At 38.2% G+C, this 57,468-nt stretch carries 62 protein-coding genes, 1 rRNA gene, 2 pseudogenes and 1 riboswitch (1 of these 66 only partly in view); of the genes and pseudogenes, 60 read left to right on the forward strand and 5 right to left on the reverse strand.

The window, feature by feature from the left end; genetic code table 11:
• Positions 1-243: 243 nt before the first annotated feature.
• Positions 244-359 (forward strand): 5S ribosomal RNA (rrf, locus tag AC1RNS_RS09385).
• Between the two features lie 251 nt (positions 360-610).
• On the opposite strand, the gene AC1RNS_RS09390 is transcribed toward rrf, so the two are convergent.
• Positions 611-1,312, reverse strand: a complete 702-nt coding sequence (locus AC1RNS_RS09390) for a hypothetical protein (RefSeq protein ID WP_492992143.1) — start codon at positions 1,310-1,312, stop codon at positions 611-613.
• 183 nt (positions 1,313-1,495) lie between these two features.
• Between AC1RNS_RS09390 and AC1RNS_RS09395 the strand changes: the two genes are divergently transcribed.
• The 13 genes from AC1RNS_RS09395 (at position 1,496) to purD (ending at position 15,327) form a co-directional block, all read left to right on the forward strand.
• Complete coding sequence (locus AC1RNS_RS09395) at positions 1,496-1,690, forward strand: NETI motif-containing protein (RefSeq protein WP_492992145.1); 195 nt, start codon at positions 1,496-1,498, stop codon at positions 1,688-1,690.
• A gap of 94 nt (positions 1,691-1,784) precedes the next feature.
• Positions 1,785-1,883: riboswitch (purine riboswitch) on the forward strand.
• A 465-nt stretch (positions 1,884-2,348) separates the two neighbouring features.
• Positions 2,349-2,837, forward strand: a complete 489-nt coding sequence (gene purE / locus AC1RNS_RS09400; protein WP_492992147.1) for a 5-(carboxyamino)imidazole ribonucleotide mutase — start codon at positions 2,349-2,351, stop codon at positions 2,835-2,837.
• Complete coding sequence (gene purK / locus AC1RNS_RS09405; RefSeq protein WP_492992149.1) at positions 2,834-3,958, forward strand: 5-(carboxyamino)imidazole ribonucleotide synthase; 1,125 nt, start codon at positions 2,834-2,836, stop codon at positions 3,956-3,958. The genes purE and purK overlap by 4 nt, the downstream gene beginning before the upstream one ends.
• A 13-nt stretch (positions 3,959-3,971) precedes the next feature.
• A complete protein-coding gene (gene purB / locus AC1RNS_RS09410; protein ID WP_492992151.1) occupies positions 3,972-5,267 on the forward strand; it encodes an adenylosuccinate lyase in 1,296 nt (431 codons plus the stop codon).
• 122 nt (positions 5,268-5,389) lie between these two features.
• Complete coding sequence (gene purC / locus AC1RNS_RS09415) at positions 5,390-6,100, forward strand: phosphoribosylaminoimidazolesuccinocarboxamide synthase (protein ID WP_492992153.1); 711 nt, start codon at positions 5,390-5,392, stop codon at positions 6,098-6,100.
• 2 nt (positions 6,101-6,102) lie between these two features.
• Positions 6,103-6,351 carry a phosphoribosylformylglycinamidine synthase subunit PurS gene (purS, locus tag AC1RNS_RS09420; protein ID WP_053482994.1) on the forward strand — a complete coding sequence of 83 codons (249 nt, stop codon included), beginning with the start codon at positions 6,103-6,105 and terminating at the stop codon, positions 6,349-6,351.
• A gap of 2 nt (positions 6,352-6,353) precedes the next feature.
• Complete coding sequence (gene purQ / locus AC1RNS_RS09425; RefSeq protein WP_492992154.1) at positions 6,354-7,037, forward strand: phosphoribosylformylglycinamidine synthase subunit PurQ; 684 nt, start codon at positions 6,354-6,356, stop codon at positions 7,035-7,037.
• On the forward strand, positions 7,024-9,258 hold the full coding sequence (gene purL / locus AC1RNS_RS09430) for a phosphoribosylformylglycinamidine synthase subunit PurL (RefSeq protein WP_492992155.1): 2,235 nt from the start codon (positions 7,024-7,026) through the stop codon (positions 9,256-9,258). The genes purQ and purL overlap by 14 nt, the downstream gene beginning before the upstream one ends.
• Entirely contained in the window at positions 9,234-10,658 is a 1,425-nt protein-coding gene (gene purF / locus AC1RNS_RS09435) for an amidophosphoribosyltransferase (protein ID WP_286925695.1), read from the forward strand. Before purL ends, purF begins: the two co-directional genes overlap by 25 nt.
• Positions 10,659-10,735: 77 nt before the next feature.
• Complete coding sequence (gene purM, locus AC1RNS_RS09440; RefSeq protein ID WP_492992158.1) at positions 10,736-11,791, forward strand: phosphoribosylformylglycinamidine cyclo-ligase; 1,056 nt, start codon at positions 10,736-10,738, stop codon at positions 11,789-11,791.
• Positions 11,791-12,360 (forward strand): phosphoribosylglycinamide formyltransferase, encoded by a 570-nt coding sequence (gene purN, locus AC1RNS_RS09445; protein WP_492992160.1) that lies wholly within the window; start codon positions 11,791-11,793, stop codon positions 12,358-12,360. The genes purM and purN overlap by 1 nt, the downstream gene beginning before the upstream one ends.
• Before the next feature lie 107 nt (positions 12,361-12,467).
• Positions 12,468-13,994: a bifunctional phosphoribosylaminoimidazolecarboxamide formyltransferase/IMP cyclohydrolase gene (purH, locus tag AC1RNS_RS09450; protein WP_492992162.1), complete on the forward strand. Its 1,527-nt coding sequence runs from the start codon at positions 12,468-12,470 to the stop codon at positions 13,992-13,994.
• Between the two features lie 76 nt (positions 13,995-14,070).
• Complete coding sequence (gene purD / locus AC1RNS_RS09455; RefSeq protein WP_492992164.1) at positions 14,071-15,327, forward strand: phosphoribosylamine--glycine ligase; 1,257 nt, start codon at positions 14,071-14,073, stop codon at positions 15,325-15,327.
• 92 nt (positions 15,328-15,419) lie between these two features.
• Here purD and AC1RNS_RS09460 read toward each other — a convergent pair whose 3' ends face one another.
• A complete protein-coding gene (locus AC1RNS_RS09460) occupies positions 15,420-15,878 on the reverse strand; it encodes a hypothetical protein (protein WP_492992165.1) in 459 nt (152 codons plus the stop codon).
• Positions 15,879-16,079: 201 nt separating this feature from the next.
• Here AC1RNS_RS09460 and AC1RNS_RS09465 point away from each other — a divergent pair, with 201 nt between their 5' ends.
• From AC1RNS_RS09465 to rlmD, 17 genes and pseudogenes are all read left to right on the forward strand, one after another.
• Entirely contained in the window at positions 16,080-17,801 is a 1,722-nt protein-coding gene (locus AC1RNS_RS09465; RefSeq protein ID WP_492992166.1) for an adenine deaminase C-terminal domain-containing protein, read from the forward strand.
• A gap of 75 nt (positions 17,802-17,876) precedes the next feature.
• On the forward strand, positions 17,877-18,932 hold the full coding sequence (locus tag AC1RNS_RS09470) for a DUF3048 domain-containing protein (protein WP_492992407.1): 1,056 nt from the start codon (positions 17,877-17,879) through the stop codon (positions 18,930-18,932).
• Positions 18,933-18,947: 15 nt separating this feature from the next.
• The gene (locus tag AC1RNS_RS09475; RefSeq protein WP_004225717.1) at positions 18,948-19,268 is read left to right on the forward strand and encodes a YerC/YecD family TrpR-related protein; all 321 of its coding nucleotides are present in this window, start codon (positions 18,948-18,950) and stop codon (positions 19,266-19,268) included.
• A gap of 110 nt (positions 19,269-19,378) precedes the next feature.
• The gene (pcrB, locus tag AC1RNS_RS09480) at positions 19,379-20,068 is read left to right on the forward strand and encodes a heptaprenylglyceryl phosphate synthase (RefSeq protein ID WP_492992170.1); all 690 of its coding nucleotides are present in this window, start codon (positions 19,379-19,381) and stop codon (positions 20,066-20,068) included.
• 32 nt (positions 20,069-20,100) lie between these two features.
• Positions 20,101-20,793: pseudogene (locus AC1RNS_RS09485) on the forward strand (UvrD-helicase domain-containing protein); the annotation flags it as partial.
• 798 nt (positions 20,794-21,591) lie between these two features.
• A pseudogene (locus AC1RNS_RS09490) lies at positions 21,592-23,154 on the forward strand (3'-5' exonuclease); the annotation flags it as partial.
• A gap of 14 nt (positions 23,155-23,168) precedes the next feature.
• Positions 23,169-25,172, forward strand: coding sequence for an NAD-dependent DNA ligase LigA (gene ligA / locus AC1RNS_RS09495; RefSeq protein WP_492992172.1), 2,004 nt, complete (start codon positions 23,169-23,171; stop codon positions 25,170-25,172).
• Positions 25,173-25,323: 151 nt separating this feature from the next.
• On the forward strand, positions 25,324-26,457 hold the full coding sequence (locus AC1RNS_RS09500) for a CamS family sex pheromone protein (RefSeq protein ID WP_492992174.1): 1,134 nt from the start codon (positions 25,324-25,326) through the stop codon (positions 26,455-26,457).
• Between the two features lie 262 nt (positions 26,458-26,719).
• The gene (gene gatC / locus AC1RNS_RS09505; RefSeq protein WP_054772107.1) at positions 26,720-27,007 is read left to right on the forward strand and encodes an Asp-tRNA(Asn)/Glu-tRNA(Gln) amidotransferase subunit GatC; all 288 of its coding nucleotides are present in this window, start codon (positions 26,720-26,722) and stop codon (positions 27,005-27,007) included.
• Between the two features lie 24 nt (positions 27,008-27,031).
• Positions 27,032-28,495 carry an Asp-tRNA(Asn)/Glu-tRNA(Gln) amidotransferase subunit GatA gene (gene gatA / locus AC1RNS_RS09510; protein ID WP_492992176.1) on the forward strand — a complete coding sequence of 488 codons (1,464 nt, stop codon included), beginning with the start codon at positions 27,032-27,034 and terminating at the stop codon, positions 28,493-28,495.
• 1 nt (position 28,496) lies between these two features.
• Entirely contained in the window at positions 28,497-29,924 is a 1,428-nt protein-coding gene (gene gatB / locus AC1RNS_RS09515) for an Asp-tRNA(Asn)/Glu-tRNA(Gln) amidotransferase subunit GatB (protein ID WP_492992178.1), read from the forward strand.
• Between the two features lie 473 nt (positions 29,925-30,397).
• On the forward strand, positions 30,398-30,958 hold the full coding sequence (locus AC1RNS_RS09520) for a thioredoxin family protein (RefSeq protein WP_492992180.1): 561 nt from the start codon (positions 30,398-30,400) through the stop codon (positions 30,956-30,958).
• Between the two features lie 96 nt (positions 30,959-31,054).
• Positions 31,055-31,969 carry a diacylglycerol kinase gene (locus AC1RNS_RS09525; protein WP_492992181.1) on the forward strand — a complete coding sequence of 305 codons (915 nt, stop codon included), beginning with the start codon at positions 31,055-31,057 and terminating at the stop codon, positions 31,967-31,969.
• A gap of 695 nt (positions 31,970-32,664) precedes the next feature.
• Positions 32,665-34,011 (forward strand): cytochrome ubiquinol oxidase subunit I, encoded by a 1,347-nt coding sequence (locus tag AC1RNS_RS09530; RefSeq protein WP_492992182.1) that lies wholly within the window; start codon positions 32,665-32,667, stop codon positions 34,009-34,011.
• Entirely contained in the window at positions 34,008-35,033 is a 1,026-nt protein-coding gene (locus tag AC1RNS_RS09535) for a cytochrome d ubiquinol oxidase subunit II (RefSeq protein WP_492992184.1), read from the forward strand. The genes AC1RNS_RS09530 and AC1RNS_RS09535 overlap by 4 nt, the downstream gene beginning before the upstream one ends.
• Before the next feature lie 12 nt (positions 35,034-35,045).
• Positions 35,046-35,168 carry a cytochrome bd oxidase small subunit CydS family protein gene (gene cydS, locus AC1RNS_RS09540; RefSeq protein WP_427548908.1) on the forward strand — a complete coding sequence of 41 codons (123 nt, stop codon included), beginning with the start codon at positions 35,046-35,048 and terminating at the stop codon, positions 35,166-35,168.
• A gap of 647 nt (positions 35,169-35,815) precedes the next feature.
• Positions 35,816-37,183, forward strand: coding sequence for a 23S rRNA (uracil(1939)-C(5))-methyltransferase RlmD (gene rlmD / locus AC1RNS_RS09545; protein ID WP_492992186.1), 1,368 nt, complete (start codon positions 35,816-35,818; stop codon positions 37,181-37,183).
• 21 nt (positions 37,184-37,204) lie between these two features.
• On the opposite strand, the gene AC1RNS_RS09550 is transcribed toward rlmD, so the two are convergent.
• Complete coding sequence (locus AC1RNS_RS09550; protein WP_492992187.1) at positions 37,205-38,626, reverse strand: recombinase family protein; 1,422 nt, start codon at positions 38,624-38,626, stop codon at positions 37,205-37,207.
• 87 nt (positions 38,627-38,713) lie between these two features.
• On the reverse strand, positions 38,714-39,346 hold the full coding sequence (locus AC1RNS_RS09555; protein WP_492992188.1) for a LexA family protein: 633 nt from the start codon (positions 39,344-39,346) through the stop codon (positions 38,714-38,716).
• Positions 39,347-39,532: 186 nt separating this feature from the next.
• Here AC1RNS_RS09555 and AC1RNS_RS09560 point away from each other — a divergent pair, with 186 nt between their 5' ends.
• The 20 genes from AC1RNS_RS09560 to AC1RNS_RS09655 all read left to right on the forward strand — a co-directional run bounded on the left by AC1RNS_RS09560 (position 39,533) and on the right by AC1RNS_RS09655 (position 48,903).
• Positions 39,533-39,748: an XRE family transcriptional regulator gene (locus tag AC1RNS_RS09560; protein WP_492992190.1), complete on the forward strand. Its 216-nt coding sequence runs from the start codon at positions 39,533-39,535 to the stop codon at positions 39,746-39,748.
• 111 nt (positions 39,749-39,859) lie between these two features.
• Positions 39,860-40,012, forward strand: a complete 153-nt coding sequence (locus AC1RNS_RS09565; RefSeq protein ID WP_492992192.1) for a hypothetical protein — start codon at positions 39,860-39,862, stop codon at positions 40,010-40,012.
• Between the two features lie 98 nt (positions 40,013-40,110).
• A complete protein-coding gene (locus AC1RNS_RS09570) occupies positions 40,111-40,320 on the forward strand; it encodes a hypothetical protein (RefSeq protein WP_492992193.1) in 210 nt (69 codons plus the stop codon).
• A gap of 286 nt (positions 40,321-40,606) precedes the next feature.
• Positions 40,607-40,867 carry a hypothetical protein gene (locus tag AC1RNS_RS09575; protein ID WP_492992195.1) on the forward strand — a complete coding sequence of 87 codons (261 nt, stop codon included), beginning with the start codon at positions 40,607-40,609 and terminating at the stop codon, positions 40,865-40,867.
• A gap of 11 nt (positions 40,868-40,878) precedes the next feature.
• Positions 40,879-41,229 carry a hypothetical protein gene (locus tag AC1RNS_RS09580; protein WP_492992196.1) on the forward strand — a complete coding sequence of 117 codons (351 nt, stop codon included), beginning with the start codon at positions 40,879-40,881 and terminating at the stop codon, positions 41,227-41,229.
• Positions 41,229-41,483 carry an AbrB/MazE/SpoVT family DNA-binding domain-containing protein gene (locus tag AC1RNS_RS09585; RefSeq protein ID WP_492992198.1) on the forward strand — a complete coding sequence of 85 codons (255 nt, stop codon included), beginning with the start codon at positions 41,229-41,231 and terminating at the stop codon, positions 41,481-41,483. Before AC1RNS_RS09580 ends, AC1RNS_RS09585 begins: the two co-directional genes overlap by 1 nt.
• 12 nt (positions 41,484-41,495) lie before the next feature.
• On the forward strand, positions 41,496-41,747 hold the full coding sequence (locus tag AC1RNS_RS09590; protein WP_492992199.1) for a DNA-entry nuclease: 252 nt from the start codon (positions 41,496-41,498) through the stop codon (positions 41,745-41,747).
• Positions 41,748-41,759: 12 nt separating this feature from the next.
• Positions 41,760-41,903 (forward strand): hypothetical protein, encoded by a 144-nt coding sequence (locus AC1RNS_RS09595; RefSeq protein WP_492992200.1) that lies wholly within the window; start codon positions 41,760-41,762, stop codon positions 41,901-41,903.
• A gap of 296 nt (positions 41,904-42,199) precedes the next feature.
• Entirely contained in the window at positions 42,200-43,132 is a 933-nt protein-coding gene (locus AC1RNS_RS09600) for a rolling circle replication-associated protein (RefSeq protein ID WP_492992201.1), read from the forward strand.
• Positions 43,107-43,598: a hypothetical protein gene (locus AC1RNS_RS09605; protein WP_492992202.1), complete on the forward strand. Its 492-nt coding sequence runs from the start codon at positions 43,107-43,109 to the stop codon at positions 43,596-43,598. Before AC1RNS_RS09600 ends, AC1RNS_RS09605 begins: the two co-directional genes overlap by 26 nt.
• A gap of 13 nt (positions 43,599-43,611) precedes the next feature.
• Positions 43,612-45,162 carry a PcfJ domain-containing protein gene (locus AC1RNS_RS09610; RefSeq protein ID WP_492992204.1) on the forward strand — a complete coding sequence of 517 codons (1,551 nt, stop codon included), beginning with the start codon at positions 43,612-43,614 and terminating at the stop codon, positions 45,160-45,162.
• Positions 45,159-46,022: a DUF3102 domain-containing protein gene (locus AC1RNS_RS09615; RefSeq protein WP_492992205.1), complete on the forward strand. Its 864-nt coding sequence runs from the start codon at positions 45,159-45,161 to the stop codon at positions 46,020-46,022. Before AC1RNS_RS09610 ends, AC1RNS_RS09615 begins: the two co-directional genes overlap by 4 nt.
• A complete protein-coding gene (locus tag AC1RNS_RS09620; protein ID WP_492992206.1) occupies positions 46,015-46,260 on the forward strand; it encodes a hypothetical protein in 246 nt (81 codons plus the stop codon). The genes AC1RNS_RS09615 and AC1RNS_RS09620 overlap by 8 nt, the downstream gene beginning before the upstream one ends.
• Position 46,261: 1 nt before the next feature.
• Positions 46,262-46,501 (forward strand): hypothetical protein, encoded by a 240-nt coding sequence (locus AC1RNS_RS09625; protein ID WP_492992208.1) that lies wholly within the window; start codon positions 46,262-46,264, stop codon positions 46,499-46,501.
• A 16-nt stretch (positions 46,502-46,517) separates the two neighbouring features.
• Entirely contained in the window at positions 46,518-46,796 is a 279-nt protein-coding gene (locus AC1RNS_RS09630; protein WP_492992209.1) for a hypothetical protein, read from the forward strand.
• A gap of 16 nt (positions 46,797-46,812) precedes the next feature.
• Positions 46,813-47,037 carry a hypothetical protein gene (locus tag AC1RNS_RS09635; protein WP_492992210.1) on the forward strand — a complete coding sequence of 75 codons (225 nt, stop codon included), beginning with the start codon at positions 46,813-46,815 and terminating at the stop codon, positions 47,035-47,037.
• A complete protein-coding gene (locus tag AC1RNS_RS09640) occupies positions 47,034-47,219 on the forward strand; it encodes a hypothetical protein (RefSeq protein ID WP_492992211.1) in 186 nt (61 codons plus the stop codon). The genes AC1RNS_RS09635 and AC1RNS_RS09640 overlap by 4 nt, the downstream gene beginning before the upstream one ends.
• Positions 47,220-47,265: 46 nt before the next feature.
• The gene (locus AC1RNS_RS09645; RefSeq protein ID WP_492992212.1) at positions 47,266-48,198 is read left to right on the forward strand and encodes a phage tail tape measure protein; all 933 of its coding nucleotides are present in this window, start codon (positions 47,266-47,268) and stop codon (positions 48,196-48,198) included.
• 42 nt (positions 48,199-48,240) lie between these two features.
• Positions 48,241-48,426, forward strand: a complete 186-nt coding sequence (locus AC1RNS_RS09650; protein ID WP_492992213.1) for a hypothetical protein — start codon at positions 48,241-48,243, stop codon at positions 48,424-48,426.
• Positions 48,427-48,462: 36 nt separating this feature from the next.
• The gene (locus tag AC1RNS_RS09655) at positions 48,463-48,903 is read left to right on the forward strand and encodes a YopX family protein (RefSeq protein WP_492992215.1); all 441 of its coding nucleotides are present in this window, start codon (positions 48,463-48,465) and stop codon (positions 48,901-48,903) included.
• Between the two features lie 239 nt (positions 48,904-49,142).
• Here the strand turns inward: AC1RNS_RS09655 and AC1RNS_RS09660 are convergent, their stop codons facing one another.
• Entirely contained in the window at positions 49,143-49,292 is a 150-nt protein-coding gene (locus AC1RNS_RS09660; RefSeq protein WP_492992217.1) for a YjcZ family sporulation protein, read from the reverse strand.
• Between the two features lie 353 nt (positions 49,293-49,645).
• Here AC1RNS_RS09660 and AC1RNS_RS09665 point away from each other — a divergent pair, with 353 nt between their 5' ends.
• The 9 genes from AC1RNS_RS09665 to AC1RNS_RS09705 form a co-directional block, all read left to right on the forward strand.
• Positions 49,646-50,089: an ArpU family phage packaging/lysis transcriptional regulator gene (locus tag AC1RNS_RS09665; RefSeq protein ID WP_492992219.1), complete on the forward strand. Its 444-nt coding sequence runs from the start codon at positions 49,646-49,648 to the stop codon at positions 50,087-50,089.
• The gene (locus AC1RNS_RS09670; protein ID WP_492992221.1) at positions 50,086-50,673 is read left to right on the forward strand and encodes a tyrosine-type recombinase/integrase; all 588 of its coding nucleotides are present in this window, start codon (positions 50,086-50,088) and stop codon (positions 50,671-50,673) included. Before AC1RNS_RS09665 ends, AC1RNS_RS09670 begins: the two co-directional genes overlap by 4 nt.
• Before the next feature lie 633 nt (positions 50,674-51,306).
• On the forward strand, positions 51,307-51,885 hold the full coding sequence (locus AC1RNS_RS09675) for a hypothetical protein (RefSeq protein WP_492992222.1): 579 nt from the start codon (positions 51,307-51,309) through the stop codon (positions 51,883-51,885).
• Positions 51,851-53,680, forward strand: a complete 1,830-nt coding sequence (locus tag AC1RNS_RS09680) for a phage terminase large subunit family protein (RefSeq protein ID WP_492992224.1) — start codon at positions 51,851-51,853, stop codon at positions 53,678-53,680. Before AC1RNS_RS09675 ends, AC1RNS_RS09680 begins: the two co-directional genes overlap by 35 nt.
• Positions 53,656-53,889: a DUF6148 family protein gene (locus tag AC1RNS_RS09685; protein WP_492992226.1), complete on the forward strand. Its 234-nt coding sequence runs from the start codon at positions 53,656-53,658 to the stop codon at positions 53,887-53,889. The genes AC1RNS_RS09680 and AC1RNS_RS09685 overlap by 25 nt, the downstream gene beginning before the upstream one ends.
• 15 nt (positions 53,890-53,904) lie before the next feature.
• Complete coding sequence (locus AC1RNS_RS09690) at positions 53,905-55,479, forward strand: phage portal protein (protein WP_492992228.1); 1,575 nt, start codon at positions 53,905-53,907, stop codon at positions 55,477-55,479.
• Positions 55,466-56,533 carry a head maturation protease, ClpP-related gene (locus AC1RNS_RS09695; RefSeq protein ID WP_492992229.1) on the forward strand — a complete coding sequence of 356 codons (1,068 nt, stop codon included), beginning with the start codon at positions 55,466-55,468 and terminating at the stop codon, positions 56,531-56,533. The genes AC1RNS_RS09690 and AC1RNS_RS09695 overlap by 14 nt, the downstream gene beginning before the upstream one ends.
• On the forward strand, positions 56,534-56,899 hold the full coding sequence (locus AC1RNS_RS09700; RefSeq protein ID WP_492992230.1) for a head decoration protein: 366 nt from the start codon (positions 56,534-56,536) through the stop codon (positions 56,897-56,899).
• Positions 56,900-56,902: 3 nt separating this feature from the next.
• Positions 56,903-57,468: the 5' portion of a major capsid protein gene (locus tag AC1RNS_RS09705; protein WP_492992231.1), read on the forward strand. 460 nt of this gene lie beyond the right edge of the window; only the first 566 of its 1,026 coding nucleotides appear in the window; the start codon lies at positions 56,903-56,905; its stop codon lies off the right edge, out of view.

Here is a 57,468-nt window from a genome sequence, read left to right on the forward strand (position 1 = left end):
GGAAGTGTGGTGACACATGGAGCTGACGAATACTAATCGATCGAGGACTTAACCAACATGTTTGAAGCATTCAATGCGCCGTTTATCCAGTTTTGAAAGAACAACAACTTTCATATAAGGGTTTCAAGATACGAGTAGTTCGAGGAAGCAATGGAGAGAGAGAAGGAGCGTACTCAAGTACGTGACTGACTGAACGACTGAAGCTGACGAAGAAATGCGATGTATATTGAAAGCCGAAAATAGTCTAGTGATGATGGCAAAGAGGTCACACCCGTTCCCATACCGAACACGGAAGTTAAGCTCTTTAGCGCCGATGGTAGTTGGGGGCTTCCCCCTGTGAGAGTAGGACATTGCTAGGCAAAGACAGTCAACTGTGCGTTGGCTGTTTTTTTGTTGTTAAACTAAGTCATAGTTGTCGTCTTAGGATACAGCACTGATCCTCAAGTCCTCTCGAGCAAAAGTAGTTAAGTATATCCTTTGAATCAGCCACTCAACCATGCATAGATATGCCGATGCCGCAAACATAACGTCATGTGGTATTTACGGCAAGCATATATTGGATGTAAACAAACTCTTTAAAACATATATTCTTTATAGAATAAAAGGTCTATCAAAATATTACTTCAAATTCCTCTTCTGTTTCCTCTTGTTTTTTATCACTTATATCCACAATTAATTTATCATCAAGTGATTTATTTTTATTTTCCTCTAGCTTTTCAGTAATTCGCTCCTGAATATTTTGAATCCGTACTTCTAAATCCGATAGTTTATCGTATTTACGATCTATAAAAATACCTCTATTAGCATCTAGATTAACTTCACTTTCAAGTCGATTATCCTCACGTGTTAATGCATTTTTGGCCAGATGTAATCTTTCTGCCTGTTCAAGAGACACAGTTTTCGATAATATATCTTCATTTACATCTGCTGAGTTATTTTTGGCTGCTACGCTGTCTACATTAGGCTTTTTCTGGGAATCTATTTGTTGCTCTGCTATTTGTGCATCGATATCGGCAAGGTGCTTATCGAATTCCTTTAACTGTTCTTTAATCGCAGCAATGTCGCCACCGTTATTTAATGTACGCTCAGTCAAATTGTTTTTCATTTCTTGGATGCTTTCACGTTGTTTCATTAAGCTTTCAATAAGGCTTGTTTTGTACTGCTGACCATTAAATAAATTCTGCGCTTGTTGGCCGATTGTTAATGTGTCTTTCTGATTGAAGCTTTGTTTCTCTAATGAGTTCTTTTTAGTTGCTGATATAGAAGCTGTCTTATAAAGACTTAATGAATCTGGACCAATTGAAATTTTCATTTTTTCACCTCTTTCATAAAATATATCGGATTTCATTGTAATGTTTATACCTGTATTAGAAAATATAACTAAAATTGGATGATGCTATGGGTAATGTGAGAGCTTTGGAACCTAAAGTGGTTTCTTTTTTGTATTGTGATATCATAATTATGTGAATGAAACGAAATTGGAAGGAAGAACAACTTGGGAAAAAGACAAATTTGGTATGAGGTAGAAGAAAACGAGTCAATTGAAGATTGTCTGGCAAGAATGCGACAAGATGGTTTTATAGCAATTGGCAGAAAAGAAGAACCGATTTTTCACTTAGTTAATGGAGAACCTACGTTTTTACGTCAAAAAATACAATTTAAAGCGATGCTCTATCAAGAATCTGAATAGTTTTGACTAAAATCCGAACGTTTGCAAATTGCTAAAATAAAATGTTCGCATTTTTACATTGACGATAGTGAAATCACTTGTTAAAATGTGAGAAGGAAAAACAAATAAGGTCCCACATATATGCTAGAGGATTGGCTCTAGTGTCTCTACCCGGCACCGTAAATGCTGGACTATGCGGGAAAGCGCTTTTGGCATATTACGGAAGGATATGTACAGAAATGTACTTTTGCATATTCTTTTCTTAATAAGTCCTCAAGTAAACTGCTTTCACGTATAGGGTAGAGTAGTTTATTTGGGGATTTTCTTTGTTTAACTTATTTTAGCAGGTGTCCAAACATCCGTTGAAATAAGTTAAAGCCTCCAGCGAATGTCACGGAAATCGAAAAGGAGTTCTATTTAGGAAGTTCGCCTAAAATCATCGCATCCATGCGATAACGGCTAACTGACCTGCATCGGTAAAAAACGCCACGTCCTGTGGCTTTACCGAAATGACCGACATCATGTCGGCCCTCATGCAGGCCTAAGCACAAAGTCGATTCTGGACGCAACTATACTGAGGCATAATTCATAAAGAAAAGAATTGCAGTAGCTATTTGAAGAATAGAGGCTTGCACAATATTTTGATCATTTTTCTATCGTTTAAAAGGAGCGACAATTCATGAATCCGAAAATCGGTGTCATTATGGGGAGTTCAAGTGACTGGGAAACAATGAAACATGCATGTGATATTTTAGATGAATTACAAGTACCATACGAGAAAAAGGTTGTGTCTGCACATCGTACTCCAGATTTAATGTTTGAGTATGCAGAGTTAGCACGTGAGCGAGGTATTCAAGTGATTATTGCAGGTGCAGGAGGGGCTGCACATTTACCAGGGATGGTGGCAGCAAAAACGACGTTACCTGTAATTGGCGTACCCGTACAATCTCGTGCTCTGAATGGTCTTGATTCTCTATTATCAATTGTCCAAATGCCTGGAGGTGTACCTGTAGCAACAGTTGCAATAGGCAGAGCAGGAGCGACAAATGCGGGTTTGCTTGCAGCGCAAATTTTGTCGATAACAGATACAGAGCTTGCTACTAAACTAGATGCTAGAAGAGAAACAACAAAGCAACAAGTATTGGAAAGCACAGGTGACTTGGTGTGACAAAGATTATTTATCCAGGGCAAACGATCGGTATTATTGGAGGTGGGCAGCTTGGCCGTATGATGGCACTTGCTGCAAAAGAAGTTGGCTTTAAAATTGCCGTTCTTGAACCAACAATGGACTCACCATGTGGACAGATTGCGGATATCCGTATTGTGGCACCATACGACGATGAGGCTGCTTTAGAGGAGCTTGCAGAAGTAAGTGATGTGATCACTTTTGAGTTTGAAAATATCGATTATGATGGACTAAAACGTTTAACACAAATGGCTTATGTACCACAGGGTGCAGAATTAGTACGTATTACACAAAATCGAGTGACTGAGAAGGAAGCAATAGTGAAAGCTGGTTGTCCAGTAGCACCTTATATTGTTGCAAATACTTATGAGGAATTAGTAGCCAATATTGATACGATTGGTTATCCTTGTATAGTCAAAACAGCAAGAGGTGGTTATGATGGCAAAGGACAGCAGCTTTTAAAATCAGTACAAGACCTGCCATTAGTGAGAGAGCTTTTCTCTCATTCCCAATGTATTGCTGAGGGATTTGTACCTTTCGTTAGAGAAATATCTGTCATAGTCCAAAGAAACGGTAATGGTGAATCATACTGTCAGCCAGTTGGAGAAAATATTCATGTACATCATATCTTACATGAAACCATTGTGCCAGCCCGTATAAAAGAAGAAACAGCTCAGGCTGCAGAAAGAGAAGCTTTGAAAATTGCTGATTACTTACATTTAATCGGAACGCTTGCGGTAGAGATGTTTGTATTAGAAGATGGTGGCATTATTATTAATGAATTAGCACCTAGACCTCATAACTCAGGTCACTATTCAATAGAAGCGTGTAATGTCTCACAGTTCCATCAGCATATTCGTGCTGTATGTGGTTGGCCGCTACGAAAACCACAACTTTGGGCACCATCTATTATGGTCAATGTTTTAGGGCAGCATGTCATGCCACTTAGTAACTCAATTGCTAAATATCCTGAATGGTCAATACATCTTTATGGGAAAGCTGAAGCTAAAGTGAACCGTAAGATGGGCCACGTAACGATTATGACAAAAGACTTAGAGAAAACACTACAACAAATCGAGAGTTCTGGCATTTGGTCAGAATAGAAGGAGATACGCGATGATTGAACGTTACACAAGACCCGAAATGGGTGCAATTTGGACAGAGCAGAATAAATATCAAGCTTGGCTAGAAGTTGAAATTTTAGCATGTGAGGCTTGGGCAGAATTAGGAGACATTCCAAAAGAAGATGTAGCTAAAATACGTGAAAATGCTTCATTTGATGTTAATCGTATATTAGAGATTGAGCAAGAAACACGTCATGATGTTGTAGCATTCACACGTGCTGTCTCTGAAACACTTGGTGAAGAGCGAAAATGGGTGCACTATGGTTTAACTTCTACTGATGTAGTTGATACAGCTCTTTCTTATTTGATTAAACAGGCAAATGATATTTTACACAAAGACATCGTGAATTTCATTGATATTATTGCAGCAAAAGCAAAAGAGCATAAGTATACGGTCATGATGGGGCGTACACATGGTGTTCATGCTGAGCCAACAACTTTCGGTTTAAAACTAGGTTTATGGTATGAAGAAATGAAGCGTAACCTTGAACGCTTTGAAGCAGCAGGGAAAGTAATTGAAACAGGGAAAATGTCTGGAGCCGTTGGAACATACGCCAATATTGACCCTCGTGTTGAACAGTATGTTTGCGATAAATTAGGGCTAACAGCATCACCTATTTCAACACAAACATTACAACGTGACCGACATGCACAATATCTAAGTGCTTTAGCGTTAATCGCAACTTCCATAGAAAAGTTTGCTACAGAAATTCGCGGCTTACAGAAATCTGAAACACGCGAAGTGGAAGAAGCCTTTGCAAAAGGGCAAAAAGGGTCATCAGCAATGCCACATAAACGTAATCCAATCGGTTCTGAAAACATGGTTGGTATGTCTCGTTTAATGCGTGGCTATATGGTAACTGCATATGAAAATGTAGCTTTATGGCATGAACGTGATATTTCACATTCATCTGCAGAGCGTGTTATTTTACCGGATGCAACGATTACTCTTAACTATATGTTAAATCGCTTCGGTAATATTGTGAAAAACTTAACTGTATTCCCTGAAAACATGAAACGTAATATGGGTCGTACTTTTGGTTTAATTTATTCTCAACGTATCTTATTAGCACTTATCGATAAAGGATTAGTGCGTGAGGAAGCGTATGATACAGTACAACCTTTAGCGATGCAGGCGTGGGATGAGCAGGTTCAGTTCCGTACGTTAGTCGATGCAAGTGAAAAAATTACATCGTATTTAACGAAGGAAGAGCTTGATGAGTGCTTTGACTACAACTACCATTTACAGCATGTTGATATGATTTTTGAACGACTAGGACTTAACTAATATTTATTTAGCCTGCTTAAAATGAATATTAGAGCCACTAGCGGATATATCAGAATTGAATCATAACGGTTCAATTCTGAATAATTCGCACGTATTTCATAATATCCAGGGGGAATAACGATATGACTAAAGGTCAACTTTTGTATGAAGGTAAAGCAAAAAAATTGTATACAACTGAGGAGCCAAATGTGCTGCTTGTTGAGTACAAGGATAGTGCCACAGCATTTAATGGTGAGAAAAAGGAAGAGATTGAAGGAAAAGGTGTTTTAAATAATCGTATTACTTCATTAATATTCGAAAAATTACAAGCAAACGGAATTGCGTCACATTTCGTAAAACAATTGTCTGATACACAGCAGCTTGTAAAAAAAGTAGAGATTATTCCGATAGAGGTTGTAGTTCGTAATATAGCGGCAGGTAGCTTAGCGAAACGCCTTGGCTTAGAAGAAGGAACACCATTAAAACGTCCAATCGTTGAGTACTATTATAAGGATGATGAGCTGGGTGATCCGTTCATTACAACGGAGCATATTGATGTACTGGATCTTGCAACGCCTAAAGAAGTGACAGCTATTTACGATGGTGCTCTAGCTGTTAATAAAGTTTTGCAGCCAATCTTTGCGGATGTTAATGTTACGCTAATCGACTTTAAATTGGAGTTTGGACGTGACTATGATGGAAATGTGCTATTAGCAGATGAAATTTCACCAGATACATGCAGACTTTGGGATACAACAACGAATCAAAAGTTAGACAAAGATGTCTTTCGTCGAGACCTTGGTAATTTAACTGAAGTTTATACTATTATACTTTCTAGACTCGGAGGCAAATAACAATGAAAAAAGTTAAAATTTACGTAACATTACGCGAGAGCATTCTTGATCCACAAGGCTCAGCTGTACAAGGTTCTTTAGTAAAGATGGGGTACGCTGAAGTAGAAGATTTACGTATTGGTAAATATCTTGAACTAACAATTAAAGATACAGAACGTGACATTGATACTCTAGTAAAAGAAATGTGTGAAAAGGTTTTAACAAACGTTGTAATCGAAGACTACCGTTACGAAGTCGAGGAGGCTAACTAATCATGAAATTCGCAGTACTCGTATTCCCTGGGTCCAACTGTGATATCGATATGTATCATGCGATTAAAGACGAGCTAGGTGAAGAAGTAGAATATGTATGGCATACAGCAACAGATCTAAGTGGCTTTGATGGTGTATTAGTACCAGGAGGATTTTCATACGGTGATTATCTTCGTTGTGGTGCAATGGCTAATCAATCTAACATTATGACAGAGGTTAAGAAGGCAGCGGATGCTGGTAAACCTGTACTAGGTGTATGTAATGGATTCCAAATCCTAACGGAAGCAGGTTTATTGCCAGGCGCATTACTGCGCAATAAAAACTTGAAATTTATGTGCCGTACAGTACAGCTAAAGGTTGAAAACAACAATACATTATTCACGAATCAATATGAGCCAGGTCAAATTATCAATATCCCTATCGCACATGGTGAGGGTAATTACTACTGTGATGAGGAAACTTTACAAAAATTAAAGGATAACAATCAAATCGTGTTCACTTACTCAGGTGAAAATCCAAACGGTTCTTTAGAAGATATCGCAGGGATTATAAACGAGCGCGGCAATGTATTAGGGATGATGCCACACCCAGAGCGAGTTGTTGATGCACTTGTGGGCGGCGCAGATGGTCTAGCTGTATTTAAATCAATTGTGAAGCAGTGGAGGGAAAATCATGTCAACAACTAAGTTTGAGCCAACAGCACAGCAAATTAAAGATGAAAAGCTATACGCTGGTATGGGGATGTCAGACGAAGAATTTGCAATGGTAGAAGGTATTTTAGGACGACTACCTAATTGGACAGAGACAGGTCTTTTCTCAGTAATGTGGTCTGAGCACTGCTCTTATAAAAATTCAAAGCCAGTGTTACGTAAATTCCCTACAAAAGGTCCTCAAGTTTTACAGGGACCAGGTGAGGGTGCAGGGATTGTCGATATTGGTGACGAACAAGCAGTTGTATTTAAAATGGAATCACATAACCACCCATCAGCGATTGAGCCTTATCAAGGTGCTGCGACAGGTGTGGGCGGTATTATCCGTGACGTTTTCTCTATGGGTGCACGTCCAATCGCAATGCTAAACTCACTACGCTTTGGGGAATTAAAATCAGCGCGTGGTAAATATTTATTCGAAGAAGTAGTTGCTGGTATCGCAGGTTATGGTAACTGTATTGGAATTCCTACTGTAGGTGGAGAGATTCAATTTGATCCTTGCTATGAAGGTAATCCACTAGTGAATGCGATGTGTGTTGGTTTAATTGATCATAAAGATATTCAACGAGGAATTGCTGCTGGTGTAGGTAATACAGTGATGTATGTTGGTGCAAAAACAGGTCGCGATGGTATCCATGGTGCAACATTTGCTTCTGAAGAATTAACAGAGGAATCAGAGAACCAACGTCCAGCGGTACAAGTAGGGGACCCATTCATGGAGAAGCTTTTACTCGAAGCCTGTTTAGAGGTTGTTAAATCTGACGCTCTAGTTGGTATTCAAGATATGGGGGCGGCTGGTCTTACGTCTTCTTCAGCAGAAATGGCTTCAAAGGCTGGTTCTGGTGTAGAAATGAACTTAGACTTAGTGCCACAACGTGAAACAGGTATGACAGCGTACGAAATGATGTTATCTGAGTCTCAAGAACGTATGTTATTGGTTGTGACAAAAGGTCGCGAAGATGAAATTAAAGCGATTTTTGATAAATATGATCTAGATGCTGTAGCAATTGGTCGAGTAACAGATGATAAAATGCTTCGTCTATTACACAACGGCGAAGTTGTTGCTGAAGTGCCTGCTGATGCACTTGCAGAAGATGCACCAGTTTATCATAAGCCATCTGCAGAGCCTGCTTATTATGCAGAGTTCCAAGCGTTGGAGAACACAGAGCCAGCGGTAACTGATTACAAAGAAACTTTAAATGCACTTTTACAAGCACCTACAATTGCTTCAAAAGAGTGGGTTTACGATCAATACGATTACCAAGTGCGTACATCAACAGTTGTTACACCAGGTTCTGATGCTGCTGTTATTCGTGTACGTGGTACAAATAAAGGGTTAGCGATGACGACAGATTGTAACTCTCGCTATATTTATCTAGATCCAGAAGTGGGCGGTGCTATCGCAGTAGCTGAAGCAGCTCGTAATATCGTTGCCACTGGTGGTACGCCACTTGCTATTACTGATTGCTTAAACTTTGGTAATCCTGAGAAACCAGAAATCTTCTGGCAAATTGAAAAATCAGCTGATGGCATTTCTGCTGCTTGTACAGCCTTAAATGCACCAGTAATTGGCGGTAACGTATCCCTTTATAATGAACGATCAGGCGAAGCGGTTTACCCAACGCCAACAATCGGTATGGTTGGACTTATTGAAGACTTAGCTCATGTAACAACTCAAGAAGTAAAAGCTGCTGGAGATGTAGTATTTGTGATTGGTGAGACAAATACTGAGTTTGGTGGATCGGAGCTTCAAAAATTATTAAACAATGGGGTTATCTCAGGTAAAGCACCAGCTATCGATTTAGAAGTTGAGGCTGCACGTCAGCAAGCATTACTAAAGGCTATTAAAGCTGAACTTGTACAATCTGCTCATGATGTGGCTGAGGGTGGTCTTGCTGTTGCCATTGCTGAAACAACATTTAGTGCAAATGGTCTTGGTGTTGACGTAACATTAACAGGTTCTGCGACAACGGCATTGTTCAGTGAAACACAATCTCGTTTTGTAGTAACAGTAAAAGAAGAAAATGCAGCTGCATTTGTAGAAATCGTCAAAGATGCACAGAAAATAGGTATTGTAACAAATGATGCACTTGTTAAAATCAACGGGGACAAAGGTGTGCTTGTAGAAGGTACAGTGGAGGAATTCCGTTCTAATTGGAAAGGAGCAATCCCATGCTTGCTGAACTCAGAGGCTTAAACGAAGAATGTGGGGTGTTTGGAATTTGGGGTAACCCAAATCCTGCACACCTTAGCTATTACGGGCTTCATGCTCTTCAACACCGTGGACAAGAAGGGGCTGGAATCGTTGTTTCAGACGGACAGCATCTTCGCGCGGTGAAAGGCGAAGGACTAGTTAATGATGTATTCAACGAAGATAAATTAAAGGCAGTGAACGGCAAAGCGGCTATTGCGCATGTTCGTTATACAACTGCTGGTGGTGGCGGTATTGAAAACGTACAACCATTATTATTCCACTCCTCAACTGGTAGCCTTTCAATTGCCCATAACGGTAACTTAGTCAATGCGACACATTTAAAACAGTATTTAGAGCGTCAAGGCAGTATTTTTCATTCTAGCTCTGATACGGAAGTGCTGGCGCATCTTATTAAGAAAAGCTCACATTCGCCATTCCGTGCGAAGGTGAAAAATGCCCTCTCCTTATTAAAGGGTGCGTATTCTTTCTTAATCATGACAAAGGATGAAATGCTTGTTGCACGTGATCCACATGGTTTACGTCCGCTATCTCTAGGAAAGTTAGGAGATGGTTGGGTGGTAGCTTCTGAAACTTGTGCATTTGATTTAATCGGCGCAGAATTTGTTCGTTCTGTTGAGCCTGGTGAATTATTAATTATAAACGATGAAGGTGTAAAGTCAGATCGTTTTGCAGAAATGGATAAACGTGCAATGTGCGCAATGGAGTATGTTTATTTAGCTCGTCCTGACTCAGATATTGATGGAATAAATGTTCATATGGCACGAAAACGTATGGGGAAACAGCTTGCTCGTGAATGTGCACATATTGAGGCTGATGTTGTAACAGGTGTACCAGACTCAAGTATTTCTGCAGCAATCGGTTTTGCTGAGGAAAGCGGTATTCCTTATGAGTTAGGTTTAATTAAAAATCGTTATGTAGGCCGTACATTTATTCAACCAACTCAGGAATTACGTGAGCGCGGGGTAAAAATGAAACTTTCCCCAGTTGTTCAAGTTGTGAAGGGGAAAAGAGTTGTGATGGTAGACGATTCAATCGTACGAGGTACAACTTCACGTCGTATTGTAAAAATGTTGAAGGATGCAGGTGCAGCAGAGGTACATGTTGTGATTTCTTCACCACCAATGACAGATCCTTGTTATTATGGCATTGATACGTCGACACATGAAGAATTAATCGCATCTAGCCATAATGTAGATGAAATCCGTGAAGCAATCGGTGCAGATACATTAACATTCCTTTCTGTTGAAGGTATGGTGGAAACAATTGCACGACCATATGAAGACGAAAATCGTGGACTATGCCTAGCTTGCTTTACTGGCAAATACCCTACAGAAATTTTCCCAGATACAATCTTACCACATGAAAAAGAACTATTACGTTAAGAAAAAAATTCAATCACGCCTAGCATTGCAAGACGCAGGTGTGCCAAGGTGATTTGGATGATAAGGAGGATCTCTGCGTGTCAAAAGCATATGAACAAGCAGGTGTAAATATTGAAGCAGGCTATGAAGCCGTAAAACGAATGAAATCTCACGTTGAACGCACAAACCGTCTAGGTGTGATGGGTACGTTCGGTGGCTTTGGCGGTATGTTTGACTTGTCAGAACTAAATCTTAAGGAGCCTGTTCTTATTTCAGGTACAGATGGTGTTGGGACAAAGCTTAAGCTAGCCTTTATGGTGGACAAGCATGATACGATTGGCGTGGACTGTGTAGCTATGTGTGTGAACGATATTGTGGCACAGGGTGCTGAACCACTGTACTTTTTAGATTATGTTGCACTTGGTAAAGCTGAACCAGCGAAAATTGAACAAATTGTCAAAGGTGTTGCAGATGGCTGTGTACAATCTGGTGCAGCATTAATCGGTGGTGAGACGGCAGAAATGCCAGGCCTTTATGAAGAGGATGAGTATGATTTAGCAGGTTTTGCAGTAGGTGCATGTGAAAAATCAGCTATCGTTACAGGTGAAAAAATCACTGAGGGTGACGTGCTTGTTGGGATTGCTTCAAGTGGTGTGCATTCAAACGGTTATTCTTTAGTGCGTAAAATTGTTTTTGCGGATAATGATTATGCAGTAGATGCAATTGTGGAAGGCTATGAGGATCTTGGCCCTATTGGAGAAGCCTTATTAGTGCCAACAAAATTATATGCAAAACCTGTACTTGCAGCTTTAAAATCAGCAGACGTTCATGGCTGCGCACATGTAACAGGCGGTGGCTTTTATGAAAATCTTCCTCGTATGATGCCAGAAGGGTTAGCAACTGAAATTGACTTAGGTTCATGGCCTGTATTACGTATTTTTGAGTTTTTGAAAGATAAAGGTCAGCTTGAGGATAAAGATTTATATAATGTCTTTAACATGGGCATCGGCTTCGTTTTAGCGGTACCTGCGGATGCAGCAGAAAAAGTGATTGCTACAGTGGAAGCTAATGGTGAAAAAGCATATCAAATCGGTCGCGTTGTCAAAGGCGAGGGTGTTGTATTTAATGGTTCACATGATGGGAGTTTAGTGTAATGACTGCACCTACTAAAATTGCCGTTTTTGCCTCAGGCAGCGGCAGTAATTTTCAGGCCATTCAAGAGGCAATTGAACGTGGAGAGCTACATGCAAAAGTCGAGCTTGTTGTGACAGACAAGCCTGGCGCGTTTGTAGTGACACGTGCCGAGAATTTTAGTATTCCAGTACTAGCTTTAAATCCAAAAGAGTTTGCTTCAAAAGCAGATTACGAGACAGCTATTATCGAGGCTTTACAGGAATGTAATGTGGAATGGATTGTGCTTGCTGGTTATATGCGACTGATTAGTGAAGTATTACTGTCAGCATTTCCACAGCGTATCGTGAATATCCATCCGTCATTATTACCTGCTTTCCCAGGTAAGGATGCTATTGGGCAGGCAATGGAACATGGAGTCAAAATAACAGGTGTAACTGTGCATTTTGTAGATGAAGGTATGGACACAGGTCCTATAATTGCACAAGCAGCAGTTGCCGTTATTGATGGTGACCGTGAGGCAACAGAAGTGGCTATTCATAAGCAAGAGCATGTACTATATACAACAGCTTTACAGCAATTGTTTAAGTAAACTATTGATGAGGAGTTAGGGCTACTCACTGAATACCTAACTCTACTCTATCAATAATTGTAAGACATTTTCGTGGCAGACACGATAAAAATTAGGAGGATATTGTTGTGACAAAACGTGCATTAATCAGTGTTTCCAATAAAGATGGTATTTTAGAATTTGCAAAAGAACTAGTAGCATTAGGTTATGAAATTTTATCAACTGGTGGTACAAAAAAAATGCTACAGGACAATCATGTTGCTGTAACAGCAGTTGATGAAGTAACTAAATTCCCTGAAATCTTAGATGGTCGTGTAAAAACATTAAACCCATTGATTCACGGTGGTTTATTAGGAAAATTCGACGATGCTTCTCATCAAGCGCAAATGAATGAGCATGGAATTGAGCCAATTGAGATTGTATGTGTTAATCTTTACCCGTTCGTTGAAACAATTTCAAAGCCTAATGTAACATGGGATGATGCTATCGAGAATATTGATATCGGTGGTCCAACAATGTTACGTTCTGCAGCAAAAAACCATCAATATGTCACAGTAATTGTGGATAGCAATGACTATGCAAACGTGTTAGAGGAACTAAAAGCAAACGGTACAACAACAATTGAAACACGTCGTAAGCTAGCTGCAAAAGTTTTCCGTCACACAGCTGCCTATGATTCCTATATATCAAACTACTTAACAGAAGAAGAGTTTCCAGAGAGCTTAACAATGACATATGAATTAAAGCAAAATTTACGCTATGGTGAAAATCCTCATCAAAAAGCGGCATTTTATCAAAAACGTCTCGGCTCTGACTTCTCATTAGCTTATGCAACGCAATTACATGGTAAAGAATTATCATACAATAATATTCAGGACGGCAATGCAGCATTACAAATTGTCAAAGAATTTGAAATGCCAGCAGCAGTTGCGGTAAAACATATGAACCCTTGTGGTGTTGGTACTGGTGTTACACTAGAGGAAGCATTTGATAAAGCATACGCTGCTGATTCTACTTCTATATTTGGCGGCATTATCGCATTAAACATGGAAGTGGATGCAGCAACGGCTGAAAAATTAAGTCATATATTCTTAGAAATTATTATTGCACCTGCCTTTACTCAAAATGCACTTGATATTTTAATGCAAAAGAAAAATATTCGTTTGTTAACAATTCCTTTTGAGCAAGCAATACAAGATAGTTTCAATGTAGTATCTGTAGAAGGTGGGCTTCTTGTTCAAAAACCAGATCGTTACGGTTTTGCCAATGCTGATATCAAAGTAGTAACAGATCGTGAACCGACAGCACAAGAGTGGGAAGCATTACAGCTTGGCTGGTCGGTTGTCAAACATGTTAAATCAAATGCAATTGTCGTAACTGATTCTCAAATGACACTTGGTGTTGGGGCAGGTCAAATGAATCGTGTTGGTGCTGCTAAAATTGCTTTTGAGCAAGCTGGCGAAAAAGCAAAAGGTGCTGCATTAGCATCTGATGCGTTCTTCCCAATGAGTGATACAGTGGAAGCAGCGGCAGCAGCTGGTATTACGGCAATTATTCAACCAGGCGGCTCTATTAAAGATCAGGATTCTATTGATAAAGCAAATGAGTATGGTATGACAATGGTATTTACAGGAGTACGTCATTTTAAGCATTAATTAAAACATGTTAAATTTTAAGACCGAGATGTTGGTTCATCTCGGTCTTACTTACAAATAGGAGGATTTTCCCAAGATGAATGTATTAGTAATCGGAAGCGGTGGTCGTGAGCATGCTATCGCTAAACAATTTAGTAATTCCCCATCAGTTCGTAAGGTATTTGTTGCACCTGGCAATGATGGTATGCAAGCCGATGCAGAGGTTGTTGCTATTGATACGATGGATTTTGCTGGTTTGGCGCAATTTGCAAAAGAAAATGCAGTGGATTTGACTTTCGTCGGACCTGAGCAACCACTTGCTGAAGGGATTGTAGATTTCTTTATTGCTCGTGGTTTACGTGTATTTGGTCCAACAAAAGGAGCAGCACAAATCGAAAGCAGTAAATCGTATGCTAAGGATATTATGAACAAATACAATATCCCAACAGCGGCTCACGAAACGTTTACGGAAGCAGATAAGGCAATCACATATATTAAAGAACAAGGTGCACCTATTGTGATTAAGGCGGATGGCTTGGCTGCTGGTAAAGGTGTAGTTGTTGCCATGACACAGGAAGAAGCTATTGAAGCAGTTCAGGATATGATAGGTAATCAACGTTTTGGTGAATCTTCCTCTCGTGTTGTTATCGAGGAATTTTTAGATGGTGAAGAATTCTCATTTATGTCATTTGTTCATAAAGGTCAGATTTATCCAATGGTTATTGCTCAGGATCATAAACGAGCATATGATGGCGATAAAGGTCCTAATACAGGTGGGATGGGTGCTTATTCACCAGTACCCCAAATTTCACAGGAAGTAGTAGACGTAGCTTATAAAACAATCGTTGAACCAACTGTTCAAGGTATGGAATCAGATGGTGTATCGTTTACTGGGATTTTATATGCAGGGCTCATATTAACGAAAAACGGTCCAAAAGTAATTGAGTTTAATGCACGCTTTGGCGATCCAGAAACACAAGTCGTTTTACCACGTATGGTTTCTGATTTTGGTGATTTCATGATGGCTCTAATGGATGAAAGACCATTTGATTTACAATGGTCAGAAGATGCAATGCTTGGTGTTGTAATTGCTGCAGAAGGATATCCAGGGGACGTTGAAAAAGGACATGTATTACCAAGTTTAGAGAATCTATCGGCTTCACATGCCGTATTCCATGCAGGTACAAAGCTTGTAGATGACAAATTTGTTGGTAACGGTGGACGAGTTTTATTAGTTGGAGCAAAAGCATCTACTCTAAAAGAAGCGCAAGAAAAAGTATATGCAGGTATTGCAACTGAAGAATGGAACAATTTCTTCTACCGCAAAGATATCGGTTGGCGAACATTTAAATAAAATTTCATCATGCTTTGAAACTTATTATCGTTATCAAACGTATGATTTATAAGGGTAAGAGCCGTCTCGTATAGTTGAGACGGCTCCTTTGACTAAGAAGGATTTTGTGCTTTATTTGTAGAATTTCTACTGTCTGAGGAATTTTGATTTGAAGTGCTGGCGTCAGATTGCTTTAAAGCAGTTGGGTTTGATACTGACGAATTACCAGATATGGCAGAGGAGAAATCCTTCATGAGCTTGTCGATTTGCTCGGATGACATGGATGGATTAGATGTCATAGATTGATCAGATGACATAGAATTTTGTCCGCTGAGCATACTTTGCATAGAGCTATTCATGGCATTTTGCATATTGGAATTCAGTAAAGATTTTGTTGGGCAATATTTAAAGATACCCTCAGCCATTTTCATAGCACCTAATGCAATCAATAATCGACCTCCCGTACAGTTAGGATTTCTTGAGACCCTAGCGATGCCAAATGCCGTCATACTTGTACCCATGGCAAAGCGACAGAAGGCATTTTTTTCACTTAAATTAGCTTGTTGCATCATACTATTTCCTCCTTTAGTCATTGTGGAAAAAATAAAGCGGGGTGCACTTTGCTTTATGAAAGTGCTGTGTTACGATTGAAACAAGATGATTGCATAAAAGCCGCATTTTAAAGATAAAATGCACTTATGCAGTAGTAGTATGTGATATCACATTAGAATTACACAATGAAATTTTACGTAATTTAGGAAGGAGCGGATAGAATGGATCCAGTATGGAAAATTACAAAATTACGCCAACAATTAGCGGTAATTGATGGTAAAAAGGCACCGGATATTGTGTTAAAAAATGCACGGTATTTACATAGCATGCTCAAACAATGGGTAGTAGGAAACATTTGGATTTTAGGAGATCGAATTGTCTATGCTGGTGACAGAATGCCTCCTTTTATAGAGGGAACAGAGGTAGTGGATTGTACGAATAAAACAATTGTACCAGGCTATATCGAACCTCATGTCCATCCATTTCAGCTCTATCATCCACAATCTTTTGCTGATTTTTGCGGACAGTTAGGCACAACTGCTTTTATTTCTGATAATTTAAGTTTTGTTTTATCTTTAGAAAATAAGAAAGCGTTTTCAATATTGAATCACTTGAAAAAGCTTCCGTTTTCTTTTTACTGGTGGACACGCTTTGATTCACAAACTGAGATGGAGCAGGAGGAAGAAATTTTCTCTAATACATCAATCTTAGAATGGTTAGAGCGGGATGATGTTCTACTTGGAGGAGAATTAACGGGCTGGCCAAGATTGCTGCATGGAGATGACCAAATGCTCTATCGTATGCAAATGGCTAAAGGATATGGCAAAAAAATAGAAGGACACTTTCCTGGAGCATCAGAAAGAACGTTAGCCCGCATGAAATTACTTGGCGCAGATGGTGATCATGAAGCAATGACAGTGGAGGAAGTGGAAAGGCGTATTATGCAGGGGTATGCTGTAACACTGCGCCATTCTTCGATTCGCCCAGATTTACCGCATCTCTTAAAAGGAATTGTAGAAAAAAAGCTTCCTATTTTTGATCATTTAATGATGACGACGGATGGTTCAACGCCTTCCTTCCATCAGGATGGTGTAATGGATAAATGTATTCAAGTAGCTTTAGATGCAGGAGTATCACCAATAGATGCCTATCAAATGGCTACTTATAATGTGGCACGCTATTATAATATGTCCAACTTACATGGCTTTATCGCGACAGGACGCTTTGCTTCTTTGAATATATTACAAGATGAATGGCATCCAGTTCCTGAAAGCGTACTATCTAAGGGTATCTGGCTAAAACGTGATGGACAGCGAGTGCATAAGCTTGCTGCTATTGATTATTCAGCTATTCCAACGTTTAATTTAGGGTTTTCGTTAAATTCTCATGATTTCCAGTTTTCAATGCCTTTTGGAATCGAGCTTGTGAACGATGTAATTACAAAACCATATAATTCATTAGTTACTAGAGAGGGACAGCTTGCTGATCATGATGAGTGCTACTTAATGCTCATTAATAGAGACGGCAATTGGCATGTAAATACGATGATTAAAGGCTTCGCGACTAGTGTTCAAGGATTTGCCTCATCTTACTCCAATACAGGTGATATTTTACTTATTGGAAAAAATAAAGAGGATATGATAAAAGCCTTTGAGGAAATGAAGGCAATGCAGGGCGGCATTGTCCTTGTAGAAAAGGGAGAGGTTATTGCTTCTATTCCTTTGACAATCGGTGGTCTACTTTATGATGGAGATGTAGAGGAGCTAACAAATAAAGAACTAGCTTTAAAACAAGCATTAGCTGAACGTGGTTATCGCCTAGGTGACGCAATCTATACTTTATTATTTTTACAATCTACACATTTACCTTATATCCGTATAACACCAAAAGGGATTTTTGATGTTATGAAGAATAAGTTATTATTACCAGCAGTTATGCGCTAGCTGTGTTTTCACTTTAGCGTAATCATAGTCCAATTACAGTTTGTGTGATTGTTTAAAGGAGAGAGAGTAATGCTTGTGTTTAAATCAAAAAAACTATTCATCACTATGGCATTTAGTGCCTTGTTGATAGGAGGATGTTCAAAGGATTCCTCAGAAGTAAAGGAAGACGAAAAGAATAAAGCTGAAGAAGAGCCAGTTATTGAGGAGCCTGTAAAAGAGGAAGCATTTCTTGCGCCGTTAACAGGTGATGTTGTTAAAGAGGAAATCACACAACGTCCAATTATCGTGACGATTAATAATCATCCAGCTGCACGTCCTCAATCGGGAATAGCAGCAGCAGATATTATTTATGAAATGCTGGCAGAGGGTGATGTTACTCGTTTTTTAGCCGTCTATCAAAGTGAGTTACCAGAAAATTTTGGGCCTGTTCGTAGTGCAAGATCCTATTTTGTCGATATCGCTAAAGGCTTCGATGCTTTTTATGTAGCTCATGGTTATAGCCCGGAAGCTAAATCAATGCTTGAGAATAATGTAATCGATAATATTAATGGCATGAATTATGATGGTACACTCTTTAAACGTTCAAAGGATCGTGTTGCACCACATAATTCCTATATTACATCTGAGAATTTATTAAAAGGTGCTAAAAATATAGGCGCTTCAATGATTTACAGTGAAAAAGTGCGTCAGGCTTTTTATGAACCTGATGAACGTGGTAAAATAGGCATTGAAACAAGTAAAGTTGACATTTACTACGGAAATAGTGAGTATTTCCACAATTCGTATGTGTATGATCATCAAAGTAATCATTATGGACGACAATCGGCTGGCGTTGACACAAAGGATATATTAACAGGCGAAGCATTATCATTGGCAAATGTTCTATTTTTTGAAATGAATCATCGAACTATTGATAATGTTGGACGCCAAGAAATTGATTTAACTTCTGGTGGAAATGCGTACGTATTCCAAAATGGCTTTATGAGAGAAGTTAAATGGGCTAATATTGATGGATTACCGATGGCTGTAGAAGAATCTGGGGAGCTTGTTAAATTAGTACCAGGAAAGTCATGGATTCATTTCGTACCAGCTTCACCAGGGTTACAGGCAATGGTGAAAACGCAGCCTTAAAGGGAGGAAAATTGCATGCAAATCGAAAAAATTCGAGGGCATCAAACAGATCAATTGTTTAAAGCAGTGTTAGAGCTGAAAGACATCGAAGAATGCTATAAGTTTTTTGATGATTTATGTACGATTAGTGAAATTCAATCACTGGCACAACGTTTTGAAGTTGCGCATTTATTACGTTTAAAGAAAACCTACGAGTCCATCAAAAAGGAAACAGGTGCTAGTACAGCAACTATTTCTCGCGTACGACGTTGCTTTGATTATGGGAACGATACATATGATGAAATGCTAGGTCGTTTGTATCCTGATGAAAAACCATTTCAAGCACCAAAAGAATAGTAGGTAAAGAGGCTGGGTAGAGTTTCTGCTCAGTCTTTTTCATTTTTTTGTCGTCAGTCATAAGCTATACTTGTAAACGAATAGATAGAAAATGATAGGTGGTAAAATAAATGGATTATTTAGAATGGAGACATGTGTTTAAGCTCGATCCAGCTAAGGAAATTACAGATGAGGCATTAGAAAAAATTTGTGAATCAGGAACAGATGTCATTTTAGTTGGTGGAACAGATGGTATAACATTAGACGGTGTATTAGATTTGCTTGTTCGTGTAAGACGCTTTGAAGTACCGATAGCGCTTGAAATTTCTACAATCGATTCGGTAACTCCAGGCTACGACTATTACTTTATTCCGACAGTGTTAAATAGTGATGATCCTAAATGGATTAAAAACTTACACCATGAAGCTATAAAGGAATATGGGGATATCATGGTATGGGATGAGCTAGTAGCTGAAGGCTATTGTATATTAAATCCACATTGTAAGGCTGCTGAGGTGACAAATGCGAAAACAGATTTATCAATAGATGATATTGTTGCTTATGCACGTCTGGCAGAAAACTTTTTTAAGCTACCAGTATTTTATGTAGAATATAGCGGAACTTATGGTGATATTAATGTTATTAGTGCTGTGAAGCAGGAGCTTAATAATACACGATTGTTTTACGGTGGTGGTATTACTTCTACTAAACAGGCCGCAGAAATGGCAAAATATGCGGATACAGTAGTAGTAGGTAATATTATTTATGATGATTTAAAAGCTGCACTTGCGACTGTTAAGGCTGTTAAAAATACGATATAATTTAAGAACAAATGTTTGTAAGGCGGTGCAAAATGGAACAGTTAACAAAAAATTTATTAGCAGGTATGAATCCTGAGCAGGAGAATGCAGTCAAAACGACTGAAGGACCGCTTCTAATTATGGCGGGTGCGGGATCGGGAAAAACGCGTGTACTAACACATCGTATTGCGTATTTAATCATTGAAAAAGAAGTATATCCATCAAAAATTTTAGCCATCACTTTTACCAATAAAGCGGCACGAGAAATGCGAGAGCGTATTGATGGCATTCTTGGTAATGGGACGGGTGATAGTATGTGGGTATCCACATTCCACTCGATGTGTGTACGTATTTTACGACGTAATATTGATCAGCTTGGAATGTCACGTAATTTTTCAATTTTAGATTCCACAGACCAACTATCAGTCATTAAAAATGTGATGAAGGAAGAAAATATTGATTCAAAGCGCTTTGAACCTCGTGCAATTTTAAATGCAATTAGTGCAGCAAAAAACGAATGTATTGCAGCAGAGGATTATGTCGCCCAAATCAATGAGCATAATCCCTACGAAAAAACGGTTGCACAAGTTTACAAAGGCTATGAAAAAAGATTACGCCGCAACCAATCCCTAGATTTCGATGATTTAATAATGACCACTATTACATTGTTCAAGCGAGTCCCAGAAGTGCTTGAATACTATCAAAATAAATTCCAATATATTCATGTTGATGAGTATCAAGATAGTGCGACACGTTGCTAATTGAAAAGATTAGCCACTAACGAATGTTAGGAGAACTAAGAATCAGAAGAGTCGAATGAAGAGGTAACGCTCAGAAAGGCTCGCCTAATCCTCCGAATAGCGTAGTTTTGTGCAATCAAAGCTAGGTTATAAGCTCGGTGAAGTCAGTTGAATATCACCCTAATCGAAAGAAGGAAAGCGGAATAGAGGTATTCTGTGTGATAGATAGGCTGGGGTTCTATAAGAAAATCTATGGTTAGAATGTAAATTATACAACTATTTACTGACGAAATTCCGAATGTACGGCTCTAGAGGTATAGCCATTCGAAAGGGTGGTCCGTCACGCGCGGGTTAGTGAGGTGGAGTAAGATTTGTCTTTATGAAACACCTTATGATGTTACAGGCATCATCCAGCTAACAGGGTTAGAGGAATGACCTAAGGATTTTATATGAAAAGATATGATTCTTGGAACGTGGGAAGCTGGTTACGTGGAGAGATTGCACTCAGTGAAGCGGTATGAGGGAAAGCTACTATGTATGTATAACCTCATTTTAAGCACAGTGAAAGTGATGGCACAGTACCAGTGAAGCCGTGATAATAAGCGGTGGAGGGATAGCCATTAGTTAGTTAATTGAAAAAACAGGCTATATTTCGTGACTAATAGGCTCAAGTAGGACTAAGAGAAACGAAATAGTAGAATGAAGAGCAATTAACTGATGGAACGCCGTATGAGAGGAAACTCTCACGTACGGTGTGAATGGGGGGAAAAGCTAGAGACCACTTCAAAGGCTTACCTATCCATATCCAATAAATCCCAATATTTACTTGTGCAGTTATTGGCTAAAAAATTTAAAAACATTTGCGTTGTAGGGGATTCAGACCAATCAATTTATCGTTGGCGCGGAGCAGACATTGGCAATATCCTGTCCTTTGAAAAGGATTATCCAAATGCAAAGGTTATTATGCTTGAACAAAATTATCGTTCAACAAAACGCATCCTCCAAGCAGCAAATGACGTCATTCAGAATAATACAACACGTTACCCGAAAGAACTGCGTACAGAAAATGCAGAAGGTGAAAAAATCGTCTTGTACAAAGCGTATAACGAGCAAGAGGAAGCACAATTCGTTATACAAACAATCCAGCAGCTTATGAAAAAAGATAATCGCTCATTCGATGATTTTGCGATTTTATATCGTACAAATGCACAGTCACGTGTAATGGAGGAAGCGCTTGTTAAATCCAATATAGCTTATCAAATTGTTGGCGGTACAAAGTTCTATGATCGTAAAGAGATTAAGGATTTACTGGCTTATTTACGTCTGATTGCCAATAATGATGATGATTTATCGCTTGCACGTATTATTAATGAACCAAAGCGTAGTATTGGTGCCACCTCCTTTGAAAAAATGGCGCGCTATGCAATTGAACAAGATCGTTCAATTTTTGATGCCATGAATGACCTTGTATTTATGGGGCTAACAGGCAAGGCTGCAAATTCAGCAGAGCAATTCTATGCAATGATTAAAGGCTTTACAGAGATGCAGGAATATTTATCGGTTACTGAAATGGTAGAGCAGGTGATCGAAAAATCCGGTTATCGAGCAATGCTACAAAATGAAAAAACGATTGAAGCAGAAAGCCGTCTAGAAAATATTGAAGAATTTTTATCAGTAACAAAAGCATTCGAGGAGCGTACTGATGATAAGAGCTTAATAGCCTTCTTAACAGATTTAGCACTTATTGCAGATATTGATGCATTGGACAAAGAGGATACATCCAAAGGCAATATTATTTTAATGACGATGCATGCCGCAAAGGGTTTAGAATTCCCTGTTGTCTTTATCATTGGAATGGAAGAAAATATCTTCCCGCACTCTCGTTCACTTGATGATATGGATGAAATGGAAGAAGAACGGCGTTTAGCGTATGTTGGCATCACTCGTGCAGAGGAGCGTTTGTATTTGACATGTGCACAAAGCCGAACGATTTTTGGTCGTTCTAGTTATAACAATGCCTCTCGTTTTTTACGTGAAATTTCAGAGGAGATTACAGAGTCTATTTCCAAAGGTGGCGCGAAACCTGAAGTTCCATTTGCTGCTAGTAGCCGTTCAGCAGGCAATTATCAAAGGCGAACACTTGGAGACATTCAGAAAACGCAACCTGCAACCTCTCGATTACAAGCAACTGGTGGGGACCAATTTGGCTGGAAGGCTGGAGATAAAGCAGTTCATAAAAAATGGGGAACAGGTATGGTTGTCAGTGTAAAAGGTGAGGGTGATGGTACAGAGCTAGATATCGCCTTTCCACAGCCAATCGGCATTAAGCGATTACTAGCACAATTTGCACCTATTGAAAAAGCGTAAGCGGAGGAACTAAAATGAACGAAATCGAGCAACGCATTGCAGAGTTAAATAAATTATTGCATGAATATGGTCATGCCTACTATGTGTTGGATCAACCTGTCGTAGCAGATAGTGTCTATGATCAATTATTACATGAGCTTATTGCGCTAGAAGAAGCAAACCCATCATTAATTTACCCAGATTCACCGACCCAGCGAGTTGGTGGTGCAGTGGTAGAGGGCTTTAAAAAGGTAACGCACGATTATCCTATGCTAAGTCTTTCTAATGCTTTTAATGAAGCTGATTTACGAGAGTTTGACCGAAAAGTACGCCAAGCAATTGGTGATCACTTTTCTTATGTTTGCGAGCTAAAAATCGATGGTCTTGCCATTTCCTTGAAATATGAAAATGGTGTTTTTGTACAAGGCGCAACGCGCGGAGACGGTGTCGTAGGAGAAGATATTACAGCGAATTTAAAAACGATTCGCGCAATACCTTTGCGTTTAAAGGAACCAATCACGATAGAGGTACGTGGTGAGGCGTATATGCCTAAGAAATCCTTTGAAGCATTAAACACTCAACGTTTTGACAATGGAGAGGAGCTATTTGCCAATCCTCGAAATGCAGCTGCTGGCTCTTTACGTCAGCTAGACCCTAAAATTGCTGCAAGTCGTCAATTATCAACATTCATCTATGCTATTGGCGGCGATGGTGAAGTATATGGCATCGATGGTCATGCAGAAATGCTTGATTATTTAGAGGATTTGGGATTCCCTTCCAATAAGGAACGCCAGCGCTGTTCAACAATTGAGGAGGTATTAGCCTTTATTGATAAATGGACAGAAAATCGTTCGAATTTAGCTTATGAAATTGACGGCATTGTGATTAAGGTGGACCGTTTTGCTCATCAGGATGAACTAGGATATACAGCAAAGAGTCCACGCTGGGCAATCGCCTATAAATTCCCTGCTGAGGAAGTAGTGACAACATTACTTGATATTGATTTAACAGTTGGTCGTACAGGTGTTGTGACGCCAACTGCCATTTTAACGCCTGTTCAAGTGGCGGGTACAACAGTTCAACGTGCATCATTGCACAATGAAGATTTAATCCGTGAAAAGGATATTCGTATAGGCGATACAGTCATTATCCGAAAAGCTGGTGACATTATTCCGCAAGTTGTAGGAGTGCTTCTAGAGCAACGACCTGAGGATACAGTGCCTTACGAAATGCCTAAAAATTGCCCTGTCTGTGATAGTGAGTTGATTCGTATAGAGGGCGAAGTAGCATTGCGTTGTGTAAATCCTGCATGTTTTGCACAAATTGCTGAAAGTATTAAATACTTTGTATCCCGAAATGCGATGAATATTGATGGTCTTGGTGATAAAGTTGTTGAGCAATTATTGCGCGCGAAATTAATTCACGATGTATCTGATTTATATCATTTAACTGTTGAGCAACTTGTTGAGCTTGAGCGTATGGGTGAAAAATCAGCAACAAATTTAGTGCATGCTATCCAGGCCTCAAAGGAAAATTCAATGGAGCGCTTATTGATTGGATTAGGGATACGACATGTTGGTGAAAAGGCTGCAAAAATAGTGTCCGAAACATATGGAACGATGGAGGCAGTGATGGTAGCAACAGAGGAGCAGCTAGTTGAAATTTATGAGATTGGCGATAAAATGGCCTCTTCGCTTGTCGAGTATTTTTCAAATGAGGATGCACGTGCAGTGATTGGTCGTCTAGGAGAAGCAGGCGTCAATATGATATATAAAGGTAAAAGGGTAGAGGTAACTGTAGGAGATAATCCTTTTGCAGGTAAAACAATTGTCTTAACTGGTAAACTTGAGCAATTGACACGTAACGAAGCAAAGGCGAAAATAGAAGAGTTGGGCGGTATTGTTACAGGCAGTGTCAGCAAAAAAACAGATCTTGTAATTGCAGGCGCTGATGCAGGTTCTAAACTAACAAAAGCTGAGCAGTTAGGCATTGAAGTTTGGAATGAGGACAGCCTGATAGAACAACTTAACCTCGTTTAACAATTTAGGTGATTATCATAATACTTGATGAACTGTCCTAACCAGTTTGACAGAAAGCCAAGGTATTCTAATAGCAGATGCCAGCTTTCTGTTTACATAAGAACAGATTCATCAAGTAGAAATTGAATTTCAGTAAAGGAGTATTAAAATAATGAAGTCATTTCGACTCATTCCAGCAATTATCGCTGCTACAATGCTAGTTGGCTGTGTGCCTACTAAGAAGGGGACAGAGCTTACACAGGAGACACAACAGGAAAAAGCGGAAACAACGGTTATTCCAAGCTTCAAGATAGATGAATCCTACTATGGTGCGCTAACGCCTTACAAAGAAAGCGCTAGCCGAGGATTGGTAGTTTCCAATTTATATACAAAATATGATATGAAGGAAGTAGAAACAGGCTTGATGCGTCTTTCTCAAAATGAGTTTGACACAGAGAATTTTTTCTTCCAGGAAGGTCAATATTTAGCTAAAAGTACAGTGACCGATTGGCTAAAGCGTAGTTCCCAAATCAAGGATGGTTTAAATCCTCCTTCAACGGAATCTATGCCAGCAGAAGAGCGTGCAAAGAAGGCACCTATATATTTATCGCATATTGTTGAGCAGAATTATTTAACGAAGACAAAAGATAATAAAGTGAAATTAGGCGGTATTTCGATAGGACTTTCCTTAAACTCTATTTACTATTATCAAAAAGTAAAATATGGGGAGTATTATGAGGAACCAATACCAGAGTCAGCTCTTGTTGAACAAGGCAAGAAAATGGCTACTGAAATTGTGTCTCGTCTAAGAGCTCGTGAAGAATTGAAGGATGTCCCGATTGTAGTAGGCTTATTTAAACAGAAAGCTAACAATGATATTATTCCAGGAACGTATTTTAGCTATGGCGTTGCAAAATCTGGACAAAACGATGTAGCAGATTGGCAAGCGATTGATGAAGAATATGTCCTATTCCCAACAGATGAATCGAAGGATGTTTATCGAGAGGATAGCAAAAACTTTAAGAAATTTAAACTGGATATCGATAAATATTTTTCTAACTATACGAGTGTGATAGGAACAGGCTTCTATCAAAATAAAGATATTCAAAAGCTAAAAATTGAAGTACCCATTCAATTCTTCGGTCAAGCAGAAATTATGGGTTTTACCCAATATCTAACTGGTGTTGTCATGAATTATTTCGAAAATATCAATGTTGAAGTAAGTATTACTTCGATAAACGGTCCAGAGGCGTTAATTATTAAGAAACCGAATGATAAAGAACCTTATGTGCATATCTATGAATAAACTATAGTCAGCTCTGCGCTGGCTATATTTTTATGTATCCATCCAAAGAAAAGCTAGAAAACAAAGGTTAGAAATAACGAAGAAATGGATACACCTATAAAGAGACAACACTCTGCCACAGTAGTGAAAGTTTCTATATTTTTGGTGAAAGTTGTGATTTTTAATAGGAAAAATGTTATGATTATTTGCATGGTTAACTTTATTCAACCCTATTGTTATCAAGAAAAACAATAATTTGAATGTGTATTCGGAGGTGTAAAAAATGGCAAAATTAACAAAAGAGGAAGTTAAGCACGTTGCAAATTTAGCACGTCTTGCTATATCAGAAGAGGAAGCTGAAAAATTTGCTGAACAGCTTGGTAAAATCACAGATTTCGCAGAGCAATTAAACGAGCTAGATACAACGAATGTTGAACCAACAACCCACGTGTTACCATTAGTAAACGTTATGCGTGAAGATGTGGCAACAAAAGGCTTAGACCGCGAAGTAATGATGTTAAACGTAAAGGAACAAGAAGATGGTCAAGTAAAAGTACCAGCTATCATGTAATACTAAAAAATAGGAGGATTCCTCATGACGTTATTTGAACGTTCAGCAAAGGAGCTACAAGCTGACATTAAAGCGGGTAACTTAACTATCGCTGATTTAACAAAAGAAGCATATGAACGTATTGCCAAGCTTGATGGAGATGTACAAGCTTTCCTTGCTTCAAATGAAGAGAAAGCAACTGCACAAGCAACTGAAATGGACAAAGTGCCATTTGAAGAGCGTGGACCACTGTTTGGTCTTCCTATCGGTGTGAAAGACAACATCATAACAGAAGGCTTAGAAACAACTTGTGCTTCTAAAATTCTAGAAGGCTTTATGCCAATATATGATGCAACTGTAGTGAAAAAACTACGTGATGCCGGAATGGTAACGATCGGTAAACTAAATATGGATGAGTTCGCAATGGGATCTTCCAATGAAAACTCATACTATAAAACAACAAAAAATCCTTGGAACTTAAACCACGTACCAGGCGGTTCTTCAGGTGCATCTGCCGCAGCAGTAGCAGCAGGTGAAGTACCATTCTCACTTGGTTCTGATACAGGTGGTTCTATCCGCCAACCAGCAGCTTATTGCGGCGTGGTAGGGATGAAGCCTACATATGGTCGTGTATCTCGTTTTGGACTAGTTGCATTTGCATCTTCTTTAGATCAAATTGGACCAATTACACGTAATGTTGAAGATAATGCTCTTTTACTTGAGGCAATTGCAGGTTTAGATCCTAATGATTCAACATCTGCTAACGTAGAAGTACCAAACTATATAGCAGCTCTAACTGGTGATGTAAAAGGCTTACGCATCGCTGTACCAAAAGAATTCCTTGGTGAAGGTGTTGGTGAAGCAGCACGTCAATCAGTGCATGATGCGTTAGAAGTATTAAAAGGCTTAGGTGCTTCAGTAGAAGAAGTCTCACTTCCTCACTCCAAATATGCACTTGCTGCTTACTATATCCTATCTTCTTCTGAAGCGTCCTCGAACCTTTCTCGTTTCGACGGTATCCGCTATGGTTTCCGCGCAGAAAACGTTACAAATTTAATGGACCTTTATAAAGAAACACGTGCACAAGGCTTTGGTGATGAAGTAAAACGCCGTATTATGCTAGGTACTTACTCACTAAGTGCAGGTACGTACGATGCTTACTACAAAAAAGCACAACAAGCTCGCACACTAATCAAAGCAGACTATGACAAAGTATTCGAAGACTTTGACGTAATCATTGGACCAACTGCACCAACACCAGCATTCAAAATTGGTGAAAACGTGGATGATCCAATGACAATGTATGCAAACGATATTTTAACGATTCCAATCAACCTAGCTGGTGTACCAGCCATTTCAATCCCATGTGGCTTAGAGAATGGACTACCATTAGGCTTACAAATTATTGGTAAATACTTTGACGAAGCAACTATTTACCGTGTAGCTCATGCTTTTGAACAAGCAACAGAGTTCCATAAACAAGTTCCTCAAATTTGGGAGGGAAAATAACATGAACTTTGAAACAGTCATTGGTTTAGAAGTACACGTTGAGTTGAAAACGAACTCAAAAATCTTCTCACCAGCACCAGCTCATTTCGGTGCTGAACCAAATACAAATACAACAGTTATTGACTTAGGATATCCTGGTGTTCTGCCAGTGCTAAATAAAAATGTTGTAGATTTCGCAATGCGTGCAGCACTTGCACTGAATATGGAAATCGAACAAGAAACAAAATTTGACCGCAAAAACTATTTCTATCCTGACAATCCGAAAGCTTATCAAATTTCTCAATTCGATAAACCAATCGGTAAAAATGGTTGGATCGATATTGAAGTAGATGGCTATACAAAACGTATCGGTATTACACGACTTCATATGGAAGAAGATGCTGGTAAGCTTTCTCATGCTGGTGACCACTCTTTAGTTGACTTTAACCGTCAAGGTACACCACTTGTAGAAATCGTATCTGAGCCAGACATTCGTACACCAAACGAAGCATACGCTTATCTTGAAAAATTAAAATCGATTATCCAATATACGGATGTGTCTGACTGTAAAATGGAAGAAGGTTCACTACGATGTGATGCCAATATTTCTATTCGTCCATATGGTCAAGAGGAATTTGGTACGAAGACAGAGCTTAAAAACCTTAACTCTTTCAACTTTGTTCGTCGTGGTTTAGAGCATGAGGAATTACGTCAAGCGGACGTTCTTCTTTCTGGTGGTGTCATTGAGCAAGAAACGCGTCGCTTCGATGAAAAAACAGGTAAAACAATCCTTATGCGTGTAAAAGAAGGAACAGACGATTATCGTTATTTCCCAGAGCCTGACTTAGTTCGTCTATCAATTGATGACGAATGGCTAGAGCGTGTAAAATCAGAAATTCCAGAGCTTCCAGACGCGCGTAAAAAACGTTATGTTGAGGAAATGGGTTTAACATCATATGATGCAGGTGTTCTTGTTATTTCAAAAGAAATCTCTGACTTCTTCGAGGCTATGACAGCGAACGGTGCAGATGCTAAGCTTTCTGCCAACTGGTTAATGGGTGATGTTTCTGCTTATTTAAATGCGGAGCAAAAGGATCTTAAAGATACTGCATTAACGCCAGAAAATCTTGCTGAAATGGTGAAATTAATCACTGATGGTACAATTTCTTCTAAGATCGGTAAAAAAGTGTTTGCTGAATTAGTAGAAAATGGCGGCTCAGCACAAGAGATCGTCAAAGCAAAAGGTTTAGTTCAAATTTCAGATGAAGGTGCATTACTTGCGATTGTTACAGAGGTTCTAGACAATAATGCACAATCAATCGAAGACTTTAAAAATGGTAAGGATCGTGCTATCGGCTTCTTAGTAGGTCAAATTATGAAGGCTACAAAAGGCCAAGCAAACCCTCCAATGGTCAATAAATTATTACAACAAGAAATTGCAAAGCGTTAAAAAAAGATGGTACTAGGCTATAGCCTTAGTACCATCTTTTCTTTTATAGTTTAGTTTCCACTAAATCTCCATCCCGATAAGTGAATGGCGATGGGTAGCGTATGTATTAAATACTTGATCTCCAACTTTCATTCGTTGAGCTTTCGTTAAAATTTTTATTTAATCATGCAAGTTGTTGCTGCTCTATATAAACAGGATCTACGTGTTATCAGAAAGGGTCTTGTGGTAATTGAATATGGTGCCGTTTTCCGAAGTACCCATGATTCATTACACTTTGGAATTACGAAAATTATTATACCTTCTCTTTTATTTATCTCTTTTTTCTACGATGTTCTGTAATATAATAGCTTATCTATAAATTTTAGGTTATAAATAAAGAAGTTCATTATTTTTATAAAGCTTTACAGTTGTCTAAAAAGAGTATTCATAGCAAAATATAGAATAGAAAATAAAACATTAGGGGGATACCTACAATGAAAACAGAGCAACAATATTTTGATGAAGCCATTTCAATTCAGCAATATATGGATAATATGACGACACTAAAAGAGGAGAGTTTTCGCATTTATGATGGGTTCGAAGTGCCAACAAATGATGGTTTTGTAGAGCTGCTAAAAGACAAGCAGCCTAAGATTTTAACGATTACAGAGGATTGGTGTGGTGATGCTATGCTAAACAATCCGATTATTCGCAGAGTTGCAGAAGCGGCAGGCCTAGATATGCGAGCTGTACTGCGTGATGAGGATACAGATTTAATTGATCGCTATTTAACAAATGGCGGGCGTGCTATTCCAATCTATCTTTTATTAAATAATGCTGGACAGGTTATCGGAAAATGGGGACCTCGTGCACCACAATTACAGGAACTAGTAGTGAGCAAACGAGCAGGACTACCTGATAAAGAAGATCCTACATTTGAAGATGCACAAAAGGCATTATATGCGGAAATTCGTGAGGAAAATATAACGAATCAATCCTATTGGACATTTGTTTATGAGGATTTTAAAAATCAAGTGACAGCTGCGTGGGAATAGTCGTTAATGGAGTGCGGTGTGTCTAAAAAATAGTGCAACATTTCGGCGAATATTTCGTTGAATGAAATAGAATCTTATGAAGCAGGAAGGTATGTTATGAAACGTGCAAGAATCATTTATAATCCTACATCTGGACGAGAGGTATTTAAAAAGCATCTACCAGAAGTATTGGAAAAACTAGAGGTAGCAGGCTATGAGACATCTTGTCATGCAACAACTTGTGAAGGCGATGCAACCATTGCGGCAAAAAATGCAGTAGAACGAGGCTTTGATATTATTATTGCGGTTGGTGGAGATGGCACATTAAATGAAGTTGTTTCAGGTGTGAGCCCATTCGAAAAACGTCCAAAAGTTGGTTTAATTCCGATGGGTACAACAAATGACTTTGCTCGCGCTGTGCATATTCCCCGAAATATTGAAGATGCTGTAGATATTATTATACAGGGTGATACGTTGCCAGTGGATGTAGGTTTATTAAATGGGGAACGCTATTTCATCAATATTTCTGCGGGTGGCCGCATTACCGAGTTGACCTACGAAGTACCAAGTAAAATGAAAACAATGCTAGGACAGCTAGCTTATTATTTAAAAGCAGTAGAAATGATTCCATCCATCAAGGCTTCCCACATGCGTATTGAATATGATGGTGAGGTTTTCGATGGAGATGCAATGATGTTTTTATGTGGCTTAACAAATTCAGTGGGCGGCTTTGAAAAACTTGCACCAGACGCAAGTATCAATGATGGATACTTTACGTTATTAGTATTGAAAAAAGTAAGCCTTCCTGAATTTATCCAGCTGGCAGCAATGGCTTTAAGAGGTGAGCATTTAAATGATGATCGAGTGATTTATAAAAAAGCAAGTGTGGTAAAAGTGACGACAGAAGATGAAATACATTTAAACCTAGATGGCGAATATGGTGGGGATGCGCCTGCCACGTTTGAAAATCTAAAACGCCATATTGAAATTTTTGTGCCACTTGCAGATATTCGTGAGGAAGATCGTATTTAAATTGAATAATTAAACCGAGGAGCTTTCTTGTGCTTAATCCAGTGCAAGAGAGCTTTTCTTTTGATTTTTAAGTGTGATTAATTGGAGGCTCAATTTGGATATTCTTCGCTCAATAGTGAAAGAAAGAGCTCAACAAGAGTACTGGACCGTTTAATAGTGAGAGGAAGAAACGCAAATAAGGGATCGCATCGTTTTCAATCTAAGGAAAAGTAGCTCAAAAAGAACGGCTCAATTGTGGAGAGAGGAAGCTCAAAATAGAGATGATTCCGCCTAATAGTGAAAGGAAGACTCTCAAAAAACATGCTACTCATGAATGGATTAAAATAACTTAAGTTTCAATTTTTTTCATCTAATTATGGTTCTAAAAAACCGCTCTATAATATAGTATTAATTTCTATAAATAGGTTAAAATTCATGGTGATCATTGATTGTGAATGAATTAAGAAAAATGTTTGGCAAATGTGCGTATATTACTTGAACAAAATTTGAAACCTTTATAATAGGCTGAAATTTCGGTCCATTTTAAAGGTTTTTTTCGTTGTAATAGTGGAAAATGAGGGTATAGCTAAGGGAAAGGAAGTGTTGCCTTTGTATAAGTCACAGGAAAGAAAGCTCATTTGGCTAAGCTTCGGTGTTGCAATTATCATGCTACTTTCCATACTTGGAAGAATATTCGGAAGTTAGGGGGCAATGAGATGATTAATGAATCAGCAGTCTTTTGGAGTAGAGCATTAACTGAGCTAACATTATCGTTCCATATTATTTATGCAACGATTGGTGTTGGTGTTCCGTTAATGATTATGATTGCTCAATGGACTGGATATAGAAAGAACGATGAGCATTATATTTTAATGGCGAGACGCTGGGCACGTGGTTTTGTCATTACTGTTGCAGTTGGTGTAGTTACGGGAACAGCAATAGGCTTACAGTTATCTTTATTATGGCCTAACTTTATGCAACTTGCTGGTCAAACAATTGCGTTACCACTCTTTATGGAAACGTTTGCATTTTTCTTTGAAGCTATCTTCTTGGGAATTTATTTATACACATGGGATCGCTTTGATAGTCAGAAAAAGCACATGTTATTGCTAATTCCTGTAGCTGTAGGTGCATCCATGTCTGCTGTGTTTATTACAATTGTCAACGCATTTATGAATGCACCACAGGGCTTTGATATTGTAGATGGGCAGCTAGTGAATATTCAACCCTTTTTAGCAATGTTTAATCCAGCGATGCCAACAAAGGTAGCTCATGTTCTTGTGACAGCCTATATGACATCGGCATTTGTCTTAGCAGCAATTGCAGGATACCGTATGCTTCGAGGTTCTAAGCATGTGTACCATAAAAAATCATTATTATTACTTATGAAGATTGGCCTGATTTTCTCTATTGCAGCAGCAATTATCGGAGATTTCTCAGGAAAGTACTTAGCAGAATACCAGCCAGAAAAATTAGCGGCAGCTGAATGGCATTTTGAAACGGAAGATAAAGCCTCACTTATACTTTTTGGTGTGTTAGATGGTGAGGAAGTGAAATATGCCATAAAGGTTCCGTATGCCCTTAGTATATTGGCTCATAATAACCCAACTGCAGAGGTTATTGGCTTAGATCAATTTGCAGAGGAAGACAGACCACCACTTTATATTCACTATCTTTTTAATATAATGGTGTTTATTGGCATGTTCATGGTGCTTGTCTCACTGCTTTATGTAGTGGGGAAAGCACGTAACTGGCAGTTTATCCACACACGTTGGTTTAGATGGATTATTGTTGCAGGAGGACCGCTTTCCATTATTGCTATTGAAGCAGGCTGGTGGCTCGCAGAAGTTGGGCGACAACCTTGGATTTTATATGGATTAATGCGAACACCAGAGGGGGCAACTACGAGTGACCATGTAGATTTAATGATGCTATTATTTACTGGTGTCTATGCCGTATTGGCAGTAGGAAGTATTGTGGTATTGGTTCGTATGTTCAAAAAGAATCCAATTGAACGTGAAATTGAAGATCGCCATTCTGAAAAAGGCGGTGATTTCCTATGACTTTAGAGATTTTAGGTATATCAGTACTATGGATTTTCCTATTCGGCTATGTCATTGTTGCATCAATTGATTTTGGAGCAGGCTTCTTTAACGCCTATAGTCTACTCATTGGGAAAAATCATATTTTAACGAATATTATTAAGCGTTATTTATCGCCTGTTTGGGAAGTAACGAATGTCTTTTTAGTATTTTTCTTTGTCGGGATTGTAGGGTTTTTCCCACAAACAGCCTTTTATTATGGAACGATTTTACTTGTGCCAGTTAGTATTTCACTCGTGCTACTAGCAATACGAGGCTCCTACTATGCGTTTGAATCATACGGCTCAAGAGGTCATATCGGATACACACTGACATATGGTGTGGCAGGCTTACTTATCCCAGCCTCTCTATCCGTCGTATTTGCGATTGCTGGTGGCGGATATGTTGATATTGTCAATGGGCAGCCCGTCTTAAATTATTGGACGCTCTACACAAGTGCATTTGCTTGGAGTATTGTCGTTTTGAGCATAGCTGCTGTACTTTATATCTCAGCTGTATTTTTAACATGGTATGCCCATAAAGCAAAGGATAAGGAAGCCACAAACCTAATGCGAAAATATGCGCTTATCTGGGCCGCACCTTTAATGGTTAGTGCGCTAGGCATTGTGTATGAAATGAAATCCATCAACCCAGAGAGCTATAATCATATGGTTGAATTATGGTGGCTGTTTGCCATTTCAGCAATCCTATTTATTATTACGGTGTTATTAATATGGATGCGAAAAAAATATGGTCTTGCTGTAGGACTATTGATTGCACAATTTGCAGTGGCATTCTTTGCGTACGGTATCGCGCAATATCCATATTTACTGTACCCGTATTTAACAATTTACGATAGCTTCACAAGTACACAAATGGCGATTGCACTCGTGATTGCGTTTATTTTAGGTCTATGTCTGCTTATTCCGTCACTATTTTTATTGCTGAAGCTATTCCTATTTAACAAAAATTACGTGACAGGAAAAGAAGACAATCACGCATAGGAGGAAAGAATAATGGAGAAATTTCTTATGTTTTATGCGCCATTTATTGTAGTAATTCTAGGAATTGTCGCAGCATTCTGGTGGGCTCCCAAAGATCATCATATAGCAAAAGAGCAAGAAGAGAGTCGCGAATAGCGGCTCTTTTTTCGGCAGGGCGAGGATGGTCAATCAGGATAGCTCAGGTAAAGGGAAGAACTGCTCAGGTTAGAGAAGAATCTGCTCGGGTAAAGAGGAGACCTGCTCAGGTTGGAGAAGAATCTGCTCGGGTAAAAAAAAGAACCGCTCAGGTCGGAGAAGAATCTGCTCGGGTAAAGAGGAGATCCGCTCAGGTTGGCGAAAAAATTGCTCGGGTAAAGGAAAGAATCGCTCAGGTCGGAGAAAAACTGCTCGGGTAAAGGAAAGAATCGCTCAGGTCGGAGAAAAACTGCTCAGGTAAAGGAAAGAATCGCTCAGGTCGGAGCAAAAACTGCTCGGGTAAAGAGAAGAATCGCTCAGGTCGGCGAAAAAATTGCTCGGGTCGGAGAAAAACTGCTCAGGTAAAGAGGAGACCCGCTCAGGATGGAGAAAAAATTGCTCAGGTAAAAAGGAGAACTGCTCAGGTTGGAGAAATATCCGCTCAAGTAAAGTGTTGCTTCGCTCAGCTCGCAGATGTATCCACTTAGGTAAATTACGACAATAAGATTTACTCTGCTCATCAGATAGTTCCTACAATAATAAGCCTTGTTCTTTTTTCATCCGCCAACACATGCTACAATAAGAAGATTGAAATGGAGGATGTACGAATGTCAGCACCCGTGAAAAAGAATAATCGACTAACAGTTTATATAGAAGATTTAACACATGATGGCAATGGCGTCGCAAAGGTCGATGGCTATCCATTATTTATTCAAGGCGGACTTCCTAATGAAACGGCAGAAGTTCATGTGTTGAAAACCTTAAAAAATTACGGCTTCGCAAAAGTTGTAGAAATTATCAAGCCGTCCCCAGATCGTGTGGAAGCACCTTGTGACTATTTCCAGCAATGTGGCGGCTGCCAATTACAGCATTTATCCTATAAAGGACAATTAAAATGGAAAGAAAATATGGTACGGAACGTTATGCAACGCATAGGTAAAATTGATGCACCTGTTCTTCCTGTGAAAGGAATGGAAGAGCCTTGGCATTACCGCAATAAAGCACAAATTCCTTTTTCCACAAATGAAGCAGGACAAGCAATTGCAGGTTTTTATAAAACAAAAACGCATAGCATTGTCGATATGGAACGTTGTTTAATTCAAACAGGTGAGGCGGACGCTATTCTTGCGGGCTTAAAGAAGGAATTAACGAAAATAGGTATCCAGCCATACAATGAGCTATCGCATGAGGGAATGCTACGTCACGTAGTCATTCGTAAAGCTCGTGCAACTGGCGAAGTCATGGTTGTACTCATAACAAAAAAGAAAAAGTTCCCTCAAAAAGAAGCGGCTGTTGCGATAATACAAAAGCTTGTACCAAATATCACTTCAATAATGCAAAACATCAACAGCGACAAAACAAATGTCATCTTTGGTGATGAAACCATAAATCTATGGGGCAAGGATGTAATTATTGATTCAATTGGTGATGTACGCTTTGAAATTTCAGCTCGTTCATTCTATCAAGTAAACCCTGAACAGACTGAAGTTCTTTACAAACAAGCACTAGACTACGCTGATCTACAGGGTGACGAACGAGTAATTGATGCCTACTGTGGAATCGGTACTATTTCTTTATTCCTTGCTCAAAAAGCAAAGGTAGTTATGGGCGTTGAAATTGTTCCACAAGCTATTGAAGATGCTAAACGTAACGCAGCACTTAACAGCTTTACAAATACGTATTTTGAGGCAGGCCCAGCAGAAGAAGTAATTCCACGCTGGTATAAGGAAGGCAAAGAAGCCGATGTCCTAGTTGTAGACCCACCACGTAAAGGCTGTGATGAGGCACTTCTAAAAACCATTTTAGAGCAACGTCCAAAGCGAGTTGTCTATGTATCATGTAATCCAGCCACACTTGCACGCGACCTACGTATTCTGGAGGATGGCGGCTATCAAACACAGGAAATTCAGCCAGTAGATATGTTCCCGCATTCGACACATGTGGAGTGCGTTTGCTACATGGAATTAAAAGAATAAAAAACAAACATGAGGGGGCGCTTAAAACGCCCATTCTATGTTAATATGGTCATTGAAAACGATTATTTTATTGATTAGTTTGGCGACTATCAATCGTTTTTCAAGCTCTGTCTCTTGGTTATTCCAGTCAAAATTGGCTAACTGAGAGATAGTTTCTTTGATTTCCTCTAAGTTACTTTGTGATTGATTACTTTCAATTTCGGCTATATGTTTTAATAGATTAGTTCGATTTTCTTTTAGTTTTGTCATTCTTTGATTTATCATATCAAGTGGCGCATCATCTAAGCTGTAAAGGTCTATCAATTTAGCGATTTGTTTATCAATATTTACTAATTCTTTATGCAATGGTTCCGCCTTTTCGATAATATTTGTAGTGGAAGTATTATAATTTTCTACAAAACGCAAATTTATTTTTTTTATTTCATCAATAATATATTGCTCTAAAGGTTCTTTTCTTTCTCCTTGTTTTATACAATTAATGTCCTTTATTAGATGGTCACGTTTTGCTCTGGAGTAGCAATTATAATACCGCATACCATCTCCGTTTTTTAATCTACCACCTGTTCGGCCAAACATTTTTGCGCCACAATGACCACAATAAATAATTCCACTAAGCAAATAAGTATGTTTAAATGTTTCAGATTTTGGTGTCTTTTTCTCAATTAATGTTTGTACGGATCGAAACATTTCTTCACTAATAATAGCTTCATGTACTCCTTCGTATACGGTTCCTCTATGCTGTATTTTCCCAATATAAATGGGGTTTCTTAAGATTTTTCGCACAGTTGATTCATTGTTGATGACACCAGGATATTTTGTTTTAACCAAGCGAAAAACCTTATTTACTCCACTTCCTTTATAAAATTCATTAAATATCATTTTTACGCAAGCTGCATTATACTCATTGATAACGAGCAAACCATTGACATAATCGTAACCTGTTACAATTCGGTCTTGTCTGTTGCCACTCCATTTTCCCGATTTTGCTCTAGCCTCTCTCCCCATCATTGAGCGTTCTCTTATTTGTTCACGCTCAAGCTGAGCAAAGACAGATAAAATACCAATCATTGCACGTCCAAATGGTGTGGAGGTGTCAAAAGATTCGTTCATACTTACAAAATCCACATTGTTTTTCAAAAATACTTCTTCAATCAAATAAAGTGTATCTCTTTGCGATCTACTTAATCGGTCTAGCTTGTAAACTAGCACTAAATCAGCAGAACCTTGTTCGATTTGTTTAATCAATTCTTGCAAGGCTGGACGTTCCATATTTGCTCCAGAATAAGCAGGATCTGTATAAACTTTCACGACTGTATAGCCTTTTGCTTTCGCATAAGCACGTAACCGTTCTTCCTGAGCGCCTATCGAATAACCTTCCTTGGCTTGTTCTTGCGTAGATACTCGTATATAAAGAAACACACGTAAAGATGTTTTTTCGTTCATATTACCCCTTCTTTATTAATTAGTTTAAAAGAAAAGAGCTAAACGAATGAGTTTGCTCTTTTCATATTTAATGCTTAACGTTAAGTATTAATCTAAATTAACAATGTAAGTTACTACTTTACCATGTAGTCTCAAATCATCATATGCTTCATTAACTATATAATCTGTAAAGCTAGCATCATATGATTCAGGTCTAAAAATTAATCGTTCCCCATCTCTATAAAATCTTTTAACTGAGAAGTTATAACCATTGCTATAAACGATAATATCGTTATTGTCCAAATCTGTAATATTAATTGGTTTTACAGCTATAAGTGATTTATCAGGGATGATTTTATTCATAGAATCTCCGTTAACCCGCATAATAAATATTTCACTATCTCCTGCGTATCTTCCAAGTAATTCGTCTGGAATTGTGATGGTATCTTTGTTCAAAATTCCGTCTATGGTAATCGGTTCTCCTGCTGAAACTGGTATAGGAATATAATCATATTCAGATACAGCATGGTAAGCCTCTTTTTCATCCCAGCCCATTAGATATGCGGGGGAAAGATTTAATGCTTTACTTAGTTTAGTTACTATGGTATAAGGCATATCTTCTATTTCGTTTTTTTCATATCTATAGATAGTTGCTCGATTTTTCCCTATCATATCTCCTAGTTGATCGGCAGTAATTTTCAACTGTTTCCGTCTATATTTAATTTTGTCTCCCATGTTCATAGTATTTTCACCTCCAATTTCTATCTATTATTCTAAATACATTTTCGCATATATGCAACTTTTAGTGTTACATTAAATAATTTTATTGCATAAATGCGAAAGTTAGGTTGACAAAAATAATCCAAGCAATTAAGATATTGGTAATCGCATATATGCGACATCTTTCTTTGGAAAGGAGGATAATAAATGAATGTTAATGAATTGAAGAGGAAAATTATTGAAAATGGAATGAATGTTGAAATGATATCCTTAGCTATTGGGATGGACAAAAGTACATTTTATAGAAAGATGCGTAATCGAGGTGAAACATTTACTGTTAAAGAAGTGAATCTCATTTGCAAACAGTTATCTCTCTCTAAGGTAGAAGCAATGTTAATTTTTTTTGGTGATTATGTCGCATAAACGCGACTTTATGGGTGAGGCGCTTTGATACCTAGCCAACGAAGGTATAGTCGTAACTTATAGCTTAAATGACGGTAGCAACGTTAGGTTTTTTGAGTAGAGGTGAGAAGGGTGGCAAATTCTAAAAAGATTATTAATAGAGATAAAAACGGAAGAATCATTAAGGATTTATCTAAAGTGATGTTACCACAGGAACTTGAAATTAGTATTTTTAAAATTTTAAATCCTGAACTTCCAATCGAAGAAGTGAAATTTGTTTCTTAAAATCTATGCGCTGTGATACCGAGCCAATGACGGTATAGTCGTAACTTATAGCTTATGTGACGGTAGCAACGTTAGTAAGTGTAGAGGGAGGTGAGGGTGTGGGTGAAAATAAACAAGTATTCACCGTTGCAGCGATGAATACTGGTAAAGTTATGATTCTTTCGGATACGCAAGGAAATGAGCAGCTATGCCAGAATGGAGTGCCGATTTATACAGCGCAAATTCATCTTCATGCAAATTCGGAATCTGCTTTTCGTGAATCAAAAGCTCGTATTCAACACTTACGATGTTCCAAAGATGTTTTTTGATGTAGTCTATTGCACGAAGTTTAGCGCTCTCTCTATCACTAGAAATTACGCAAATATGCGCCTTTGCACCAGCAATATCTTTATTAATTTCATTTTCCTGCATAGGAACAATGTTAATTACAAACAAATAGTGATTTGGATTTACCATATGTATCACCTCGCTTTCTAGGTGAATTATACCAAATTATTAATCTAAGTGCTGAGGTGGTAGCCAGTGACGGTATATAGGTCCTTATAGCTGAAATGACGGTAGCGAGTTAAAGGAAACGAAAGGAGAACAAACAATATGAAACTTCAACCAGCAAGTGAAATGTTAAAGGTTGCTGAGAGCAACTTCGAAAAATTAAAAGCAACTGCTTTAAGCAGTAGTGATTATAAAAATCTAGTTCAAGGCATTGAGAAACGAGCTGAAAAAGGTTGTCGTGAATACACCTATCATAATAATTCCAATCAGCAATTCATTAGCATTTTCAAAACTATGTTACAAGAAAATGGTTATGAGATTTCTCAACATGTATCTGGCTTTGGTTTAACAATCAAATGGTAGAGGGTGAAGCGATGGACAAGCTGCAGGTTACACAAGAAATTGCTGATGCTGTAAAAGCGTGTGAAGGTATTCACGAAGCATTACTAATAAGTGAAATCGGAGGCGTATTTTACGGCAAAACAGCTTCCGATGTAAATGCTCAAAATTTAGCAGAGCTACTAAAGTCTCACTACACACTGGAAGAAGCGGTGCAAATTTGTTTTGGTGAATATGTAATTGTTAGAACGCCAGAAGAAGAAATTGCAGAGATTTACAACAAAAAAGTAAGTCGCTTTTGGGAAGTCCATCAGGATGGTGTAAAGCAAGGTATTCGTTATGTAGCTACAGCGTTTAATTTAAAAATAAAAGGAGTGAATTGTTAATGAAAGCAACAGGTATTGTACGTAAAATTGATAATTTAGGTCGTGTGGTTATTCCGAAAGAGACTCGTAGAACTTTAGGTATCGATGAAGGTGATTCACTAGAAATCTTTGTGAATGGTAATCAAGTGATTCTGCAAAAATATCAGCCAGAAACAGAGAAAGAAGATGTTATTTCTAAGCTGCATAAGATGACCGATGGTGCTGATCCAGATGTAATAGAAACAATTGATCGTGCCATTAAATTAATCCGTTAGGGGCTGAGAAAAATGGTTCTAGATGATGATATTACTTATGACAAAATTGGACGTATGCAGTATCATCCTGAATTTCACTTTTCGCATGGGAAACCATACAGCGAATCAGACCTCGAATACATTTGTAAGTTTTATGATTTTGATCATGCCAGGGCGTTGGCGTTTGCTATTGGAAAAACCGAGAACTCAATACGAGCGAAGGTAGACTTTTTAAAGAAAGAGGGGATGTTTAGACATTATAAAAATCTTAATAAGCATTGGTAGGTAGGTGAAAGTATGAATGACTTTGCTCTGGAAATGTTAGGTGAGTATTTTGTTGCTAACAATCTAGTAAATGAAGGTTGGGAGTTTCATGAATTTGTAGCCGAATGGCAAAAAGGTTTTATTGTTATGGAAAATAAAAAAGCGCGAGCACTCTGACAATGCTTGCGCCATGCTGATTACTTTTGACAGGAGCATCAGCACACATTCTGCTTTTTCATAAGCCTTTGTGATAAGTCGCAAGGGCTTTGAAATTACAAAATAATAAATTGCCGTACACTTTTGACCATTAAGCGCGGCTTATTTGACTATTGCCAAACAATCTAATTTTAGAATAGCACGTATTGCGGCAACTAGTCAATTAGCGTACTTGTAATGGGTATTAAGTTTACGACCATCCATAAATATCCAACGAGTGGTTAACAGATTAGGTAGGTGGCTAGGAGGATTACACCATGATGCAACAATATCGTGAGGAAGATTACGAAGAGTTATATGCAATAGATAGTGCTGCTTATGAAGATACTTTGGAGGAGCGTATTGAGAGATTACGTGATAAACAGATTAGCAAATATCGCGTAAAAACAATATTGAGTGGAGATATGCTGGAGGTCGAGGCCTATCCTATTTGGGCTATTCCGCAAGGTAAGCGAGCGAAAAAGGAAGAGAGTAGTAGAAAGGCTCAACAAAACCTGAATGATAAAAATACAAAAAAACGCTTAATCAGAAAGGCGCATGTGAACTTTACAGCTAGGGATATGTGGGCAACCTGGACTTATTCAAAGGAAAGATTACCTGCTGATCAAGATCAAGCTAAAAGAGATATGCAAAACTTTATTAGACGCTTAAAACGTTGGTTAAAGAAGCAGGAGCAATACGAGAATTTTGAATTGAAATATATCTATGTGACTGAGTTCGACAATACAGAAGGGAAAAAAGTACGTATTCATCATCATATGATTACAAACTTTCCGAATCGAGATGTTGCCGAGGAGCTTTGGAATAATGGGGGCATAGTGCAAACACGTAGATTGCAGCCTAATGATTTCGGACTAGAGGGATTGGTACGTTATATCACAAAGGATAAGAGTAAAAATCCTACAAAGCGTTACACAGTTAGTAGAAATTTGAAAGAACCTAAAATAACGATTGCTGATAGCAAAATGACACGTAAACGTGCTGAACGTATTGCGACTGAAGAAGTTTGTGCCCAGGAACTATTCGAAAAAATGTATAAAGGTTACAAATTCAACGACATCGAGATTAAATACAGTGAGTTTGTAAGTGGGGCATATCTGTATGTGCGGATGAAGCGGATTGATAATTCTTCCAAGAGAAATTTGAAACGTGGAGGCGATAGGGGTGAACGAAAAGAAGCACCACATTGAAATGATTCAAGAGGGGCAAATGAATATTTTTGAAGCGGAATATCAGGCAAAGAAACAGGAGGCGGTAAAGATGGTTGAACAAGCGATGGCAAAATTACTGGCAGAGCTTAGAGTGGATGGGGTGCATCCTTATGTTTCAGCAATAGGAAATTTTTTAATGGACCACATAAAAGATAATCCAACAGCAGCAGAAAAAATTATGGCGAAGGATAAAACTATTGTCGGTAGTATGAAGGCTATGCGAAAGGTAGCTGAAAAGCAAAAAGTTGACAATTGTGCGGTTTTAACACCTGAACAAGGATATGATGCTGTGCTTGATTACTTTGATATTAAAACAACAGGTACTACACCGGTGATTAAGTCTCCTGCACCAGTTATTCAAAATGAAGTCTCAAAAGAGTCAACTGATGTTTCGAAAATAGTGTCTACACCAAGATTTGAAGCATCTTTGGACGAGTTTTTGTGAGGGGGCTTGAATAATGGGAGAAAAAAAATTAACAAAACAAGAAGCAGAAATAGTATGGGCACATTATTCAGGAATTAATGAGAGAATAGTTGATTTTGCTACAAATGAAGCACTAAAGGGCAGTAAATACATTTTTATTTCGAGTGGAAAAATAGTAAGAGGCTATTGTACTCATTGCAAATCGAAGTTTTATATTGAATCAGCTTTACCAATTAAACAAAACACTTTCGGAGAATGTCCAAAATGCAATTCAAGTTGCCAATACAAAAAGTCTTGGGTTGGTCGTAAATATATGCATGATGCGGCTTACTTCCTTTGGTTTGAAAAATCACAGGTGAATCCCAATATGATTGTGGCGAGCTGGATATACTGCAAACGTGATTATAGCAAAGACTATGAAAATGTTACAACGCATTGCCAAAGGGAAAAACTATACACTTTCGAGATTGGGAGTAGCGCTATGTATAGTGTGTGGGGCTGGATAGAATCGGGTCTGTATAAAGAAAAATCTATACACAATAACCCACAAAAAAACTTACCCATGACCGTTTCTGTAGATAGTTTTCTTAATGCGGCAAAAGGGACTCAGTTTCAATATTCGGGTTGGGAAGAATATGGTATGTACTCTTTGTTAAAGTATTTAGATTTATTTTCTAAATATCCAAACATTGAAGTATTAACAAAGAATGGCTTCCGACATGTTGTATCTGCTAAAATGCACAATCAGCCTTTGTACAGAGCCATCAATTGGAAAGCTCATAAATTGCATGATTTCTTCAAAATGTCAAAACAAGATTTTCAAATGATGAGAGAATCACAGTCTACAGGCACTTATGTGATGCATGCTCCTGATTTTGCATTCGGCTGTTGGCTATGGCAGAAAGCTAGAAAAGAAAAATCCAAATTGTCATATGAGGAAATTATTAAACATGCAAATGCAGTACGTGTAACTCAAAACTTCAAAAGGTTTTGTGGCATAACAAAGTACAGTACGTTACACCGTATTTTCAATTATGCACAAAAACAATACAAACTAGATAGCAAACACTACCAACACCCAGAGCAAGTAATTATTACCTGGTATGACTATATAAAAGATTGCTTAGAACTTGGTATGAATTTAAAAAATGAAATTGTTTTATATCCAAAGAATTTAAGGGCAACGCATCAAAAAACATTGAAATTAGTGAAAGTTAAAAGTGATGAGATTGCTAACTTAAAAATCCAAAAACGTTACGAAGGATTGGAACATCTTCTCTTTGAATATAAAAATTTTGTGATCAGACCTCCAGAGAACTTTGAAGAAATCATTAATGAAGGGAAAGTATTAGAACATTGTGTAGCAGGGTATGCAGACAATCATGCAAATGGTAAGACATCACTTATGTTTATCCGGGAAGTGTCGGATCCGGACAAGCCATTTTATACAGTGGAGATTAAAGGAGACAGAATTGTACAGGTGCGAGGTTTTGATAATGACCCCGCAACAGATGATGTAAAACAATTTATCGATGAATTTAAAAAACAGAAACTTACTAATAAGAAAGTGAGGAAAGCGGTATGACTCAATTAATCAAAGAACGATCCGCAGATGTTATTGCAGCTGAAATCAATGCAATTAAGTTTCAAACGCAAAATATGATGCTCCAGGCTTCATCAGAAATAGGGAAGCGGCTTATTGAAGTGAAGGAACAGCTTCCACATGGTGAGTGGGGCAAATGGTTAAAAGACAATGTGGAGTATAGCCAATCTACAGCCAATAATCTAATGCAAATCCATCTGGAATATAGCGCAAATTCCCAAGCGTTTGGGAATTTGAGTTATTCAAAAGCGGTGGCGTTATTGGGTATCGATGCGGAAGAAAGGGAAGCTTTCATTCAAGAAAATGATGTAGATGAAATGTCTACTAGGGAGCTTCAAAAGATCGTTAAGGAAAAACAGAAGCTTGAAAAGGATATAGCCAAGCAAGAAGCAGCAGCTGCTAAAGAAAAGAAATTGCTTGAACAAGATATTCAGGAACTTAGACAGCAGCTTGAAGAGGCTCAACAACAATCAACTGATCATTCTTCTTCAGAGAAGGAGCTTAATAGATTAACACAAGAATTAGCGGTTGCTGAATCGAGGGCAAAACAGTTAGAGGAGAATTTGAAAGCCAAGCCAATAGAAGCGGCAACGGTTGAGGTGGTTCCTGAAGCAGTACAAAAAGAATTGGAGCAGTTGCGTAGCAAAATGAGCGAGTCAACAGATCCTGCAGAAATGAAATTTAAGATACGTTTCGAAACGTTAGTGAATGAATTTAGTGCAACTTTAGAAGTCGTGGGCCAAATAGAAAATGCCGAAACTCGTTCTAAGTATAGAGATGCTATACACAAGTTAATGGATAAAATGCGAGCGTCATTAGAAAAAGAGGCTAGCCATGACTAAAAGTATTAAATGTCTTGTTGAAGATATAGAGGAGGACAAGCCATCACGAGTAATTCATGCTATTGCAGGTGGCGATGCTGATCTCAAACAACCATATGTCATTGCTTTTGTTGTGAATGGCGCTAGAAAACAAAGTGATTACCTCCAGGTAATGTTACATCATAAACGCACGTCAGATTATCTTAAAAATTTGAAGCGGCATGAAAGAGAATCACTAACTACTTTAGGCGGTGAATGACATGCAGACCAGGCGAAATGGAATTTCAATAGACAATCCAAACGCAAGAAAAAAACATTACATTCAGGGGCAAATTTTTAAATTAGAAAAAAATCCGTTTACAAAATATGTAGAAATGCAGGGTATAGAAAATGATCACGTTTGCTATGAAATTTTCCCATATAAATACTCTCTAATAAAAAAGCTTGTCGCACAAGGCTGGCGAATAATCGAAGTCTTTGAAAGGGGAAAAAATGAATAGTTGAAAGGGGCAGGCTATGGCAAATACTACAGTCAGATGCTACTCAAAATTCATTATATCTGAATTAAGAAAACATGGGATTACTCGCGGTGGAGAGCTGAAATATTGCAAGGACAAAATTAGTAATGCATATCGAGGCAAGAGTTGTTTTGATAATTTCAGGCTTTCAGTAAATGGTCAAAATGACGAGGAATATAATCGCCAATTAGAAAATGGATGCTGTGGTTTCTATGATGAAACAATCCAACTCAATAGCGGTAGCATAGTTAGATTTGGATTTAATTACAGTCATTAAGTAGAGGTGAAATGGAATGTCAGAACCATTTTGGAATGCAAAACAAGGGGCACTTATCCAGTGCCCTGTTAAAAATTGTGGTCATATTGGTGTGGTAATTACAAAAGCGCACTGTCGCATAATACATGGCATGACACGAGCTGAAATAGAAGCGGAATACGGACTTCCTAAAACAGTTTCAAAACTCAATCGCAAGCAAATTGAGAAGTTGAAGAAAGAAGGAGCTAAGAGCACCTTATGAAAATGTCAGTAACAATTTCATGTGATTGTGGCAATGAAATGAAAATAGATGTAAAGAAAGATCAATATGGTTTGCAATTAATAGATTCAATAGATGTAACAAAAGCATTTACCTGTACATCTACAATAGATTATACATTCCTCATACACTGCAAGTGCGGCAATGAAGAGGAGATATTTTAAGTAGAAATTGTAACTAAAAGAAATTGCGAAAGAAGGAGGTAATGCAATGGAATTATTACAAGTTGGTGAAATAGTTGAAGCTAATGAAGGTTTTTTCTTCTATGACGCTTATTTTCCAAAGGGTTATAGATTTGAGATTGAGCCACAACATGTAGGACATGGTTTTGAAAAATGGGTAACTAAGGTTAAATGTGTGATGTGTAAACAAGAATTGAATTCTGATGGGTTTGAATATTTTGAGGGTGAAATTTGGTGTAAAGGTTGTTCGGAGTCGTATGGGTACAAAGATAAGGCACTTAGCCTTGGTGAATCAACGGTATTTACAGCTACGCAAATTGCTGAAGGCATGGAAAATTTAGCACTGTCAGGGATGAAAACAGAGCAGATTTTAGGGTCGACAGAAAGATTATTGAACCTAGCTACAGCAACTGGTATGGATTTAGGCATGGTAGCGGTTATTACAACGGATGTTATGTCAGCGTTTGGGATGAAATCGACAGAGGCAGGACACATTGCTGACGTACTTGCTTTTGCACAAGCCAATGCAAATACAAATGTGGAGCAAATGGGAGAAGCCATGAAATATGCAGTACAAAGGGCAAACCCAAACCAGATGGGGTGGACAATCGAAGAAACGGCAGCAGCAATGATGAAATTGGCGGACAATGGTCTTAAAGGTTCGATTGCTGGTCAAGTGTTTAGTGATTCTGTTGGTCGTTTGTCCAAGCCGACAAAAGAAATATGTAAAATTATGGATGATTTAGGTTTATCCTTTTTTGATGCAAATGGTGTTATGAAACCACTACCAGAAATTGTTGGGCATTTGGAAGATAAATTTAAAGGATTGACGATGAAACAAAAAGCAGTTGCTCTCACTACATTATTTGGAACAGACGCCTATAAACATTGGGCAATTTTGTTGGAATCAGGTAGTGATGTATTAAATAAACATACAAAGTCTTTAGAAATGATAGATTAATAAATTCTTGAAAGATAGTGTTCAATAAAGCGAGGTGTGAAAATGGAATCTTGTTGGTTGATTGAATTTACTGATGGTTACAAAATAATTCTTTCTGAATACATGTACAAAAAAGAGCAAGAGCGTCATTTTGCAGGTCGTAAAATCCTATGTAAGCAGCATTGGTTTGATTATAAAACATGCAGAGAGCGCAACAGGGGTGTTCATGCATTCGGCTTTGCAGAATAAATGATAAATATTGTTCAAAACGAAGGGAGAATAGAAATGAAAGAATTAAAGTTTAAAGCAATAACTAACGGTAGCATATGGCATGTGAATGCACTTGCTTGTTCAGACGATTCAGAGGCAATGGACTTGGTAGATCATTCAATCGGCGGGATGGATGAAATCAAAAACTTCAATGTTATTGATAACAAAGAAGTTACAGTAAGGCAATCAGTAGGTTTGAAAGATCGCAACGGTAACGATATGTATGATGGGGATTTAACCGAATTAGAAGTTGATGGGGAGATTCGGCGTTTTGTAGTACGAATTAAAACAGTGGTAAGGGAATTGGTTTCACATCCTTCATTTGACGATGCTACTGCGAAAGTACAAGTTACAGGTGTTGTTTTTGAATGGAACGGATTTGATCTCTTCCCTTGTGTGGATGAAAACGGAGTGCCAGACAACGAAAAGATGATAATTGTAGGGCATGTTGCTTAGCAATCGAAAGATTATGCAGTCTAAATAGGCACACTTAAGCATTTGACATTTGATTTTATAAATAGAAGGATCACCGGGAAGCCAGCCAGTGAAACTTCTAAAAAAGGAATTAAGATGTAAAGCTTAAATCACTTTACACTATATAAATATGACAGAGTCCATGTTTTGTTACCTATTTATGTATAAAGAAAACAACAAAAGGGTCACCAGGCTGGGGAGTGACCCTTAGAACGGAAATGTTAATACCCTGTATTCAAGAAAGTAGCGCCAATAATAATTAAAAGTATAAATAGAACAACAATTAAGGCAAATGATGAACCATTACCATAACCGCCGCCGTTATAGCCGCAGTTATTAATGCCACCAACATTTCCACCATAGTATCCCATAAGTATCCCTCCTTTCTTTAATATATAATATGTCAGCTGTAGAGAAGGAGTGGGGTGTTAAACCATTCAGCTATAGGCATAAAAAAATATATTTTTGTTAGATAAGACAATAAAAAAAGGTCACTTGGGATAGGAGTGACCTTTAGTAAAAAATTCAGGAGGTGTAAGGCTAAATTAGCTTTACCTTACTATTATTATGATGTGATAACTATGTTTGTATAGTGAATTGCCTGTGAAATAGATTTAAAAATAAAAAGGCCGTACTAATGAACAATATGAAGATGATGAAACGGAGGTGAATTAGTAATCAAAAAAATAAAATCAATAATTTAGAAATAAGGTGGCCATTTAATATGATAGAGATTTTAAAAAACATTGATGGGGAAGCAACACAGAAAGCGATTGAAAACATACTTAGGCAATACCGAACATTTATGCTAACGACTCCAGATGAATTTATGCCTTCTATAACTGCGAAATATACATTAGAGATGCCTACTTTTTCAAATGTTAAACAATCTAGCGTAGAGAATGCTGCCATTAAAAGCGTAGATGAATTTAAAAAATACGAGAAATTTTTTGGGTGGTTTAATCGAGGACTATGTAAGTTAACAATGATTGAGCGCCACATTATAACGTTAACATTTTTAGATAAAGAACCTATGTTTGATTATGAAGTTTATACAGAACTACGTATTTCCAAGAGCAAATACTACCGGGTTAGGAATAGTGCTCTATATAAATTAGCTATGGCACTAGGGGTTGAGGTGTATCAAGAGGATGAGGTGGTACAGTGAATTTCGTACAACCAATCCGAGACATAGAAAAAATAGAAGAAGTTAAAGCTTTCTTGGCCAATAAAAATAAAAGAGATGAATTATTGTTTTGCTTTGGTATTTACACTGGATTACGTATCAGCGACATTTTACCTGTTAAAAAGAAAGATGTTTATAACAAGGATGTTTTTTATGTCACAGAAATAAAAACTCAGAGGTCTAGGAAGAAAAGTCGTAAATATACCAACAGAAAGAGAGTTCCTATAGTTACTGAATTAAAAAAGTTATTACATGTATATTGTCAAGAATTGAAGGATGATGATTATTTATTCAAATCTAGGCAAGGGAGAAATCAACCTATTACTAGAGTAAGAGCATACGATATTTTAAGAGAAGCTGCATATGCATGCGGATTATCAGAGATAGGTACACATACATTAAGGAAAACGTTTGGTTATCATGTTTATCAAGAAGAAAAAGATGTTGCGTTATTACAGGATATATTCGGCCACAGCGCACCGTATATTACAAAACGGTATATAGGTGTTAATCAAGATGCGATTGATCAAGCATACAGTAATCTAAATAAAAAACTAAGATTTTAAACAAAAAGCAATCATTCTTAGATTGCTTTTTGTTTTGCTATTTTTCGGAAGGGAGAAAAGGTGAATAAGAAAATGTCACTTTAGTAGAGTAAAGACATAGCTTCAATTTAGAACTGTAAATGTCAAATATAAAAGTGGTGATAAAGCATTGATACATTTAGCTTTAATAACCATGAATGACGTTAACAGAATGTATGTTATGTTAAGGTGGTGGATGTGTGAATAAAGGTGTGGATAGACTGGAAAAGTATAGTGGAGAATAATAATGGAACAAAAATGAAACAAAAATGGGACACTTTTGAGACAATTTTGGGACACTTTTGGAACACATTTCAATTTTAGACGTGTTAGTATGTTAGTGTGCGATAACTGAATATGAATAAAACCTAAGCGATACTTTGACGATTTGTCAGGTATCGCTTTTGTTGTGGCTCTAGGTATAGCGTTGGTGTAGCGCTCAGTGTGTTGAGGATGAGGGCAATTGAATTGTGTGTGAATCGCGCACAATTTAAAAAAACTTAGGTTCTCCTAGCCAATAATGAAAGCATGCGGGTCTCGTGAGCCCCAAAATCTGGCTAGATATAAGTCGAAAATAAGTGTTCCTTCCATCCAGGTAGAAAAGGAGGTGAGAGAGTGAGTGGAACAGCAAAAACAAAACTAGATGAAAAAACCGTAGTGAATACCAAAACAATTTCAAAAATGTTCAACATGACAGAGCGTAATGTACGTTACTTGGTGGAGGATGGTGTCATTTCTCGTGTTACTCATGGTCGTTACGATCTTATAGATACAGTGAGTCGATATATTACCTTTTTGAAGATGTCCTTTGACGGAATCGATGAGGATAAGGTGATGGAGTCGCTAGAGTATGAGAAATGGTTACATGAAAAGGCGAAGCGGGAGAAGGCAGAGATTGAACTTGCTCATATAAAGAAAGAGATGCATAAAGCTGATGAAGTTGAGAAGGTTCAGAACCATATGGTAATGGCATTTCGTTCGAAAATGTTATCTCTACCATCTAAAGTGGCATTGCAGCTGGCCAATAAAGATGATCCAAAATTGATAGAGGCCATACTCGAAAGGGATATACATGAGGCTTTGTCGGAGTTAGCTGAGTATAATCCTTTGCAATATTTCTTAGAGGATGATGTAGAAGTAGAAATGGTAGGTGATGAGGATGGTTCGGAAACAAACAATGAACCTATTCAATAAAATTGCGAGTTTGGTAGCTCCTCCTCCGAAATTGACCGTATCACAATGGGCAGATAAACATCGTGTACTATCTAAAGAAGCATCTGCAGAACATGGTCGGTGGAATACGGAACGAGCACCTTATCAACGAGAAATAATGGATGCAGTAAATGATCCAGATGTAGATCAAATTGTTGTGATGTCGTCTGCCCAGGTTGGGAAGTCGGAGATTATAAACAATATTATTGGTTATCATATCGACTACGATCCAGCACCAATGCTTTTAATGCAGCCAACGCTTGAAATGGCTGAGGCCTATTCGAAAGACCGTATTGCTTCTATGATACGTGATACACCAGCACTCTCGAAAAAAGTGAATAGTCCAAAAGCAAAGGATGGTAATAATACACTTCTTCAAAAGAAATTTGCTGGCGGTCATTTAACACTTGTAGGAGCGAATTCGCCTGCAAGCTTGGCATCACGTCCAGTTCGTATAGTGTTGGCTGATGAAGTAGACCGATTTCCACCGTCAGCAGGGGCAGAGGGAGATCCTTTGGCACTTGCACAAAAACGAACCAAAACATTTTGGAATAACAAATGGGTGTCTGTTTCAACACCTACAATTAAGGGAGCTTCTAGAATCGAAACAGAATACGAAGAAAGCACGAAAGAACAATGGTGTGTAGCATGTCCAAGTTGTGGATATTTTCAAGCATACAACTGGCAACAAATACGTTTTGAAACAGTTACGATGGAATGTGTTGAATGTAAGATGCAACATACAGAAGTTGAGTGGAAATCTCGTCCTGGTCAATGGATTGCTCGAAATCCTGAAGCTTCAAAACGTGGTTTTCATCTCAATGCACTAGCTTCACCGTGGGAAAGATGGTCAAAAATTATTGCAGAATTTAAAGAAGCAAAAAGAAAAGGTATGGAAACGCTAAAAACATGGAAAAACACAACATTAGGTGAATCGTGGGAAGAACATAGTAGTGAACAAGATCATGCGAGATTAGTAGCAAGACGAAAACCTTATAATTGTGATATTCCGGAAAGTGTTTTGGTTTTAACTGCAGGAGTCGATGTTCAGGATGATCGCTTGGAAGTTGAAATTGTTGGCTGGGGAATAGATGAGATTAGTTGGGGTATATCCTATAAAGTGTTTTATGGAGATCCAGGACAAAAAGCTGTTTGGGATCAATTAGATACCTTTTTGTTAAAAGAATGGCTTTGTAATGATGGTGTTAAATTGACTATTTCTGTAACATGTATTGATAGTGGTGGTCACTATACAAGTGAAGTATATGATTTCTGTAAGGAACGAGAGCATAGACGTGTATTCGCTATTAAAGGTAGGGGCGGAAGCGGTGTGCCATTTATTAATAAACCGTCTAAAGTTGGCCGTCAAAATGTACACCTATTCTCTATTGGTGTAGATGAAGGAAAAGATTTAATTACATCTCGTTTAAAAATTGAATTTGAAGATAAACCAGGCTATTGTCATTTCCCTATGGAAGCGGAAAAGGGATATGATGAGGCCTTTTTTGTTGGTCTTACATCAGAGTATAAGAAAACACTTTGGGTTGGTGGTGTGCCAAAACAGAAGTGGGTAAAACGTACATCAGGTGTAAGGAATGAACCGCTGGATTTACGGAACTATGCAACTGCAGCATTAAGAATTTTAAATCCAGATTTGCAATATTTAAAAGACCATAAATTGAATGGTAGTGTATACACGCAAACAGTAAGGCGTAAAAAAAAAGAAGAACTATTTCGAAAGGTTTGTAGCTTATGGCATTTTCTGTGGAGGAGATAAAAAAGCGACTTCAGATGTGGCTTGATGCTGAAGAGGCTATTGCAAAAGGGCAAAGTTACTCTATTGATAACCAAAGAGTTGAGCGAGCAAATTTAGCACAAGTGCGTGAGCAAATTAAGTTTTGGAAAAAAGAATTAGCTGCAGCTGATGCAAAAGTGACAGGGCGTAGTCGTAGAAGGGTAATGAGAGTCGTTCCGCGCGATTTATAGGGGGTGTAATTAATAATGAATGCGCTTGATAAAATGATTGCTGCTTTCTCTCCTGAGCGTGCAGTAAAACGACTAGGTGCTCGTAGACGACTAGATATATTAAATACAGGTTATTCAAATAGTGGGGCGAGCAGAAGAAAAAAATCGTTACTTGGTTGGATTTTCAGAGGAGGCAGTACAAAAGAAGATATTGATGACAATTTAGACACTCTGCGTCAACGTGCCAGGGATTTGTATATGAATACTCCTCTTGCAACTGGTGCAATTAAAAATATTCGTACAAATGCAGTAGGAGCAGGGCTTATTTTAAATGCGCGAATCGATCATGAGTTTTTGGGGCTAACAGAGGAACAAGCAGATGAATGGGAAACAACTACTGAACGAGAATTTTCTTTATGGGCAGAGTCAATTTTGTGTGACGCTTTGCAAATGCACACTTTTTACGAATTACAACAATTAGCTTTAATTTCTTTTCTCTTGTCAGGAGAAGTATTTACAATTTTACCTTATCGAAAACACAGTCAACATATGTATAGATTGAGAATTCAATTAATAGAAGCGGATCGTATCTCTTCGCCTAATGGAAATAACCCTAATATTATCAACGGTGTTGAGTTAGGCACTTATGGAGAAGTAAAAGCTTATCACATTCTCAATCAACATCCATTAGCTGAGTCAAATACTGAAAAAAAAGAATGGATTCGTATAGAGAAATTTGGCGCCAAATCGGGTAGGCAAAATATATTGCATTTAATGGAGTCAGAGCGTCCTGAACAACGTCGGGGTGTACCTATTCTGGCACCAGTAATAGAAAGTTTAAAACAATTAGGTCGGTATACAGAAGCAGAATTAACAGCTGCATTGGTATCATCTCTTTTTACTGTGTTTATTGAAACGAAAGATGAAGATAATGGTCCAGTACTTGGAGAGGCAATTGTTGAAACAGATCAAGTGGATAAAGAGGATGTTTTAAGTTATGAACTAGGACCAGGAGCGATTATTGAGTTAGGAGAAGGAGAGAAAGCTAGTACCTCTAATCCTTCACGTAATAATGCATCGTTTGATCCATTTGTAGTGTCTATTTGTAGACAAGTAGGTGCTGCGCTCGAATTACCATATGAAGTGCTTTTGAAACACTTTACTAGTTCTTATTCTGCATCACGCGCAGCACTTCTTGAGGCGTGGAAAATGTTTCGAATGCGACGCATGTTCCTGGCAACTCGTTTTTGCCAACCGATATATGAAGAGTTTTTAACTGAAGCGGTGTTGCTAGGTCGAATAAAAGCACCTGGCTTTTTGTATGACCCTCTTATTCGAAAAGCTTACAGTGGTGCTGAGTGGAATGGACCGAGTCAAGGACAATTAGATCCGTTGAAAGAAGTAAATGCCGCAGTTATTCGCGTTGAAAATGGTTTTAGTACGCGGGCACGAGAAACTACAGAGCTTACAGGGTCCAATTATTGGAGTAACCATTCACAACGTATTCGTGAAGAAAAGGCGCGAAGAGAAGCTGGATTGGATGCTACGTATACAGAGTTGATGAAAAGTGCACTTCAACAAAAGGAGGTGAAAGAAGATGGCGAGGATTGATATACGAGGGGCAATTGTATCGGATGGTGAACAATGGATTTATGATTGGTTTGATGTTCCAGCGGTAAGTCCTAAACGCATTATGCAACAAATAGATAGAGCTATTTCAAATCGGGAAAAAGAGCTAATCGTTAATATTAATAGTCATGGAGGATCTGTATATGCAGCTTCTGAGATTTGGTCACATATAAAAAAATTCCCTGGTGATTCTGTTGCAGAAATTACAGGTGTTTGTGCCAGTGCAGCCTCTATTCCAGCATTAGCAACTAAACGCACGATAATAGCACCTGTAGGAGCGTTAATGATTCATAATGCCTCTGTGGTAGCGGAAGGCGATTATCGAGAAATGGAAGCAATGAAACAGCTTTTATTACAAACAAATGAAGCTATCATGCAAACATATAAAGAGAAAACAAAAAAGTCAGAAGAAGAGCTGAAGCAAATGATGGATGCCGAAACTTGGATGAATGCTCAACAAGCGGCAGAGCATGGATTTGTGGACGAAATTATGTTTGCAAAAGATATGGGTATTGTAGCTTCAACGAATACAGATGTAAGTGCTAATGGATTTTTACCCAAAGAAGTAATTGATAAGATGCACAATTTACGTGCAACTGATCCAAATTTGTTAGTAAAAAACAGTGCTTCGACAGGCGGCCTAGTACCACAGCCGGAAGCGGAAGGAGAAGATCGAGGAATGGACTTACAAGAATTACAAAACAAATATCCTGAGTTAGTAGAACAAATTCGTAATACAGCCAAGAAAGAGGCAGTTGCTGAAGAACGTAAACGTATTCAGGATATTGAAAATTTTGCACAACCAGGTATGGAGGACGTTGTTAATAAAGCGAAATTTGAAACTGGTATTTCAGCAGCTGAAACAGCAATGGAAATTTTAAATGCTCAAAAGGAACAAAATACATTGCAAATGAAAAATCGTATCGAGGATGCAGCTGGATTAAATAATATTGTTGCTGAAGAAGCTCCGAAAAAAAATGATGAAAATGAACTTGATGCTTTAGTAAATAAAGTAATGGGACCAGGGGTGAAATAAATGCCGATTTTAGAATATGAAAACTTATTAGCAGGATTCCAGTCAGATGTAGTTACAGAGCCTATTATTGTAGCACCTGAACAAGAGCTTTCGGTTGGTCAAGTATTTGCACTTAATGCAAGTGGACAAGCAGTTGCTATGAAATCAGAAAGTGTTGCAACAGATGCTTATGGCATTATGGCAGATGCGGTGGCTACAGCAAATGATGAAACAAAGGCAGCAGTTGGTTATAAACGCGGTGAATTTAATGCACGTAAAATCATTTTTCCAGATGGCGTTGATTTAGTTGCCTACAAAAAAGCATTAAGTAATATGGGCATTACTTTACGAAATACAGTACCTGCAGATCCACAAGGGGAGGAATAATCAATGGCAGTAAATTTATTTGAGACTCGTTCAATGTTAAAATTCGTGGAGCGTTTACCTCCAGTTCATACTTTTATTAAAGATACTTTGTTTAAAGTTCCCGATCTTTTCCCAACAGCAAAGGTAGACATTGATATTAAAAAAGGTCGTGCGAAAATCGCTCCTTATGTAAGTGAAAAAATTGGCGGAAAAGTCGTTGAAAATAGTGGCTATCGTACCGAAACATTCGAACCACCACTAGTTTCACCGACAACGATTACAACTGCAGCAGATTTACAAAATCGATCAATGGGAGAAAATTTATATTCTAATCGAACACCAGATGAACGTGCAGCAGAAAAACTTGTGAGAGATTTAAGAGATCTTGATCAAATGATTACACGTCGTGAAGAAGTAATGTGTGCACAAGCTATTTTTGATGGAGAAATTACTGTAAAAGGCGAAGGTGTTGATTACGTTATTTCATTCAATCATACAAATCGTGAAGCATTATCAGGTGCTAATTTATGGAGTACTCCAACTTCTCAAAAATATGCAGATTTAAAGCGCTGGGTTCGAAAAGTTCAAGA

The sequence above is a fragment of the Lysinibacillus sp. GW821-FHT14F06 genome (assembly GCF_058803665.1).

Bases quoted from the DNA above. Each gene is read 5' to 3' on its own strand.
- AC1RNS_RS09550 (WP_492992187.1), bottom strand. From the start codon at position 38,626: ATGAACGAAAAAACATCTTTACGTGTGTTTCTTTATATACGAGTATCT.
- AC1RNS_RS09475 (WP_004225717.1), top strand. From the start codon at position 18,948: ATGCAAATCGAAAAAATTCGAGGGCATCAAACAGATCAATTGTTTAAA.
- AC1RNS_RS09630 (WP_492992209.1), top strand. From the start codon at position 46,518: ATGGCAAATACTACAGTCAGATGCTACTCAAAATTCATTATATCTGAA.
- AC1RNS_RS09665 (WP_492992219.1), top strand. From the start codon at position 49,646: ATGATAGAGATTTTAAAAAACATTGATGGGGAAGCAACACAGAAAGCG.
- AC1RNS_RS09690 (WP_492992228.1), top strand. From the start codon at position 53,905: ATGAATGCGCTTGATAAAATGATTGCTGCTTTCTCTCCTGAGCGTGCA.
- AC1RNS_RS09560 (WP_492992190.1), top strand. From the start codon at position 39,533: ATGAATGTTAATGAATTGAAGAGGAAAATTATTGAAAATGGAATGAAT.
- pcrB (WP_492992170.1), top strand. From the start codon at position 19,379: ATGGATTATTTAGAATGGAGACATGTGTTTAAGCTCGATCCAGCTAAG.
- purS (WP_053482994.1), top strand. From the start codon at position 6,103: ATGAAAAAAGTTAAAATTTACGTAACATTACGCGAGAGCATTCTTGAT.
- AC1RNS_RS09390 (WP_492992143.1), bottom strand. From the start codon at position 1,312: ATGAAAATTTCAATTGGTCCAGATTCATTAAGTCTTTATAAGACAGCT.
- AC1RNS_RS09525 (WP_492992181.1), top strand. From the start codon at position 31,055: ATGAAACGTGCAAGAATCATTTATAATCCTACATCTGGACGAGAGGTA.
- gatC (WP_054772107.1), top strand. From the start codon at position 26,720: ATGGCAAAATTAACAAAAGAGGAAGTTAAGCACGTTGCAAATTTAGCA.
- ligA (WP_492992172.1), top strand. From the start codon at position 23,169: ATGAACGAAATCGAGCAACGCATTGCAGAGTTAAATAAATTATTGCAT.
- AC1RNS_RS09535 (WP_492992184.1), top strand. From the start codon at position 34,008: ATGACTTTAGAGATTTTAGGTATATCAGTACTATGGATTTTCCTATTC.
- AC1RNS_RS09585 (WP_492992198.1), top strand. From the start codon at position 41,229: ATGAAAGCAACAGGTATTGTACGTAAAATTGATAATTTAGGTCGTGTG.
- cydS (WP_427548908.1), top strand. From the start codon at position 35,046: ATGGAGAAATTTCTTATGTTTTATGCGCCATTTATTGTAGTAATTCTA.
- purL (WP_492992155.1), top strand. From the start codon at position 7,024: ATGTCAACAACTAAGTTTGAGCCAACAGCACAGCAAATTAAAGATGAA.
- AC1RNS_RS09685 (WP_492992226.1), top strand. From the start codon at position 53,656: ATGGCATTTTCTGTGGAGGAGATAAAAAAGCGACTTCAGATGTGGCTT.
- gatA (WP_492992176.1), top strand. From the start codon at position 27,032: ATGACGTTATTTGAACGTTCAGCAAAGGAGCTACAAGCTGACATTAAA.
- AC1RNS_RS09635 (WP_492992210.1), top strand. From the start codon at position 46,813: ATGTCAGAACCATTTTGGAATGCAAAACAAGGGGCACTTATCCAGTGC.
- AC1RNS_RS09600 (WP_492992201.1), top strand. From the start codon at position 42,200: ATGATGCAACAATATCGTGAGGAAGATTACGAAGAGTTATATGCAATA.
- AC1RNS_RS09610 (WP_492992204.1), top strand. From the start codon at position 43,612: ATGGGAGAAAAAAAATTAACAAAACAAGAAGCAGAAATAGTATGGGCA.
- AC1RNS_RS09695 (WP_492992229.1), top strand. From the start codon at position 55,466: ATGGCGAGGATTGATATACGAGGGGCAATTGTATCGGATGGTGAACAA.
- AC1RNS_RS09655 (WP_492992215.1), top strand. From the start codon at position 48,463: ATGAAAGAATTAAAGTTTAAAGCAATAACTAACGGTAGCATATGGCAT.
- AC1RNS_RS09660 (WP_492992217.1), bottom strand. From the start codon at position 49,292: ATGGGATACTATGGTGGAAATGTTGGTGGCATTAATAACTGCGGCTAT.
- AC1RNS_RS09680 (WP_492992224.1), top strand. From the start codon at position 51,851: ATGGTTCGGAAACAAACAATGAACCTATTCAATAAAATTGCGAGTTTG.
- AC1RNS_RS09580 (WP_492992196.1), top strand. From the start codon at position 40,879: ATGGACAAGCTGCAGGTTACACAAGAAATTGCTGATGCTGTAAAAGCG.
- AC1RNS_RS09620 (WP_492992206.1), top strand. From the start codon at position 46,015: ATGACTAAAAGTATTAAATGTCTTGTTGAAGATATAGAGGAGGACAAG.
- purB (WP_492992151.1), top strand. From the start codon at position 3,972: ATGATTGAACGTTACACAAGACCCGAAATGGGTGCAATTTGGACAGAG.
- purN (WP_492992160.1), top strand. From the start codon at position 11,791: ATGACTGCACCTACTAAAATTGCCGTTTTTGCCTCAGGCAGCGGCAGT.
- AC1RNS_RS09650 (WP_492992213.1), top strand. From the start codon at position 48,241: ATGGAATCTTGTTGGTTGATTGAATTTACTGATGGTTACAAAATAATT.
- purF (WP_286925695.1), top strand. From the start codon at position 9,234: ATGCTTGCTGAACTCAGAGGCTTAAACGAAGAATGTGGGGTGTTTGGA.
- AC1RNS_RS09460 (WP_492992165.1), bottom strand. From the start codon at position 15,878: ATGATGCAACAAGCTAATTTAAGTGAAAAAAATGCCTTCTGTCGCTTT.
- AC1RNS_RS09645 (WP_492992212.1), top strand. From the start codon at position 47,266: ATGGAATTATTACAAGTTGGTGAAATAGTTGAAGCTAATGAAGGTTTT.
- AC1RNS_RS09640 (WP_492992211.1), top strand. From the start codon at position 47,034: ATGAAAATGTCAGTAACAATTTCATGTGATTGTGGCAATGAAATGAAA.
- purQ (WP_492992154.1), top strand. From the start codon at position 6,354: ATGAAATTCGCAGTACTCGTATTCCCTGGGTCCAACTGTGATATCGAT.
- AC1RNS_RS09520 (WP_492992180.1), top strand. From the start codon at position 30,398: ATGAAAACAGAGCAACAATATTTTGATGAAGCCATTTCAATTCAGCAA.
- gatB (WP_492992178.1), top strand. From the start codon at position 28,497: ATGAACTTTGAAACAGTCATTGGTTTAGAAGTACACGTTGAGTTGAAA.
- AC1RNS_RS09625 (WP_492992208.1), top strand. From the start codon at position 46,262: ATGCAGACCAGGCGAAATGGAATTTCAATAGACAATCCAAACGCAAGA.
- purC (WP_492992153.1), top strand. From the start codon at position 5,390: ATGACTAAAGGTCAACTTTTGTATGAAGGTAAAGCAAAAAAATTGTAT.
- purE (WP_492992147.1), top strand. From the start codon at position 2,349: ATGAATCCGAAAATCGGTGTCATTATGGGGAGTTCAAGTGACTGGGAA.
- AC1RNS_RS09575 (WP_492992195.1), top strand. From the start codon at position 40,607: ATGAAACTTCAACCAGCAAGTGAAATGTTAAAGGTTGCTGAGAGCAAC.
- purD (WP_492992164.1), top strand. From the start codon at position 14,071: ATGAATGTATTAGTAATCGGAAGCGGTGGTCGTGAGCATGCTATCGCT.
- AC1RNS_RS09595 (WP_492992200.1), top strand. From the start codon at position 41,760: ATGAATGACTTTGCTCTGGAAATGTTAGGTGAGTATTTTGTTGCTAAC.
- rlmD (WP_492992186.1), top strand. From the start codon at position 35,816: ATGTCAGCACCCGTGAAAAAGAATAATCGACTAACAGTTTATATAGAA.
- AC1RNS_RS09465 (WP_492992166.1), top strand. From the start codon at position 16,080: ATGGATCCAGTATGGAAAATTACAAAATTACGCCAACAATTAGCGGTA.
- AC1RNS_RS09700 (WP_492992230.1), top strand. From the start codon at position 56,534: ATGCCGATTTTAGAATATGAAAACTTATTAGCAGGATTCCAGTCAGAT.
- AC1RNS_RS09530 (WP_492992182.1), top strand. From the start codon at position 32,665: ATGATTAATGAATCAGCAGTCTTTTGGAGTAGAGCATTAACTGAGCTA.
- AC1RNS_RS09590 (WP_492992199.1), top strand. From the start codon at position 41,496: ATGGTTCTAGATGATGATATTACTTATGACAAAATTGGACGTATGCAG.
- AC1RNS_RS09555 (WP_492992188.1), bottom strand. From the start codon at position 39,346: ATGAACATGGGAGACAAAATTAAATATAGACGGAAACAGTTGAAAATT.
- AC1RNS_RS09500 (WP_492992174.1), top strand. From the start codon at position 25,324: ATGAAGTCATTTCGACTCATTCCAGCAATTATCGCTGCTACAATGCTA.
- AC1RNS_RS09615 (WP_492992205.1), top strand. From the start codon at position 45,159: ATGACTCAATTAATCAAAGAACGATCCGCAGATGTTATTGCAGCTGAA.